Consider the following 57,671-nt stretch of genomic DNA (forward strand, 5'->3'; position numbering starts at 1 on the left):
GTTTCTGTCCACCTGACAATTGATGAGGGTATTGACGAAGACGCAGATGAGGATTGGGAATTTCTACTTCCGTCAATAAAGCTAACAGGTTCTCTTCCAGCTGTTTGGCGTTTTTCTTTTGGCTTTTTGGCAACGCTTCCGCCAGTTGCTCGCCAATACTCAGTACAGGGTTTAGCGCGGTCATCGGCTCCTGGAAAATCATTGCCAACCGGCGGCCACGCAAAGTGCGCATAATTGACTCAGGCAACAGCAACAGATCTTGTCCTTCGATATTCACCTGGCTTAACTTCCCATAGACACCACGAGCAGGTAAAAGCCTCATTAAAGCAAGAGAGGTCAATGATTTTCCACAACCTGACTCACCCAGCAAAGCCAATGTTTGTCCCGGCTGCAAGGAAAAGCTCACATCATCAACAGCCAGTATGGTCTTCTGCGGGCTTTCAAAAGCGACACTTAATTGTTTAATTTCAGCAAGTTCCGTCATAATCCTTTAGCCATAAGAAATTAGTGTAATAAAGCAGTCGTTTCTGGCTTTTCCAATCGATAAGCATAACTTATAGCCGCTTTCTGGTTAGCTGTTGTTATCGTATTTGTTAGCGATTGCGCACTTACCGTATTGTTAACCCACTGTGGTAATTGCTCCCCTTCCCATGCAACTAAAAGTTCGCCTGCAGGTAAAATGGCAGGTTTTGCCGGATGCATCAGGACACCCTCATTGATTGATAAACGCAACATCAGACTACCCAATAACCAATGGGAATCAGAAATAATTACTGCAACGGGTTGTTGTTCGTTTTTAATTCTGGTAATCAACTGCTGTAGGGGAAATTGAGCCAGATAGGGAGAGCGCCCGACCCACAGACAAATCAGTACCGCCTGAACGATCAAACAGATACTTGCATAAGATTTCGCCTTCTGCACGGAAAAAGTTCGTTCATTGGCAAAGCTAAACAACCATAGCGGTGAAAGGAACAAGAGCGGCAAGATCCAGTGGGACTTAAAGTTATGAACACCACCACCGACCATACCCACCACAATCAAGGGCAGTACCAAGAGGTGGTAGCGTAAAAGCAATTGATGTTTTGCATCAGCAAAACCCTTTCGATGGGAAAGGGGGAAAAACAGTTTGATAATGATCAGAGGGATAACAAAACTAAAAATGGCTTCCAGCAAATGAATAATGCCACTCCACTGCCCCTTACCAGGCAATACCAGCTTATAGGAGGCGTATAGTCCCACCTGCAGGTTGTTGATAAGCCACCACCAGTAGACACCAGAGGACAATAACGCAACGATAAGGGTGATTATTAAAGAAGGCTGCAGCAATCTAATACGATATTCTTTGACTGTCAGTGTTGTCATCAGGAAAACAGCTAAAAATATCAAATAATTAAATTTGGAAAGTAAGCCTGCACCAATAATCAATCCAAATACAGCATACCAAAGGGCTTTGGGCAAATCGGATGGCCTAATAAACCAATACCAGGTAAGACAAGCTGTTAGTAACGCCAGGATCACATGTGTCCGATGCGGCAACAGATCGTAACCAATACTTGGAATAAGAGCCCATGAAAGCGTAGCACACCAAGCCAGAAGCGAGCTCTTGCAATACAGCCGGCATAGCAGATGATAAAAATAAATGGCTAAAAAAATCAAACTGTATTTCAGCAATGCAATGCTAAATAAGCTTGTCCCTAAAAGCTGAAAAATAAAGTGTTGCAACCATGTATAGAGAGGAGGTTGGGAAGGATAACCTGCTGACAATTGTTGCGCAAAAACAATTTGTTCCGCTTCGTCCAAACCCAATGTCTGATTACAAACCAGCAAACGCATTAATAGAAGAAAGCTTGTAAATAGAAAAAAAGAGATAAATAACGGTTGGTATTTGAACATCCTTCTTTGCATCGTTAATTCTTTTAGTATATGTATCATCGATTAAACAGCTAGGCTATCATAAGATGATTTTGAAGGATAGCCGAGAGAATGCGAAGGGTAAGGCAACCGCATAAGAGATTTTAAAAACGAGCTGTCGTCATTGAGCATTTAAACATTTGATCAGCAAAAGTTGTAGTCTGTATAGAGCATCAGCGAAATTGGGATCGGAGCTGATAATAAAGTCATGCCCCCGGATTTCACTGACGCTTGATCCGGGCTACCATTAATTAACACCAACCGCAGTTTTAATCGCGTCACTTGACCACTCCCTGGCTAATGTTTATCTATCTTGGCCCCTGCTAATAAATTCTTGACATAAAGATCATAATCCATCAGACCATAATTCGCTTCAATCTGCTGGGCAATACTCGCCTGTTGCTCTTTATCAAGCAGTTTAAACTGGCCATCATTAATTTTTTTCAAACGAACAATGACATAATCGCCATTTGTTAAGCTGCGTCCATCACTACTACTTGTCCGCGCCAAACTAAAAGCCAAATCATTGATTGCCACATCCACCTTGTCAGTATCACGGGTGGCTTGTATTACTTCCTGCCATTGCAACTGTTTTGCCCGCAATAATTTTTCCTGGGAATCAACCGCATTTTCTCTGGTAGCCAGGAAATCGGTTCCTAATTGCCTAGCCTGTTTTTCTGCTTCTTGGATTGCTAATTTTCTACTAATATAATCCCTCACCTCGACCAGTGATTTTTCAGCTGCAGGAATACGTTGATTAACCCGCAGTACAATCACACTGTCGTTATCTAACTGGATTGGCTCGCTATTATTGCCCAATTCCAAGACATCATGGCTAAACACTGCACTTAACACCTGCTTGTTCCTGGTAAGCTCACTGTCCCCTCCCTGACGTGAAAAAGGTGCTGTATGCTGGATGGTTAATTTTAGTGCATCAGCAACAGGTTCCAATGAATCAGGAGTCTGGTAACTTAAGTCGCTCAACTGTTCCAGGGTTCGAGTATATCGAGCTTGTGAAAGTTCAGTGAGTAACTGCTCTTTAATTTCAGATTGAACATCAGCTAATGGTTTTAATTTTGCAGGTCTATAGTCAATCAATTTAAAAATTTCAAAACCATGGCTTGATCTTACAGGCGGCGATATTTGACCAGGTACGGTCAAATTTGCCAAGGCTTTGTCAAATTCAGTCTGTCCGGCAACCAACCAGGGTAATACACCACCACTTGCAACAGATAATTTGTCATCTGATCTGGTTTTAACCCATTCATTGAATTGCGCAGGATTGCTTTGTAATACTTCATAAGCTTCCTGAGCTTTTTGTCTTATTTGATTTTGTTGTTCTGTTGAAGCGTCTTCAGGGACAGCAAAAAGAATATGGGCTACCTGCCATTGAGCTGGAGTAAGGAAATTACTCTGATTATCTTCATAAAAACGTTTTATCTCTTCTTCATTGACTTTAATCGCATCCCTGATTTGCCCCATTGATAAACGGACATAATCAATAGACACCTTTTCAGGCGCTATAAATTCCTTAGGGTGATTTTGATAGTAATTATTAATTGCTTCTTCAGAAATCTTAACCTTATCTATAAACATCGATACAGGAATTTGTAAATAATCATAGTCCCGCGTCTGCATATAGAGTTTTACAAAACGCTTGATTTCATTCGGTAAGGCGAAAGCAGTACCAATAAAAGCAAAACGCTGCTGATTAAGCAGCATGCCCTGTCTGACTTCTTTTTGAAAAGATTCAGGGGTAAACATCGCTCCGCTAAGCGCCTGCCTGTAACGTTCGGCAGAAAAATGGCCATCCTCCTGAAATTGAGGGATACTCAGGATAGCAGCATTGGCTTGCTCAAGGTTAACCTCAAAACCATTCACTCTGGCAGCTTGTAAGCTTACCTCATTAACAATCATGTCTTCCAGCACCTGCTTCTTTAAAGCCTGTTCGCTGGCTGCTGTTATTTGAGAAGGATCGCGTTGCTGGCGAGCCCGTCTGTAGTTAATTTCAAATGCCTGTTTACTAATCCCTACCCCATTAACATCAACTTCGGCATTAGAGGTTTGGTGAGACTGCATATAGTAGTCTACTCCAAAGAGAGTAAAGGTAATAGCAATAAGAATTATGACTATCCAGGCTACTAGCCCCTGTATGCGTTCATTCAGCTTCTGCAACATATTTGGAATTCCATAATTAGGGTAACATTCCTAAGAATTTCACCTTATTCTAAATGCGTCTTTTGATTCTTCTGTTATAAATGCTTAAAGCCCTGAAATTATTACCGCCACCTTGCCCAGGTCTGATAATCCATGAAAAGATTTTTATTATATGGCTGGTAAAAAAAACGCGCCATACGGCGCGTTATATATGGCGGAGTGGACGGGACTCGAACCCGCGACCCCCGGCGTGACAGGCCGGTATTCTAACCAACTGAACTACCACTCCAATTCTTGGTGGGTGCTGCAGGGATCGAACCTGCGACCCTCGCCTTGTAAGGGCGATGCTCTCCCAGCTGAGCTAAGCACCCGGAAAACTTACGCTTCCTGTACAGCTTCTTTTAAGGATTTACCTGCTTTAAACTTGGCAACCCTGGAAGCTTTAATTTCTATAGTTTCACCAGTCTGCGGATTTCTACCAGTTCGCGCAGAACGGTTACCGGTGGAAAAAGAGCCGAAACCAGGCAATACAACTTGATCACCACTTTTCAATGCATCGGTTACAGCAGTCATAAAAGTATCGAGAACCCGACTAGCGTCTGCTTTAGTTACGCCAGAGCCATTTGCCATTGCTTCAATCAATTCACTCTTATTCATCTTTTCCCCTATCAGTTATTCATCCTTACCCGAGGCGATTAAATCAGAACTTCCAACCTCAGTCAAGCAGTTACATCCCTGCGTGCCCGCCACTAGCGGGCAACGGTGTGAAATATACCTGTTATTAATGGGTATGTAAATCCTTATTTTTATTTTTTTTTGAACTTTTATTCTGAGCTACTTCAGGAAGTTCAGCTGCGGAAACATTTTCAACAGGATTACGTTGTAAAGCTAATGCTAAAACCTCTTCAATCGATTTAACCGGATGAATTGACAACTTCTTCAATACGTTATCCGGAATCTCTTCAAGATCTTTACGGTTTTCTTCAGGTATAATCACCTGCTTAATCCCTCCACGATGTGCTGCTAATAATTTTTCCTTAAGTCCGCCAATGGGAAGCACCTGCCCCCTTAATGTTATTTCACCCGTCATCGCCACATCGGCACGAACAGGTATATGCGTCAGCACTGAAACCAATGCCGTACACATGCCGATACCGGCACTAGGCCCATCTTTAGGCGTGGCTCCTTCAGGTACGTGAACGTGGAAGTCATTCTTATCATAAAAATCATCCGGGATTCCAAAAGATTTGGCACGACTTCTGACTACTGTCATTGCTGCATGAATAGATTCCTGCATCACCTCACCTAACTGCCCCGTATACATTGCTTTTCCTTTACCGGGCATCATGGAAGCTTCTATCGTCAATAGCTCACCCCCAACGCTTGTCCAGGCCAGTCCTGTAACCTGGCCTACCTGATCGAATTCTTCAGCCAGACCATAACGGAATTTTTTAACCCCTAAATATTTTTCAATATTATTGCGTGAAACTGTTACCTTCTTGACTCTTTTACCCGTTAGTATTTCTTTTACTACCTTGCGGCAAATACTTGCTATATCACGCTCGAGATTCCGTACACCAGCCTCACGTGTATAATGGCGAATAATTTCGCGCACAGCACTGTCTGCAATATTAATCTCACTGGTTTTCAAACCATTCAGGATTAGCTGCTTTGGTATCAGATAATTTTGTGCGATATTGCCTTTCTCGTCTTCCGTATACCCTGCCAAACGGATAACTTCCATCCGATCCAGCAGCGGTGCTGGAATTTCAAGGGAATTAGCCGTGGCGATGAACATAACATCACTCAAGTCATAATCGACTTCCAGATAATGGTCGCTGAAGGTATGATTTTGCTCAGGATCAAGTACTTCAAGCAACGCCGCGGCAGGATCACCACGAAAATCCATCGCCATCTTGTCAACTTCATCCAGCATAATTAACGGATTTTTCACACCGGCTTTGCATAGCTTCTGGATAATTTTTCCCGGCATGGAACCAATATAAGTCCGTCGATGACCACGAATTTCAGCTTCATCCCTCACACCACCTAATGCAATACGTATAAATGTTCTGCCTGTTGCATTAGCAATGGACTGACCCAAGGACGTTTTCCCTACCCCTGGAGGCCCGACCAGACATAAAATGGGGCCCTTCAAGCGTTTGACGCGTTGCTGTACCGCCAGATATTCAATGATGCGTTCCTTAACTTTCTCCAATCCATGATGCTCTTTGTCTAATAAGCGTTCGGCTTTAGTCAAATCAAACTGGATTTTATTTTTTTTCTTCCAGGGAACGCTAAGCATCCAGTCCAAATAATTACGAATCACAGTCGCTTCTGCTGACATCGGCGACATCATTTTTAATTTCTGCAGTTCAGAAAGTGATTTCTCTTTTGCTTCTTTCGGCATACCTGCTTTGTTGATCGACTTTTCCAGCTGTTCAATTTCATTGCCTTCTTCAGTCAGCTCACCCAATTCTTTCTGTATGGCTTTAATCTGTTCATTCAGGTAGTACTCGCGCTGGCTTTTTTCCATCTGGCGCTTGACGCGGCCCCGAACCCTTTTTTCTACATGGAGCAAATCAATTTCAACTTCAATAAAAGCCATCAATCGTTCAAGACGGCTACCGATATCAAGCGTCTCGAGCAACTGCTGCTTGTCCTCTACTTTCAATGACAAATGAGCAGCAATTGTATCTGCTAATCGACCTGGCTCTTCAATACCAGCTAATGAACTTAAAACTTCCGGAGGGATTTTTTTATTAAGTTTAATGTACTGCTCGAATTGCGACATGAGTGAACGCATCAGGATTTCAATTTCCTGCTTTTCAATCGATTCGCTCACTTCGTCAACAGATTCCAGTGTTGCCTCAAGAAAACCTTTTTCCTCAGAATAATGCTTCACGCGCGCACGCTGTTCACCTTCTACCAGAACCTTAACTGTCCCATCAGGTAATTTTAGTAACTGCAAGACACTGGAAACAGTACCTACTGTGTAAACATCTTCCGCACCAGGATCATCATTGGAAGATTTCCTTTGAGCTACAAGAAAAATCTGTTTGTTGTCCAGCATTGAAGCTTCCAGTGCTTTAATGGACTTATCTCGCCCCACAAACAAAGGAATAACCATATGCGGGTAAACAACAACATCTCGCAAAGGCAGTACAGGTAATAATGACGGTGTCACTTCTTCATTTTCTTTCGCGATCATTAATTCTTTTTCGCTTTCGCTAGACATATTCAGCCCTTATTCAAAACGGTAATCCATGGGAAAAAGTATTCGCTTTAGCAGATGTTTATTATGCAGACAAATCAACCTCTGCCCAGGCTCTGTGAACCAATTTTTCGCAGAGCGAAAATATGGATAATTGCCAATTAGCCGCAGTTGCAGCCGTGAAAAAATTGGTTCACAGAGCCTGGACATTATTAATATCCAGCATCCGATTTAAAGCATCGCCTTTTGCTTATGCTGCACGCATTACAAGCTCATGCTGTCTCTTTAATACGCATAAAATTCCCTGAAGCCTAACTAATTAAATAAGCTCAAGAAAATTTATTGTATTAGGTTCTGACTTATCGCTAGCTTGAGTCAAAAAGCCTTGATTGGCGAGCACCGAAGCGGAGCATACATAGAAGTATGTGAGCATCGGAGCGCAGAAAATCAAGGCTTTTTGGCCAAGATAGTAGATAAGGGCACAGATCCTAGAGCCACCAAAGCTTACTCCCGTCCTCCAGCAGCAGATTGTTTACTTTCCTCATTCTCATAGATAAGAATGGGTTTCCCTGTGCTATTGATAACACTTTCATCGATAACTACTTTATTTACACCTTCTAATGAAGGTAATTCATACATGGTGTCTAAAAGTATATTTTCAAGGATAGCACGCAGACCTCGAGCGCCTATTTTTCTTTCCAGTGCTTTTTTAGCAATTAAATGCAATGCCTCTTCGCGGAATTCCAGTTCCACATCTTCCATTTTAAACAATGCATGAAACTGCTTGGTCAGTGCATTTTTAGGTTTCGTCAGGATTTCAATCAATGCTGCTTCATCTAATTCCTGTAGAGTTGTCACCACGGGCAATCGTCCCACAAATTCCGGGATCAACCCATATTTGACCAGATCTTCAGATTCAAGTTCACTGAGCACTTTTTCGATACTTTGATTATCTTTTTTGTTTTTTAGCTGTGCGGCAAAACCTATGCCCGATTTATCACTCCGTTCACGGATAACTTTATCAAGGCCAGCAAAAGCCCCTCCGCAAATAAACAAAATATTTGAAGTATCAACCTGTAAAAATTCTTGTTGTGGGTGTTTTCGTCCACCTTGGGGTGGAACTGACGCGATTGTCCCTTCTATCAATTTCAGCAATGCTTGCTGAACACCTTCACCTGATACATCGCGAGTTATCGAGGGATTATCTGATTTACGTGAAATTTTATCAATTTCATCAATGTACACTATCCCTTGCTGGGCTTTATCAACATCATAATCGCACTTTTGCAGTAATTTCTGAATGATATTTTCAACATCTTCCCCTACGTAGCCCGCTTCTGTAAGCGTCGTTGCATCAGCCATGGTGAATGGCACATTCAATAACCGGGCCAGTGTTTGAGCAAGTAAGGTTTTACCACTTCCCGTTGGACCTATCAGCAAAATGTTGCTTTTACCCAGTTCGATGCCATCCTCAGTTTTATGCTGCAACCGCTTATAATGGTTGTAAACTGCAACAGATAAAACCTTCTTCGCATGGGTCTGGCCAATCACATATTCATCAAGAGAATTGGATATTTCTTTAGGTGTAGGTAAACGAGTTTCACTCTCCTCTCGGATCTCTTGAGTTTCTTCACGAATGATGTCATTACATAATTCAACGCATTCATCACAAACAAAAACAGAAGGGCCAGCTATCAATTTTTTCACTTCATGCTGACTTTTTCCGCAAAATGAACAATATAAAACTTTGTCATTATCTCCGTTACCGGTTTTACTCATCTACAAACCCCTTTCTTACTGTTACCTGATTTCTTGGTAATCTAGTAAAATTTTAGACAATTAGAAAAATAACGCCAGTCATTACAGCTCCCAAAATGGCAGTCCTCATTGAGTAAGGGCTTCTGCCCAGAACCCAATCTGGCGCTTAACCCTGGTATCTGAATTCAGATACCAGGGTTACTATGGAGCTTACCATATTTCACTTCATTCAGAAGCAATCAATGCACCACGATCATGGAGGATTTTATCCACCAGACCATATTCTGCTGCCTGTGGGGCACTCATAAAGTTATCACGCTCGGTATCACGCATGATTTGATCCGGAGTTTTCTTCGTATGCTGGGCCATAATGCTATTCAAACGCTCACGCACGGCTAATGTTTCGCGGGCATGAATTTCAATGTCTGTCGCCTGACCTCTGTAGCCACCTAAAGGCTGATGGATCATCACTCTTGAGTTTGGCAAGCAGAATCGTTTTCCTTCCGCGCCAGCACATAATAAAAGTGCTGCCGCACTGGCTGCCTGCCCGATGCACAACGTACTGACATCCGGTTTGATAAATTGCATTGTGTCATAAATAGCAAGCCCGGCAGTCACAACACCACCAGGCGAGTTAATATACAATGAAATATCCTTATCTGGATTTTCTGACTCCAGGAATAGCAACTGGGCTACTACCAGGTTAGCCATATGATCCTCAACCTCGCCTAAAAGAAAAATAATACGTTCTTTCAGCAGCCTTGAGTAAATATCATAAGATCGCTCGCCTCTGGACGTCTGTTCAATGACCATAGGCACCAGATTACCAGCATTTCTTATCAAGTTATCTGAATAAGTTGCCATATTACTCCTCCTTGCTCTCAATATCCTTTTTAGGGTTCATCACATCATCATAATGGGTTTTCTTCTCAACCAGTTTGGCATTTTCGCTAATTTTTTCGGCAACCATCTCTTCCATCACCAGTGCTTCGATTTCAGCAAGACGCTCTTTGCTGCTTTGATACCAGTTGCGAAGCTCGTCTGGATCTTCATAAGCACTGGCAAATTTATCAATCATCGCCTCAACCCGAGCCTTATCAGCAACTAATTCATGCTTCTTCACATACTCGGAAAACAATAGGCCAAGATGAACACGGCGTGTGGCCTGCTCCTCAAACAATGCTCTGGGGAAATCAGGTATTTTTTCATTATCTGAATGCTCATGGCCAAAAATACGGTGATACATATCATGTTTCAGATGTTCGATTTCCTGATCAATGAGTGCTTTTGGCAAGTCAAATTTATTGATTGCCATTAATTGATCAAAGATTTTTTCCCGATTCATAGAGCTTACTCGTCGTTCGAGTTCACGTACCATATTGTCTTTAATATCTTTTCTTAAGGCTTCAATGCCGCCTTCCTTGATATTAAATTTTTCGGCAAAGGCATCATCCAGCGCAGGCAGCTTGCCTTCCAATACTTTGTGTATGGTAATTTTGAAGGTAGCTTCCTTACCCGCCAAATCCTTATGCCCATAGTCTTCAGGGAATGTGACTTTAATATCGAACGGCTTGTCTTTCTCACCACCGATTAGTCCTTCTTCAAAGCCTGGAATCATCCCGCCAGAGCCAATGACAATTTCATAACCTTGAGCACTTCCACCTTCAAACGGCTCATCGCCAAGGAAGCCTTCAAAATCAATAACCGCTTTGTCATCTTTGGCAACGGCTCTTGAAACCTCATGCCATTCTTTGTTTTGCTCGCGTAATTTTTCCAGCATGTCATCAACATCTTTATCCGTCACTTCAGAACGGATAATTTCAATTTGATCGCCACTTAATTCTGCAATGCTAATTTCTGGGAATACTTCAAAGGTCGCGGTATAAATAAAGTCTTTCCCAGACTCAACTTGTGTCGGTTCGACAAACGGGGAGCCTGCTGGATTCAGTTTATTGTTTTGCAAAGCTTCATATAAGGTGGATTGCACCATTTCTCTCGCAACATCTTCACGCACACTGTCAGAATATCGATTTTTCACAATATGCATAGGCACTTTGCCTGGTCGAAAACCATCAACCTTCGCTTTACGAGCAAGATCTTTGAGACGTAAGCTCACTTCTTCCTCTACTTTCTCGGTTGGCACCGAAACCGTTACTTTACGTTCCAAACCACTCAAGGTCTCAACAGAAACTTGCATCTAGTCACCTCTTGGAAATTATCATCAAATGGTGCGAAAGGAGAGACTCGAACTCTCACGGGTTGCCCCACTGGAACCTAAATCCAGCGCGTCTACCAGTTCCGCCACTTTCGCAAAAACAGGGTGGAATTATCAAACAGTAAGACTTTCTTGTAAAGACTCGAATGAATCTTAAGTTTAGATAATTTTTTTTAAAGGATATGGGGTGAACGATGGGACTCGAACCCACGACAACCGGGATCACAACCCGGGGCTCTACCAACTGAGCTACGCTCACCATTGCACTTGCTCACTAATCAGGAATTCTGCAAGGCTGGCACGCCCGGCAGGATTCGAACCTGCTACCCTCGGCTTAGAAGGCCGATGCTCTATCCAGATGAGCTACGGGCGCAAAATTTTGGTCGGGGTGGAGGGATTCGAACCCCCGACATCCTGCTCCCAAAGCAGGCGCGCTACCAGACTGCGCTACACCCCGTCAACCCGTCCAAGGACAGAGCGCAAATGATACTCGCAGCAATGCATGAGGTCAATAACCTAACCAATTAATTTTTTAATCTATCAGCAATGTACAACGATTAACATCCTTCATCCTGTATCTGCAGTCCACCACGGCAAATATGCCCAAGATACATCAGGCTATTATAGCAGATAAAAAAAGATTCGTTGCTGCTCAGTTATTTATTGGTTAGCATTAAATTTTATTTTTAACAAAACTTCTATGAAAGCGCTGCTTTTACCTTTATTCGACAATATTAAATACCTCCATAAAAACCATGAGAATGTCATTTTACCTGCTGCCCGCTTCCAGAAAGACTTCTACTATAGTTTAAATTTTCTCAAGAGTTATACGGGTAGCCTGGGAACTTTTAACAGCTATCGACGGGAAGCTGAGCGTTTATTGCAATGGTGCTGGCATATAAAAAAAACAACGCTCGCTGAATTAAAGAGGGGCGATATCGAGCAGTTTGTGCATTTTTGCCAGAACCCTCCCTCGACCTGGATTAGTGTAAAGAAAGTAAACCGCTTTGTTGAAAAAGACGGTAAGCGAGTACCTAATGAAGACTGGCGTCCTTTTGTCGCAAGCGTGAGCAAATCACAAAGGATGCAGGGGAAAACACCCGCTATCGAGCAATTTAATCTATCCCAGGGTGCGATCCAGGAAATTCTGGCCATTCTAAGTACTTTTTTTAATTTCCTGGTTGCTGAGGAATATCTGCTATCAAATCCAGTTGCCCTAATCCGGCAAAAAAGTAAATTCATCCGCAAGCGTCAGCAAAACGCCCCTGTCAGGCGTCTGAGTCTCAATCAGTGGCAAGCAGTGTTAGATGCAGCAGAAAAGCTTGCCCAGCAAGATCCAGAGAAACATGAGCGCACTCGCTTTATTTTATCGATGTTGTTTGGCATGTACCTAAGAATATCCGAACTTGCTGCAAGTGAACGTTGGGTGCCAACAATGAATGATTTTTCCAAGGATTCTAATGGCTACTGGTGGTTCACCACGGTCGGAAAAGGCAATAAGGAACGACAAGTAGCAGTCAGTGAAGCCATGCTTGCAAGCTTGGCACGGTGGCGACAGTTTCTGGGTTTTTCTCCTCTGCCCTCACCATCCGATAATTCACCGTTGATTCCCAGAATTCGAGGCAATGGTCCCATGAGTGACACTGCACCGATACGCCGCCTTGTACAGCTTTGCTTTGATCTGGCAGCAGAGGATCTACGTATGAAAAATCAGCTAGAAGAAGCTGATAATTTAGCTGCAGCGACCGTCCACTGGTTAAGGCACACCGGTATCTCGGAAGATGTTAAAATCCGGCCAAGGGAACATGTTCGGGATGATGCAGGCCACAGCTCCAGTACCACAACTGACCGTTACATTGATATTGAAATGAAAGCCCGTTATGAATCAGCCAGGAAAAAAAAGATAAGCCTGCCTACAGAAGAATCTTGACAGGTCGATTGAGGGCGGATAAAAGTATGGTTTCCTGGCGGTATAATTCAGAAAAACTGTACTTTTAATTACACCACCGACTGGCCGTAAATTAACTTGTTCAATTGGATCAGGTTATAATGGAGCCAGTTAAAAATAGGGGCTATCCAGGTTCTGTGAACTTATCGCTAGCTTGAGTCAAGAAGCCTTGATTGGCGAGCACCGAAGCGGAGCATACATAGGAGTATGTGAGCATCGGAGCGCAGAAAATCAAGGCTTTTTGGCCAAGATAGTAGATAAGTGCACAGAACCTAAGATTTTTATTATTTTACTTTAAATGCAGGGAGCATCATGAACAAATTAACCATCGCTATCTTATCCCTTTTACTCTGCGTAACCAGCCATGCCACTGAAGTAGCTGTCACTATTTACACTACCGACAAAGATAAACAGGAAATTGGAGAGGTTATTTTTAAAGATACTGAGTATGGGTTATTAGTACTGCCCGCACTCTCCTCATTACCACCCGGATTACGTGGCTTTCATCTCCATCAACACCCTGATTGCGGAGACAGTGGCAAGCATGCCGGTGGGCATTATGATCCAACCGAAACAAACAGCCATCAAGGCCCTTATGGGAAAGGCCATCTGGGGGATTTACCTGTCCTTTATGTCACTGAGGATGGCAATGCCAACACTGCTACTCTGGCACCACGTTTAAAAACCAGTGATTTGAAGGGGCTGGCAGTGATGGTTCACGCAGGCGGTGATAATTATAGCGACCATCCCCCTCTTGGCGGCGGCGGTGATCGCATTGCCTGTGGTGTAGTAAAATAAGCCTGTCTTCTCAAATTATCGCAGGAGAGATTCTCAATCTTGAAAAATACTTTCCTGCGCTCTTAGGTTCTGTGGACCAATTTTTTCGCAAAGCGAAAATGTGGCTAATTGTTGTTCACAGATCCCAGGTTAGCTACACCGTTGCATATTTTGTAGTGTGAACTCCTCACTGGCCTCAGCCTTACTTTCAATCATATAATGACGGATATGATGAATACGCCTTGCAAGCGAACCTTCAGGACTTTTCAGAGGGATCGCCTCTAACGCCTCCAGGATCTCTTTATAAGAGCTCAATTGACCATTCTCGATTTCCCTCACCAATTTGGCTACTTCCGCTACATGATTACGCCTTGGATGACCACAAACAAGCCGGACAAATAAACAATCATTTTTAGTATAATCGTTCAGCAATGCCGCAATCTTATATTCAGGTTTATCATCAGGCGCATAAAGGCGTTTGTAGGCAAGATGAGCATGAGACTGGGAATTCTTGATCCAGGCCACCAAGGCTACCCTGTTTTTGTTGGTTAATTCCTTAATAGCCGCTCTTACCGCCTGCGGACCAGGCCTGTTCTCCCGTAAATTACACAGTAATCTGATGCCCTCTCCATTTACATCCCGTACATACTGATCCAATGAGGCATCAATCACTTTCTGAGAAGGCTTGATTGCCAAGCGCAAAAGAAGTTGAGCGATGGTGACATGCTTATGAACCAAGGAGGCAATAAGTGCTTTATCAACACCATCCTGGCTGGGCTGCAGATCTTTATCTTCCTTAGAACAAAGATACTTTACTACTTGAAAATGCCCTGTTCTTGCCGCCGACTCTAATAAATTGTCTCTATAATGCCGGAAGGGACGCTCAAGTTTCACTGTCTTATTGTCAACTACATACTCTGCTTCACTCAGGAGTTTACAAATTTTCAACAGGTTATCATTCTGAGATAAAACTTGATTGGAATTAAGACGGTTAACCACAGTTTCTAAAGCCTGGCTCACAGCAAGTTGGCTAGGGGAGAGTTGCGTTAGACGCAATATGACGTCATAGTCAGCATTTTCTGCTGCTAGATTGAATGCACGACGCACCCCTTCTGGAGTACAAGCATCACGTTGTTGACTAAGCCAGTCTATGATGGTCAAACGACTATATCGGGTTGCCATTTGCAAAGCAATATCCGCTTTAATTTTCCATTGAGAATAAAAGCCCTGAAGCTTTTTTTGCGAAATACCTATCTTAAAGCCGAGTTCCAAAGCATAATTTTTATCTATAGCCGAAAGATCGTCAAAGAGCTTTTGTATTTTTTCACTCTTTGGTTTATCTTCTTTACAAAGGAAGGTAAGCGCAATCGCAAACGCCGGTGATACCTTTTCTTCACTATTTTTTAATTCCTTTTCGCACAGCTCAGCAAATTTTTTTAACTCTGGATTAGCTTCCAGCGGTACTTCTTTTACAGCTTGTTGAATCTCTTCTTTAGTAATATCCTTAAGCGTCCATTTACTCTCAACCTCATCACTTCTTAACCAGTTTAAAAATTCCTCAAGCTGCATACTTCCTCCTACTCCCAAGATATAAAAACACGCTTTTTTGACATTGGCTTAATCAGACAATCCAAGTCATTTAGGGCTTAAAGCCTGCAATTTTAGCTTTGGAAGGACAAAAAGTACACAATTAATTCAACATAATCAAGTTTAAAAATCGGGAGAATATTGGATAGGTCTGCGCACTTATCGCTAGCTTGAGTCAAAAAGCCTTGATTGGCGAGCACCGAAGCGGAGCATACATAGAAGTATGTGAGCATCGGAGCGAAGAAAATCAAGGCTTTTTGGCCAAGATAGTAGATAAGCGCACAGAACCTAATGCTGATCAGATGATCAGCAATTAATATTACAGGCTCAGACTAACATGGGCTGCATGAATCACAGCACTTATCCGGCCAATACGGGAGAGCGCTTGTGCAGATAGCCCATGCTCCTTTAACTGGCGGCTATGCGCACTAATGCAAGCCCCGCAGCCATTTAATATGGATATTGCCAATGACAACACCTCAAAAGTGACCCGATCAACACCTGGATTCATCATCCCCTGCATACGCAGACCTGCTGGAACATGAGCAAGCTCAGGCTGTTCACTAAGATGGACAAAACGGTAATAGATATTACTCATGGCCATTAAGCTGGCAGCAAGTTTTGCTGCTTCAATCACTGCTTCTTCCTTTGTCAGCGCTTGCAATCCATTGGTTAACTCCTGATTGCCCAGATGGTATGCTACTGCCAAAGCAGCACCGACAACCTGTTGCTCGGTTAAACCATCTGTTTGGGTCACATCAAGGACTTTGGTAAGATTTAAGCGAATATCTTTAGCAAACTCAGGTAATTGTTGTTTAATATTATCTAGCATGATTTTATCCTCTTAATTTTTATTCGACATGAATTGTTTCCTCTCCCTTTTTCCAATTGCATGGACAAAGTTCATCGGTTTGCAAGGCATCAAGCACACGAAGGACTTCCTGCGGATTACGGCCGACATTCAAATCAGTGACCATGACAAAACGGGTAATGCCCTGAGGGTCGACAATAAAGGTGGCGCGTTGCGCAACCCCTTCCTGCTCGTCCAGAATGCCTAAAGCCTGAGTCAGTTCGCGCTTGATATCAGCTAACATTGGAAAAGGCAGGTCATGTAAATCAGGATGTTGATTTCGCCATGCCAGGTGCACAAATTCACTATCAACGCTTGCACCTAAAACCTGAGTATCACGCTCGCTGAATTCTTCATTCAACTTACCAAATTCAGCAATTTCTGTGGGACAGACGAAGGTGAAGTCTTTCGGCCAGAAAAATACCACCAACCATTTGCCTTGATAGGTTTCATTGGAAATAACCTTAAAGGCATCCTGCATTTCTCTACTGACTGTAGCTTTTAAATGGAATTCAGGAAATTGCTTGCCGACAGTAATCATTATGTTCTCCTCGTTGTTTGCATTCAACTTAACTTTAGAGGAGAACAAATAATAAGTAAAATCAAATATTATTATCAATTCGATAGAAATTAACTATCAAATACAGGTAATTTACTTGCTGAGCGCTTGGCGAAAACTAATAAGGCACCAAGGCCAAAGAGGCTAAAGAAAATAGCCGGAACAGACAGAGGCAAGGTAGTTTCGACCGTTTTACTGATTAATAAATAACCTGCAGCTCCAGCAAAAAGAAAACGCAACGCGCCGCCTGCCGCTGCCGCCGCTCCCTTGGCTTCATCAAACGGAGCCATCGAACCGCCTGTCCCTGCCCCCATGCAAAAAGTCCCTCCTATACCAATTAACAGCATTGGATAAATGAAGTTATAGACGCTTAATCCCTGATGAAGATACCAGGCAAGCATCCATAAGCCGCCCGCTAAGGTAATAAAATAACCCCAAAGGCAGGTTTTAAAAATTCCCATTCTTTCAACGACAAGCCCACCAACAAAACTGCCAATAAGCAGTGAAATTCCCATGAAGCAGAAATAAAATCCATATTGGGTTTGTGGTATATGCAAAGCGCGGATAATTAAATAAGGCGATAAGGCACAAAACAGGTAAAGATAGCTGTGGCCAAAAGCAGAAGCCAGGGTATAAATAATGAACTCACGATTAGAGATAACATGGAGGTATTGCATAAACACCTTTCTTGTCAGAGGCGTCCTTTTCGATACAGGCAGGGTCTCATCAAGCCAGATACCCATTGTGTAAAAAGCCGGAAGAGCCACTAGCAGCAAAGCCCAAAAGGTCGATGGCCACCCTAGATAGAGATCGAGATAACTGCCGATAAAGGTAGCAAAAATAGGCGAGAAAGAAATCATGCCATTTAAAAAACTATAAGCCTTGGCACTTTTATCCCCTGCATAATGATCGCGAACCATTGCAAAGCCAAGCACCATCATCCCACAGGAACCCAGCGCTTGAATAATTCGATAAAATAACAATTGACTGGCATTCGTTGACAACCCACAACAAACTGAACCCACTGCAAAACAAAGAATCATTAACAAGGCTATTTTACGGCGGCCAAAATGATCGGAAACAGGGCCAATAATTAGCTGCATTAAACCGGCACTTAACATAAACAAATTTAAAGTCAGCAACATCTGGGTATCGCTGGCGTGAAATTCCCGAGTCAAATGAGGAATGGCGGGAACATAAATGTCCATCGCAAGCGGCAATGCCAATACCATCGGAGTTAACGCAAGAATCAATTTAGCAAACATACAGCAACCAGGATAATTTAAACCAATTCATTTTATCGTGAATCATAGGTTCTGTGCACTCTATAAAAAATACCAATGGAATATAAACAGCAAGTCCAAGCCTATGCGATAGAAGCGAACTACTTTTGCAGGAGCAACTTATTTTCACTTTAAATTAGCAAAGCGTAGCCTTGATGAAGCGCAGCGTAATCAAGGCTACTACTACTCGGTTAACTTTAGTCTGGGGGCAGCTCGCTCAACACTAAGTCTATTTTTTATACTAGATTGTGGTAAAATCCTCCCCTTTTAAAATACCTACTTAGGGGTGCTAAAATGAAGCCAATTGTTTTTTTCACTGATCCTGGCAAAGACGGTGACGATTTAATAGCGACAATTCACGTTATTTTACAGGCAAAAGCAGCAGGCATTTTAGCACATGATGCCCCTGTTAAATTAGTAACCACTGATGAGATACCTTGCGATGAGTATGGCAACCAGCACCCTGAGGGCAAGTATGGTTTGCGTGCATTATACTTATCAATGCATCTGAGCAAAATACAAAAGCAACTTGGCCTACCCCTTTCTTCCTTACCCGAGGTAATCCCTGGTCCGATAACCAGCTATTACCAATACGATGAAGAAAAGAAAAGATATTATCACCAGCCCTCCGGCAGTGAAGCGTTTTACCCTGTCGAGGAAATTAATGAATATTATACCAGGCAACCAGGCGATAAACGTTGCCTTTTGAGTGAGCAGAGCAACGATTGGATAAACAAAGTCAAAGCCTCGACTATTGAAGGGGCGTCTTTGATAAGCATTGCCGCCTTTCAGGGCGTTGCTGATTTTCTTGGCGCCTTATCAGAAGAAGAACGGCGAAAATTTACCGTCACGAGCATGGGTTATAATAAACCGTACACTGATGAAGATTATCAATCCAGGACAGCCAACCCCCATCGACTTCCCTACAATGCCCGCATTACTGATCCTGAAAAAGCTGCGACTGCGATAACTGCCTTGACCAAACAAAACAGCTTCCATGTGGTATCAGGGACGACCCGCGCTCTTCCCAAATATGACGGTAGTGGCAGCTGGTCAGCCAATTTTACGGAAATAATGGCCCGTTCCTATCCTCTCTATGCTCAAGCCTACTCCCCCTTGTTATTGTCAGGAATAGTTAACTTCATTAAACACTCAAAATACAAAGGATTCTGGCCCCATGATGCAGTTCCTGCCCTGATGATACTGCTTGAACAAGGAAACTGGTCAAAGCTTCGATTATCTGAGCTGAAAAAAGAAATGTTGTTTACAGCAGTCAAAAACGTTAATGCCTCAAACCTCCATTTACGCATGATTGAGAAAACGGGGGTATTGATTGACAGTTCAGTTCCAGGCGAAGAAAACGATTTGGCGGTTGGTAATGAAATGCAATCTTTTGTCTATGGGGAAGAGTTGGATGTTATTTTCTTTACCGCCTTACTGCAGGTACTGGCCATAGAAGCCTTGCCTGTCGCCCAAAAAGCAAATTCCCTGTTATTGCCTCATTATAAAAATATCCTAATTATAAAAGAAGAACTGTTTAAATTAAGGCAAAATCCTCAAGCCAATTCTGCCCGTATTGAGGGGCTTGAACGAGGAATCAAATCAACCTGGGCAATGCTTGGGCTGATGGAATTACAACAACAGCTTGCCTTAAAATCACAAGACAATCTTGAACCAGAAGCGCTATTCATCTTTGGTTCTGAGGCAGAGGGCTTCACCCTGGCTAACCTAACAGAAAATCAAGCCCAATCACTTAATGAACTGGTTACTCTGCTAATTGACTGGGCACAAAAGGGTAAAAACAAATACCTTCTGGATGAAAGTTTTCTTAAGCTGATAAGAGGAATGGCTGAGTTGATGCTGGCAACTGGAGTAGAATTAACTGTCTCAGAAAAAGTAAGGGACGTTTTTGAGGCACCAAAGCCTTCACTGATATTCAGCCAATTCTTTAATGATATGCGTAATGCACTCTTACCAACTCGCCGGGTTAAGAGTTTTCTGCAGCAGCAGTTTGGCATGGAATTTAAACGTACAGGAAACAGCCTGCTCTACGCCTCGATTGCTCTTCATGGTAATTTAGAAATACCCTTTCCTATCGGTATTTCAGGAATGTCAGAGCAATACCAGGATCGGCTTTGCTTAAGCAATCAACCACCTGAAAATCGTCAGGCTTTTCTTTGGCACCTTGCTATTCATGATGCAGGAAAAGGAGACCTGATTAAGAAGTCAGTCAGAAAGAATACCCAGGGGATGTATATAATCTATCTTGATGATAACTACCATCAGTTTAACCCTGAAAATAATGTGGTAACCTCGACAAGCAAAGAGGACTATGAGCAGGCAAACTCGGAAGTCGATCATGACACTGCTTTAGTGATTTATAGCGCAACTGGCTCCTCTCTTCATCACTGCACCCGTACTGAATATTTGCTCTGGGGAGAGCCTGCACCTGCAACCATTGATAAAAAGGCAATTAAGATCTGCGATGAGTTAATCCTGCTATGCAATGAGGTTAATATTGCCCAAATTATTCAGGGAGAGATTCCTTTCGCAGGTGTTAAAAAAGGACTGGATTTATTCTTTGAAGCTTATAAGCAGAATCCTCAAAAGGCAGGTTTGGTCTTTGTCCATCATTGCTATGACATCTTTGGTGCGGCGCCGCTGGATTCTATAGTTAGCATCACCGCTGGCAAAAGTCCCGAATTACATTTGAAAATCAACCTGCTTTATGAGACATTGCTTGAAGTCGCCAGGCAACCATTAGATGAAAACTCCAGCCGCATTGCCTATGATCGTTACCGCCAAAAACTGGCTCAGGCAACCCCGGAAATCCTTAACGCAACAGAAAAAGAAAACGAAGTTCTCGCAAAGACACGTCTGGCACAAATGCTCCGCTGTCATTTATTTAAAACCAAACAATCCGAAAACCAGCTTCTAATTGCAGAAGATGGCTATTACGAAGAAAGAACGCATGCTTTTGTGGAGATTATCAATACTTCCCTTCAATCGCTTGAAACGAATGAGCAAACAAACCTGATCCATCATCTTAATAGAAGCGGGGAAGAAAACGCTGCGGTGATGGTCATGTATGGTCCTAAATTACTCTTAACAGCAACCGCGGGCAGCGAATTCGCTTCTGTAGACCTTAATGATAAAGCCAAAATCACTGAATGCCTGGCTCCGATGCTTCGTTTATATAACAAGCTCTATGGGTTGCAGCTGCAGCAAGGGGCGAATTACAGCGTTATTGACGTTAACAACCTGGCTCTCATCATAGAAAAGCTTTTCAGCTGGTACCAGAAGGCTGAACAACAACAGAAACAAACGTTTGCTGATCTCTTGTTTATGCTGCAGGAAAAAGGGCTGGCAAAAGGTTTTCTTGAGAAGCTTGGGAATACAATTCCAGTACAACTGGCACAAATGAAGGCTGCTTTACCGGCTGAACTTCCATTTGCTGTCACAGAGGAGGGACAACTCATTAAAGCAGATGAAATTATTGAAGAGGAAATCAAACTGGCAGAATCCCAACCAACCTCTCCTGTGGAAACAATAATAGAAGACATAAAACCAAACGTAGTGGATGAGGAATCAAAGGTAATAGCTAACGTCCCATCAAAACAACGTGAAAAAGCCGTAATTCAAGAATCGCAAATCCAGTCATCACCAGAGTGTTCCCTTGTCGAAACAATAATTGAAGCCATTAACAAAGCGTCAACAAAAGCAGACAAGCAGCAAGCTTTAATCGCTCAAGTAAAGTTAAATCAGGAAAAGCTGTCTCTTGAGGATATGGTGGACCTTTATGCTCAAATAAAGTCTATCAAAGAGTTGAATGAGCACCAAAATCCATTGCGCGATCGTTTCTTCGGAATTCATAACACCAACTCCTGGAGTGAGACTCTAAGGCAATTTAGAGCAGTTGCTTTCAACATCCTTAAGAGAGAGGTACAGGGACAGAGTGGCAACGAGAGAATAAGGACATTGGATGAGGCTAAAAAATTGCTGTTGATCTATGAGCATACTAATAACTCTTTTTTTGCTGGCGCCTGGGGTAAAACAACGACAATCAGATTAATTAATAAATTGATTAAGGAGGAGAAAAAATGCAACCCTCAGCTAACTCCCTGAAATTGGATAGTCATCTGCAAACACCTTACCAGGAATTCCTGGTAGGGTTTTTTTGCTCGACTCGCCGGAATTTCTTCAATATTGTCCACAGACCCTGGAGTTGGTAGCGATCCCGACTTGTAAAAATTGGTTGATTTTTGATAAAGATGCTGGTCAAATTGTCTCTTCCTTCTTTGATTTGGAGCCAACTATGTCGAGAAAAGAAAAGATATGCCGCATTGTAAAACAACTTACCAATAAATCCTGGCTAAAAAGCTGTTGTCGTTAATGAAACTGCCTGTCCTTGATGAACTGCTTGCTTATCAAAATGAACAAGTAGTTCGTTATTTTTGCCATCATCATCCCGATATTTCTTATCAGGAAGGCCAACAGCTGTTTAACGATCTGTTAGCCTGGATGTGGCTGAATGCCTGCCGTCAAAAGAGCCATCGCCTGACCTATTTATTTGGTCCATTGCTGCGCCTGGATGAGGTCTGGCACTGTTTTATCCTCCATACCCCTGATTATGTCGATTTTTGTCAGCATTATTTTGCCGATTATTTCCACCATCATGTTGAGACTATCGGTTCTGAACATGAGCTTAGTCCTGATGAACTGGCTGATTTTCTCGAGGATTGTTTTGAATACCTTGGTGATGCCTGGGTGGAGCGCCATTTTCCAGCACTTGACTAACTGTTTAAAGTACTGTTTACTCTGTTATCGACAACCCTGTTTAGATAACGTATTATCTTAACTTGCACACTTCAGATGACCTCCAGGCATCCGAACTGCAAAAATCTCGGTGATTAATACATTTGGAGTGAATTCATGACAGCCGAACGCTTTTCGGCCTCTATTGTTAGCCGACTGTCATTACCCAGCATCCGGCAAATGCCTCAAGGGTATTATCGTTCTAAATTGTTTATTGCCCCTTTCACAACCAATCCGCTGGTAGCTGCAGCAGGCCCGCTGTTATCTCTGCTGGAACGGCTTTATATAAGCCCTTCATTGCCATCGCTCAACAGTATTCGAGAGAACATAGAACACGAACTCAGGGCCTTTCATAGTCGGTTAAACAGCAAAGCCTATCCAGAAGAACTGGATGCAATTGCCCATTATTTGCTTTGTGCAACAATTGACGAATTGTTAGGAAAAAATTACCTCCGCCTTTACGGAAAAGCAGCCGAATTTAAAGCCTTTACCCCCTCCTCTCATGATGAAGCGGGTCCACAGCGTCGCTTTTTTGATATTGTTAATTACCTTAAAGAAAAACCCAACCAATACCTGGATTTAATCGAACTGGCATATTATTGTTTGATTACAGGATTTGAAGGCGAGCAACACGGGCGTGCTGATGGAAGACAAATTCTCGATAACCTGATTGAAGAATTATATCAATTAATCAAACAGCATCGCGTGAACAAACCTCATCAGTTATTTAAGGATCAAAAAAAAATTGACACATTACCACAAAATTATAAACCACTGATTGCAGGCTCCATACTTGCCTTGACAATTCTTGTTGGTGGCTACTTTATTAGCCATATCTTATTGGCAAATCAGGCCAAAGTTGTCCAGTTTGGACATGCAGTAACAACTAAGCTGGATGATTAATGGATAACTCATTAACTGCAATTTGTGATGCATTAAAAAAAGTTCTGGATTTCCTGAAACCGCAGCATAATGCTCTTTCTTTTTTGCTGGTTACAGGAAAAATTCATCAGGGTAAAACCTCATTACTTCGTCAGAGCCATCTAACCCATTATCCCATTGAAATAGAAAGCCATGCCAATCTTTTTTACAATCAGCATGGGGTTATTTTAGAGTTAGGTGAATCCTGGTTAAATCAAAGTGATAACCTGATCGCCTATACCTTGAAACAACTCAACCACTGCCACCGTAACGTAAGGATTTCAGGCCTTATGTTGTGTGTGGACAGCAGTGAATTATTACTTGCCGAGCCTGTCCCGTTATTGGATTTATGTAAATCCCATGCACAATTGCTGGAACGTTTTGGTCAGGGCCTGAACTATCCTGTAGATACAGCGATTATTCTTACCAAGCTGGATGCCTTGGCGGGGTTTTGTGATTTCTTTCAGACTGACCATGCGAATGAACTGATAAAACCACTTGGATTTTCACTGGAATCCAACAAGCAAAGAAACAAAATGCTTGATCATTATCGGCAGCAATTTGACCAGATGATCGAGGTCCTTGGGCAGCAAATCATTAATAAATTGCACCCTGCCCGTTCGAGCGTGAAACGTACGCTTATCCGAGAATTCCCCTTGCAACTTGCAAGCTTACGGGTGCCCGTGCAATCACTCATACAAAACTTACCCGCCCAACTGTTTCGTCTGCAATCCATTTATTTTACCAGTGCAGAACAAGGCGGGGTAAGCGTAGACAAACTCAATAAAAAAATTCAGCATGAATACGCATTAACCATACAAGATCGATTTCCGCAATCTAATAATTACCGGGCTTACTTTATTGAAGGAGCAATCAGGGCATTTCAGGATCAAACTAAACGCTATATTGCCAAAGCAAGCACAACACAGCAATGGCTCATTGGGTTGGCAGCCAGTATTGCCTGTCTTTCCCTTGTTGGGCTTATCCAGCAACATTACAAAACATCCAGGTTATTGGATGAGGCGAGTAAAGAATTAATTCGCTATGAAACCTTAATCGGCCAAAGCAACAAAACCCCAGCCCTTTACCATTTATCACTCGCCGCAACCAAATTACAACAAATCCCTGGCAATATTTTATCTGTGCCCGCCGTTGAGCAGTTAAAAACCCAACTCTATAGTCATGCCAAATCCCACTTACATAGCGACTTTCTGCCCGAATTAGTCAGTGGCATCGAACAAATTATTGCTGATCCTGCGCAAACTCAAATAGCCCGCTACCAGGCATTAAAAATTTATCTCATGCTTGGGGAACCTGAACACTACTCAGAAAAAGAGGTCATTCATTGGTTTAATGAGCACTGGAAAGCCAATGATCAGACTAACCTGCAAAAACGCTTGCTATTGCTTGAAAATGCGTTAAGAAAACCGTTTCAGCCAGTGGCCATTAACAGGCAACTAGTAAGTGATACCCGTAATTATTTAAATGCTTTACCCGTTACTTATTTATATTATTCGCTGGCAAAAAATAATTTTTCTTCCTCCCAGCAAGAAATTAGCGTGAGTGGTTTTGAGCTAGCCAGCAAGAAACTGCCATTTTATTATACCAAAGCAGGATTTAAAGAAACGATTGCCAGATTACCTGAAATTTCCTCTATGCTGCAACGTGAAAACTGGGTTTTGGCACGTCAGGATCTTGTTAATCTGCCAAGCCAACTGGAGCAAGCTTACTGTTTTGAGTATGTAACGTGGTGGAAAAATTTTATAAAAAGAACAATCCCCCTGCATTATCAGGATTATCAGCAAGGAAAACAACTTATTCAGAATTTACAACAGGATAATTCAGTTACCAGGCTTGTAGAGCTTATGCAACAACATACAAGCCCGGAAGCCAATCAGAGTACCACCCTGTTTAATCAAAAAATAGCCAATGAATTTACCAGCCTGAATTTGATGAGCAACTCTGCTATCAACGAATTGAGCCTCACTATTCATGAGCTGGAGAAATTCCTCACCACCCTTTCCCTGGTTAATGATCAAGGACGTACCGCTTTTGAGTTAACCAAAGCCCGTTTTCAAGGAGGGGCTTTATCTGATCCACTGAGTGCATTGTACAACCGGGCAAGGCAGTTGCCAGAACCTGTTGATGCATGGGCTAAACAAATTGCTGATGATACCTGGTTTATTTTCATAACCGCCAGCAAACATTATCTCAATCATCAATGGCAGCAGACTGTTTATACCGAGTACAGGGACAGTCTTGCCAACCGCTACCCTCTCAACAGTACGGATAATGAAGTGAATATTACTGACTTTGATCACTTCTTTTCTCCTCGCGGTACGCTTAACAACTTCGTTGCCAATTATCTTAAACCATTTCTCGATACCTCTTCGCCTCAATGGCAGCCCAAGGAAGTCAACGGTTATATCATGCCCATTTCCAACGACATAATTAACGAATTAATTCGGGCAAACGTTATCACCAATATGTTTTTCTCTCCTGATAGTCAACATAGCAGAATTGAGTTTAGCTTACAGAAAATCAACCTTGACCCGGTTGTCTCCAGTTTGAAATTAACGATTGGCAGCAACACGCTGACAGACAATCAGAACAGTGAATCCTTTGGCCATTTCAATTGGCCTCAAACGCATGCTAAATTAAGTTTGGATTCCATAGAGGGCAGCCACTACGAGCTGGAAGAGGCAGGGCCTTGGGCTTTCTTTAAAATGCTGCAGAAAGTGAACGTGCTTGTCGATGGTGAAGACAGCGCCAGTCTGCAAATTTTATTTGAAATAAATGGCAACTCCGGCAGATATTTACTAAGAACTCAAAATCAGATTAATCCGTTTAGCCCTGGCATTCTGACAGGCTTTTTCCTTAAGGAAAAAGTTACCTGATCCTTGCCTTATTTAACCAGCTAAAATAAAGCAATGAAAAACAAAATCAAGATAATAAAGAAGAAACTGATACACAAAGGTTATTTACAGCTCTGTAACTATGAATTAACCATTCCAAGCCTTAACCCTGAAAAAGAATATATTCATCTTAAGACACGTGAGGTAGTACACAGTGCGGATTCAATTCTTGTGCTCATCTACGTTCCTGCAATTGATAGTTTTGTTTTATGTAAACAATTTCGGCCTGGGGTTTTTTTTAATAAAACAAAAGACGATCCTTTTATTCTGGAATGTATCGCCGGCACAATCGATAACAATAACCAGCCAGAAGAAATAGTCCGTAAAGAAGCCCGTGAAGAAGCTGGTTTGGAACTCAATACCCTGCAAACCATTGCCATTGCCTACAAAAGCCCTGGCCTGATGACAGAAAAAGTGCATATTTACTATGCTGAAATCAAAGACATTCCTCAAAGTGGTTTGTATGGAATAGGAGATGAAGAAATCATGACCTATGTTATCCAGCGAGATAAGGTTTATCAGTTGATGGATGAGTTGAACATTCTTGATTCTGCCACATTAATTGCCTTAAACTGGTTTCGCGCAAACAAGAAAATTTAATTTTCAAACCGATAAGAATGAAAATGATTCGCTATCGTTAAATTCAGCAGAAACTTCCCCTGCATAAATTTCACCGTCCTGAAGTCTCAACTTTCTTATTGGTCTGCCGGGACTAAAATCAAGGTTAGCAAAATCCACCCAAAAAGTGTTTGGCCTGGTCGCAGAGTCAAAATAATAAGTCAAATTAATTTGATCCGAAACTGTTCGCCATATAGTCGATGAAATATTAGGCTGTTCTGGTGTAGTAATGCCAAGTGGCACACTCACGGCCCGCATAAGACTTAATACCTCAGCTACAGCCTGATAGGTAAAGGACTGTTTTGGTATACCTCGTATATATTGAGGAATAAGTTTCTTGGGTATCTTGTCCAATAGAAAAGAGGTTCTGACAAAACGGTCAGCTGAGCGATTTGTTCCAGGTAAAAATATTAACCCTCCAATCTCTTTCCAATATTCATTTAATATAATTTGCCGATCATAAGGAGGCGAGTTAGTCATCACCTTATACTCTTTCCCATGATGAATACAGAGCTTGCCGTCAATATACTCAAATATTGCAGAATCACCAGATGAATCAGATAAAGACAGATGTAATGGCGATAAATCACCATTAGGCAATAGAACGGGTAATAAGTTAAACGGTTCACTTCTCAGAATATCGACAGCGTCTTTAACTGTTTCAAAATTATCCAGGGTATACTGCAGCCACATTGAAATAGCCAAATCAGGGCGCGACTTCAACGGTTCAGGATAGCAGGAATCAACCAGGTAGAGCAGGTTGGCAACTAACCCTTTTTCATTCATTCCATCTGTACTGCCTGCATCATATCCGGCAGTAACAACACTTCCATATTTAGATCGCCATTGAACAGAATTATTACCCGCTGAGCCATTACGCTGAATCCCTGCTGGAAAAAGATAAAGATTCGATGCCATATCTTCTTTCCAATCCATATTTCTACCGGTAATAACCAAATTATCGTCACTGATATATAATGCCCTGGTACACATAGAATTCCATCCTTAATTCCTAATAGTATAACTCTAACCAATTGACATGACGATTTGAAGAGTAGCAGCGTCAGACTTTAATAATATCGTTCAGAGCACGTTTGCAGCATTAACAACATATAAGAGGCCAATATTCCTGTTCAGTTCCCTGAAATATGAGGAAAGGTCTCCCAAAATTTGAGAGACCAACCCGGGCCAGTTAAGTCTTAATCTGTTTCAACAGAGCAGTTAACTCTTGTTGATTGATAGAGCCAACAGCATTCAGATGAGTTAGATGTTCTCCTTTCTTATTAAAGAATAACATTGTTGGCATACCATAAATAGAGAAAGCTTTTTTAATGTTGCGTACTTCTTCACTGCTACTGTCACTCAGATTAACTTTTAGATTAATTAACCCTGTCATTGCTTTCACTACCTCAGGTTGATTAAAAACCTTGGTTTCCATAGCCTGACAATCACTACACCAGGTTGCATAGAATTCGACATACACTGCCTGATGTTCTTTTTTTGCCGTAGCAAGTTTTTTCTTTATAGCATGCAAACTATCCACTTCAATAAAGGGAGCATGGGCAGCGTTTTTCTCATTCATGGCGGGGTAAATAACTTTAGTAACAGTCAGATAAGCCATGCTACTCCCTGCAATAAGGCCTGCAAAAGCAACCCCTTGTACCAGGCGAGCAAACCAATGGCTTTGAGATTGCAATCTGAAACGCCCCAAAATAAAACCACTGATGATTAATAAGCCAGCCCATAGCAGCTTGCTTACATTTTCAGGTAATACACGGCCAAGTATCCAGATCGCCATGGCAAACATAATAACACCAAACAATTGCTTTATTTTTTCCATCCATGGTCCTGATTTGGGTAAGAAAGAACCATATCCCGCTCCTACCGCTAATAAAGGAACTCCCATTCCTAAAGCCATGATAAAAAGTATTAACCCGCCCATGAAAACCTGACCATTTTGACCAATATAAGTTAATACACCAATTAAAGGCGCAGTAACGCAAGGCGATACCACCAGCGTAGAAATAACACCCATCAAGGCCACTGAAATAAAGGTATGTTTATTTGTCTTTTGGCTGAAATTACTTAACCTTGCATTCATTTTCGCAGGCACCCGCAGTTCAAACAAACCAAACATGGATAAAGCCATTAAGACAAACAATAAACTAAATGCGATAATAACAGCAGGCCGTTGCATTAACGTTTGCAACGTGCTGCCCATTAAACCCGCTACCATTCCAGCCATAGCATAAGTGATTGCCATGCCAAAAACATAACTCAATGACAATTTAACTGACTTGGCTGTTGACAAATTATGTTGCCCAACGATTATTCCAGACAAAATAGGTATCATTGGTAATACACAGGGTGTAAAAGCCAATAAAATACCTAATCCAAAAAATACAGCCAGGTAGACCACAGGATTATTGCCCTGGATAAAATGCATGATAGCTTCTGGATTTGTGCCCTCAAAACCAGAAGAAAATGCAAAGACCGCTTTGGAGGCAAGCATCAATGTTAATACAGCTAATAAAGCTTTCTGCTTTTTCATTTTTTTCCTCATTAATCAACAAATAAATGTTAAGAATTACTCCTGTCTTCCAGGCTGGAACCTGCGCTCATGATTGATAAGAGCAGCTACTTCCATAGGGTAGACATGAGTTGTTTATTGATTGAGTCCTAAAGTTTCTTGGCATTAAGGAAATGACTGATTTTAAATCCAGGCATCAGATAGAAATACCAGCAACTTCCACAGCAATAGAGTCTTATAGAACCTAGGGTCTCGTGACGAGACACTAGAGGCAGATAGGCGGCTTAAATAGCCGTGAACAGGGTGATTCGGGACTTAGCCGAGCGTATATAAAGAAAAGAAATCCTGTGAGAATCAACAGATAAAAATTATTTTCAAGCTTATTTTCGCTCAGGGTATAACACATTGAGGATTGACAATAAGACACAGCCGGTGCCCTACTCTGGCATTTACTATTAGTGGCATATTGATGACCAGAATATGGTTGCATAGGGTGATAGGAAAGCAATGGTTTTAACGAAAGTAAAACCAGACTCACAATCATTAGGCAATTAAAAAGTCGGCGCGTTAGTTTCATTTTTCCATCATATCAACAGTTAGCCTTTTTGTAAATTATTTAACCGACAATGACTACAACTCTCATATAGGGCCTGATGTGCTGCTTGTGTACTCTATCTTCTTCCAAAATTTTACATTACATAAATCAGGGTTTGTTGGCAATTGGAACCAGAGCCTACGTACCGCGCTGTATGCGCGGAATCTAGTCTCAAACCTTGTCAAGAGGATGGTTAGTTTCGTGTGGCATTTTCAACCTCCGAAGCATTTACCTGATCATACTCTTTATGCGTTCCAACAAACTTAATAAGCATTGCAAGCCTTGGATAATCCATTCCACAAATAAAATGGCTAAAGTCGAGTATACAAGAGTTGCAGCTACCGAGAATAAATCAATGAAGCTTTGCAGGTAGTATCTTCACATTCGGATCTTTTGCATAGGCATTAAGGATGTCAGTAATCAATTCTTCCGTCACGCTCGCTTTCGCGTCCTCTTCAATAAGCCCTGATTCTTCTTTCATCGAAGCCAGACGTGCTTCTATTTCTTTAGCCACTGAACCATTAGGAAATAAAGCAGCTAACAACCTTCTTGCCTCTGCCGGCCCCAAGTGCCGATAAAGCTGATTACGCACAGTAGCATCCTCGGCGGTCGTACTAAAAGCCCACAACTCCACAGGCCCCAACGTAAGGGTCAGCAATTGCACATTCACACCACTTTTTGTTGCATACTGCACGAGAAAAGTCGCTCCTCCCTGCCGCGGCCCATGTACTCTCGTACGAAGAGCAACCTTGGCTGTATTGGATAAACCAAAAATTTGGCTGGTTTTCTCCACCGCCTGAGAGGGGCCAGCATCCATTACATAGATGGCTGTGCTAAAGTCAATCATCACTGAGTCAAAATCATCTACGGATTGGGAGAGTAAGGCAATTTGCACCTTCCACTTACGGCCTTCACGCATATCAATTATAACCTGATCGCGTACAGCAGATGATTTTGCGGTACGATGAAATTCATCATAAACTATTCGTTTAGGGTCTTCCCGAATCTCCATCACTCGTTCTTTATGATATTCTTTATATTGTTCAGGAATATTCGTTAAACTTTCTTCGGTTAAATAATAATGCCTTGCCAGTACATAGCGGGCCAACATATACATTACAGAGGTTTGCCTGTCAGCGGCATCGCCGCCGCTTTTTGCAACTTCATCCAAGTCAAGGGATACAACACGAGCATCCCCAATATCAAAACTAGTTACTCGCGATAAAATCGGGTATTCCCGCACAGCACCGGAAATCATCCTTGAAAATGCAGCAATCAATGACTCGCCTGTCGGTGCAACAACCTTTTCATACAAATCCTCAATGGAAGGGGTACGACAAATAGATGCCGCATCGGCAAGCAAAGGCATCGCATAGCGCTGAGCCAGCATGGCCTCATGAGCAAAACCTGCTGAATACAAAGAGTCTGTCACTTCCCACCAGGTTGATTTTGAATCGCGGACAAAGCCGATTTCCTCCAGAATACTGTCTATAAACTCTTCAACTCCTGGTGTGTATGGTGTAGGGTTAAACTCATCGGCTAAACTTTTATAAAGTTCATCCACCACCATCCCCGCCAGATCAGCCATGCCATCATAAGGTTTGGCAGCCCCAAGCGGCGTAGTTAGCAGGGTCAAAAAGTTAACTATAAATGAGCGCTCAATCGCTGTCGGATAACGACAACCAAGTTGAGTATCAAATGGATTAATTGAATAATCCGGTGTCATCCTCAATCGATGATAAGCAACTAAATGACGCTTGGAAGCAGGAAGTGCTTCTTTAAGCAGCGAAATTAACCCACTACTTGAAGGCCCAATATCAATAATCGCTATCCGCGGCAAACGAGTCAGGCCTCCAGATAAACAAAGAGCCAAATTCAAGGCATTGGATAAAACAGATTTACCTGAACCGGGCCTGGCATAAACCAAATCAATCCAGGTAGTCTGTTGCGTAGAGCCGGGTTGGAATGGCCATGGTTTACCATCAGGTGTACGAAAGAGTAAAGCTCCTGTCTGCCAGGGAGAAGCTGGTCTGGTGATAGGCAACATGGAAATAACATCAGATAAAGGAGCAACAGAGGGTACTGCTGCACTATTTAAGGTAGTGGCCAGCATACTTGATGTAAATCCAGCAAAAGGATCACCACAAATCTCGGAAACATCGGTTGAACCCCACCCCTCAATCGCTTTGACTAATTCCGAACTGCGCCTTCTTAAAAGAGGCAGCTGGTTTTCTGGTGCCCAGGTCGTTGCCACAACGCGTAAACGGATTATTGCATCATCTGTATTCAACTGCAGATATTTTAATAAATTTACTGAATCACTTATCAGGCGATTTTGAGCAGAAGAAAAACTTAAAATAGCAGCCAGCAATCCCTTAAGCTTGATAGTATTCAGCCCTTCGCTTTCCAGCAAAAACGAAATCCGCCAAGGCACATGCGATGGCAGAATACGGCCAAATAAACTCATGAAAGCTCTGATTTCTTTAGGAAATAAATCAATAAACACCGAAGAGTATATTTTGTCCCCCACCTTGACTGTACGTAAATCCAATGTTTCAGCATCACGAGGGATAACCTGTTTGGCCAGGGAGGGCCACAATAAATCAGAAGGATCGCCATCAAAACCATTAACTTCCCGGGGATATATCTTGTCTCCAGGAAGAGTAGCCCGCCAATCATCTGCAGTAAAATCAGGATCTCCCGTCATTCGGATTGCCCGAACAGCATCATGTACTTCCATTAACGTGGCATAGATATTAAGCGCATCAAGATCATTAAGAATAGCTCTTACATAAGCTTCATGGGTATCTCTTAATTCAGGGATAGCAGCGTAAATGGTTTGGGAATTCTTAAAAGGCGGCGCTTTAATATCCTTAAGCATTTTCATTTTGGCTCTGGATGCCGCTTTCAACTGATCAGACGATAGATTATAAGGACGGGTATAAAGTACAAAATACACACGTTCTTCAGCACAGTATTGCGCCAAAAAATTAACCCTTTCAGTAAATAAATCATCAAGGGATAATTCCAATCGTGTTGCAGTAGCTTCTGCAGGCGTATAAATATCCCGTATAACTTTTAATATATTTTGTTTATCATGGCTAAAATAAACTTGCAAGGCATGACCAGGCCTGCCCATCGCTGCCTGAAAAGCGTTACTTAAGCCTTCTACCAAACGATCGAATTCTTCAGCGCCGGCCAGTGCAGTAACCCCTTCAATTTTTAAAATTGATAATAAAGAACCATCATGATTAACAAGGACAGTGGGGCTGTCAGCAGTCTCCAAGTCACAATAGGCTTCTGTTGTTTGCTTCAACGAAGTACTTAACCAGGCAAAAAAGGTATCAACACCTTCAAAAAATGACTCTGCCCATTTTCCCATTTAATATTCCTACCATTCAACAATAAGGTTAAATCAAGAACAGCTAACTATCCCTTAATCTATTTTCTCTACCATCCTGACTCATCGCCAACGCAAGGCGGGAATTCCAGATAATAAAGCCAAACTAATTCTTAATTTAATACCATCCTTCCTCACACATCAAGCAAGTGATTCCTTACTTTCAGTAATTTCTTCCAAAGCACTTGCAGCCCATCGCTCAATCTGCTTACGAAATTTTGCCCTGGAAGGAAGCAAACGAATATTATTAAATAATTTATCTGCTACCTCTGTCGTAGCACCTGAATCAATAATCAACTGCCCAAATATGGCAGGATCACTGGTACCCTCCCCATACTTCTCTTCAACAACTTGAGAACGAAATTTAAAACTTCTATAAATATTCTGCGCACTGCTTTTATAACCGGTATCATTGGTAATCGCACAAAACAAAACATGGCATAAACTGTTAACCTCAGGCTGACTAAGCTCTGGCAGATAGATTAAAGTCCCTCCCCCATACCCACCAACTCCTACAGATTCAACAAAAAAGCACTGGGCGCAAAAGCAGCAGGCGGTTACCAAATTAGATAGCCGATTGTTGGTAAAATTACAATCAAGATTAACTACTTCCTGGAATAACCTGGCTTGAAAACCACAGAACTGACAGGTATAGCGATCACGCTGAAATACCTTTAGCTCATATGATTTAAAACGCTCATCCGCTTTTCTGGCAGAATACAATCGCCAGGAACCTGGACTAGCTACAAGCTTTAACTGACGACGTTCTTGATTACCAGCCATCTAGATGCTCGCAAATTGATAAATTAAAATAGCTTCTTTTTAATCCAGAGAAACAATGGCACATTCTGTATGAAATAACCTTCCAAGTTTAATGTCACTTAAGTAGTATCTTTCATGGCTCATAATGTTTATATTTCTGCTCTGAATCGATCACTTGTCAAATAAATGCAACTGGACGTTTGCAATTAAAAAATCAGGAAGCCTTTGAAGGGCTTCCTGATTTTTAAGCAGGCCTTAATTAACCACCACCAGGGGTACCGATAATCGTACCAGTAGGACCAGCCACAGTACCAGCTTCACCAAACATTGTCTGGCCTGTAACTCCCAAAATGGAAGGCAAGAACAGTAAAGCTGCAGCAATAAATACCAAGGCAACAGGGGTACCTATCGGGATTTGGGTTGGATTATCCTTGTGCTGTTTAAATTTCATAATGGCACCAATTGAAAAACCCAATCCAGCCAGATAAGAACCTGCGGTAATTAATTTAGCCAGGCTGGTAAATGAATTGGTAATACTTGTAGCCATATTACCAAGTGTCTTACCTGCAGCAGCTACCTCCCCTGCAAACACCACCAGACCAAGGCATGCAGTAAATAGTAAAAGGCTCTTTAAACTGTATTTTAACGACTTGTTCACTGTGATTTCTCCTCTTTGAAGCTATTAATTTGTACCATAAATTGTATTATTGATGATTTGTAACGTCTGTACAATGTTCATCGCTAAAATCCCACCAAAAACATGCACCAACCCCTTTCCAGTTCCTCCTGGTGGCTGTCCCTGTGAAGCAGCCCGCGCGATCAGAACCCATCCCCTGACAAAAGCGATTACCCCAATCGTTTGAATTATTATTGATAGCGGCCGTCCTACTGTACTTCCACTACCAAAAAGTGTATTGATAGCCTGATTATTACTATTTACAGGAGCATACTGGATAATACTGCTCTCGCCAAACGTAGTCATCAACATAATGGATAACCCCGTAGGAAAGTAAATAAATATAGCGGCAACTATCATATAGACTAATGGCTCTTTGATACTGGTATTAGACGACATCATCGTCCTGGCTTCGCCATATACTTTTAAACTATATATTGCCTTAAACGCAAACGCCACTCCTATCAGGTAAGCAGCCCCTGTAACCAGACGTTCAACTGGTATCAGATTATTGGCAATATTTGTTAATATATCAGCCTGGTTCGCCAGCCAGGCAATAGGACCGCCGCCACCATTTCCAGCCATGTTCGCCTCAACTATCTTGCTGACTAAATCTAATCATCCGACCTGAACTGGTTAATACTCTTCCCTGCCTGGAGTCAATCAGCTTAATCACACCATAACCGACTACCTTGGTTCCCTCTCTTACGGTAATTGTAGACCCATTTTGTGCAATTAACCAAGCTCTTCCAGGAATGATAGCCTGAATATAATAGGTGGGTGGAGGGGGTCTTCTTATTACCACTCGTTTAACTGGTTTGGGCTTGGTTCTTACTGTTAGTATAGCAATTTCATTCGATTGTTGCTCCACTTTTGATGCCAGAACGGTTAATGTCTGGTTAAGCTCTGCTATCTTGGAAGCCAGCTCACTGAAATTTGCGCTGATGCTGTTTAATTGATTGTTCACTGAATCCATTTCTGAGCGTAGATTTTGTTGGCTGAGCTCAAGCGCTGATAATCTTTGGTTGATTTGCGGACTGTCAACGGTAGGTGAGGGTGCAACCGGAGGAGGAGCCTGTACTATTGGTGCGGGTGTAATCGGTTGAATTTGTGGTGCCGGCGGTTGCGGAGTCGCCGTTGTCAGTGGCGGAACACTACTATCAGGTGGAGTTTTACCCGTAAAAACGGGTCCCAGAAATTTATAGGCAAGCATAACAATCACTATAATAATGACTGCTATCAATGCATTTCGTCTAACATTTACTTTACGTGTCTCTCCAGCAGCTGTACCGCCAGCTACCTGAGTGTCTTCATCTGTTGAATCCGGACTAATGACATCCAAATCAGAAAACTGATACTCATCATTATATTCATTTTTGTCATCTGCCATTTCTTACCTGCTTATCTAAAGTTAAAGTGAGGTGACATCCTGAGTAAACAATATACCCACCCCTGTACCTGAATACACTTCGACCGTAGTAGGGCGACTAAATTGTTGTTGCGCAACCTGTCCCCAGCTTTTTCCAACAGTCGCAAGACCAATAACAGCATTCTCCAGAGCTGAACGTCCAATACCATTTTGTACCGTAATATTATCACCCCCTCCCGTGCCGCCAATGGTCACAGAAGTATTGGCTGACTGGAAAGCATTTCCAAAGCCTTCAAGGAAAGAGGAGGCAAACAAAGAACCATAACGTAATAAATAATGGTGATCAGTCCTGCTCGATAAAGCCGTTCTTGCCGTATTAGGATCAATTGCAAAAGCACTGATTGAAATTGTTTTTGCAGCGCCGGGAACAGACATTGTATTAAAACTAATAACCATTTTATCTGCATTACTTGGCAGGTTGAAACTACCAATTAATTTAGTCCCCTTCAATCGGCCTGAAACAACCGTAGCCAAAATGGGGCCTGGCTCATCGCTGTTTACTGAGGTATCTATCACAGCAAACAGAATATCCCCTGTTTTAATAACGGCTTGTTGCGCAGAACCCTCTCCTGCAAGGCCACTTCCATCTGCTGCTTGTCCATTAGCAGAACCTCCGCGAGTACCAAAACCTCTCCCTATAGCAATGCCTGTCCCGGTTCTTCTATCTTCTTCCTCTTTTTCAGACCCGGCAACAAAAGCCTGCACAGAAACTTTTTGCCAATTTTGCAGTGACTGATTTGCGACGTTTAGCATTTGTGAGGTACGTTGCTGAATTTTTTGCTGGGATCGCTGATCTGCCAGCTGCTGACTTTGTCGTCTTAAAATAGCCTGTAATTGCTGTTCATGGGCTGCAGCAGCCGCTTCTTGATCTGGTGGTACAGCGCCAGGGACTGCAGGGAGTCCAGGCACTGCAGAGGGGGTAACTGCTGGTGGAGTAACAGGCTGTAATCCTGGAATCTGGGAATCTGGAAAACCCGCTGCCTGCAGCTCTGCATCACTAAGTCCTGCATTTTTAAGCTCAGCGGCAGTAAACCCTGCATCCCTCAGCTCTTTGCCTGAGTAACCTGCCTGGCGAAGTTGTGCTGCGGTAAAACTAGCATCCTTCAAGTCCTTGGCGTTAAATCCAGCTGCTTTAAGCTGGCTAGCAGTAAAACCAGCGTTTCTTAGATCAGCTGCGCTAAAGCCAGCATCCTTTAATTCACTGGCAGTAAAACCTGCATTCTTAAGATCGGCTGCACTAAACCCTGCCGCCCGTAGTTCTCGAGCACTGAAACCTGCATTTTTGAGCTCAGCGGCAGTGAAACCTGCATCCTTAAGTTCAGCAGCAGTAAAGCCTGCAGCTCTTAATTCTGCTGCGGTATAACCTGCTGCCTTCATTGCGGCTGCGCTGCATCCAAGAGTTTGCTTAATTGTAGCAGCAGAAACACCAGCTGCTCTTGCCGCTCTTAATGAAGCCACACTACAATCAGCCGTTCTACCCGCAGCAATCGCTGCCGCAGTTCCTACCCCTGACTGCCTTAGTTGCTCAGGTGTAAAGCCTGCAGCCAGCAATTGTTCAGGAGTAAAGCCTGCATCTGATAAAGCCTTAGCATCGTAACCGGCATTCTTTAACGCTTCAGCACTACAACCATTCAAATCACGTATGCGTTTGGCTGAAACCCCCTGATTAAATAAAGACCTTAATCTAGTAGGATCACAACCTGCCGCACGAATTGCCTCATCAGAGACCCCGGGCGCAGCCCGAATCTGAGCAGGTGTAAATCCTGCCGCTAAAAGCTGCTGGGGCGTAAAACCTGCCTCTGCCAGTTCTTTTGCATCAAAGCCGGCTGCTTTTAAAGCATCAATACTACAGCCATTTAAGTCATGTATTTTTTTCGCGGAAACCCCTTGTAGCAAAAGCGCTCTCAATTTAACAGGATCACAACCTGCTGCGCGAATGGTATCATCATCGACAGGACCTGCTGCAGCAATCTGTGCCGGGGTAAAGCCAGCATTTGCCAGATCATTGTCGGTGAACCCTGCCGCCTTCAAAGCGCTAGCATTACACCCTGCATATTGCCTGATAAGTTTTGCACTGACCCCGGCAAGCCGCTCTTTCCTTAATGCTTCAATATCGCAACCTGCGCTTCTAATATCTGATGGAGTAATTCCTGGCGGTAACTCGGCTTCCGCGGCTTCTATTTCGCCTGGTGTATAACCTGCACTCCTTAATTCATCAGGAGTAAATCCTGCATTAAGTAAATCCCTGGCTCTATAACCGGCCTGCCTGAGTTCTGAGGGGGTAAAGCCGGCATTTCTCAGATCAGCCGCACTGAACCCTGCATTTTTTAAATCCTGAGCGTTATAGCCTGCTGCCTTTAATTGAGCCGCGCTGCAACCATTAATACGGCGAATAGCCGCTGCAGTGACACCTGCATCATGCAAACGCCTTAAAGCATCCGCCTGACAACCCGCATTGCGGACATCCGCTTCGGTAATGCCATCGGGTAAACCACTCGCCTTCGCAATGTCAGCATCTGAAAAACCGGCTCCTTTTAATTCACCATCAGTAAAGCCTCCATCTTTCATTTCCTGAGCAGTAAAACCAGCACTTCTCAGCTCACAGGCATCAAAACCACAAAGTCTTAATCGTCCGGCACTGAATCCCGCATCTTTTAATTGACGTGCATTAAATCCCGCAGCCCTTAACTCTCTACAGGAACAGACTGCTTCCAGTTCCCGAATCTGGTAGCCGCCCTCCCTCAATTGAGTACAATTACAAGCTGCCTTTAAATCAGTAAGGGTGGCACCCTGATTTACTACATTGGTTATTGCGGCTCTGCTGCAATTATTGTTTTGCAGTGACTGAATCCATAAGCTACGCTGTGCGCCTGCCTCATCTTCACGAGCCAGTGTCGCAAATCCAACCGCTCCTTCTCCTAGCGGAGGACCTACAGCCTCTACACCAGCACCCAGTTCCTGGGTACGAATAATCGTTGGAATAGCACTTCCACCTGTCTTGGCTGCCGTCTCAGCCTGGGCTATATTTTGTTCATGCACCAATTTTGCATATTGTACCGTAGGATCCAGGGCTCCAGGAATAGATTCAATATCAGGAACAGTAGATACAACAGCAGTTGGGGCAGGCCCAACCTCTCCCATGCTTCTTAACTTGGTTATACCAATTACAACAGCAACTATCAGCAATAGAGCAGTAAATACAATAATTACCCGGGTACGGGTATTGGTAAACAGCGCCTTGAGATTTTCTTTTTTTCCTGCCATTTGATTATAACCCTTCTACCTTGAGCTGCATGACTTTTCCGTGCCAGGAAACCAGTAACACGGGAGATTTTTGCATTTCATAAGCGTGCATTCCATCTGCACTGGTCATACTACCTATCCAGCCAGGAGACAGGATAGTCAGATTTGTCCTTACATACATCCTGTCGTTTAAAAGCCAGGCTCTCGCATCGCCACCGCTTACGGTCAGACGCTGACTCCCCGGTGGAGGCACACCATCCAACACATGCAATAAAAGATCACTTACATTCGGGGGGATTCCTTCTTCCATAGGCATACTCTTGGCATTTGGGCCGTATCCCTGAACCCGCAAATCAACACGATAATCAACTGCTTTTTGCCCAGGAATTAACGTTAACATGACCGGAGTATTGAGACCACGTAATCTAACGGCAAGATTTCCATAGGTGTATAACTTTAATGATTGGATCATCAGGGTATTGCCTGTTTTGTCCCACTGGATATTAAAAGCAGCAGGGTCCCCAAGATCATAGGCACTAATAGGCCAGGGAGCACCTGTAGAATCAAGAAACACCAGAGAAGAAACAAACCCTTGAGATAATCGGATTACCGGTGGAGTTGAACCTGGAGATAAATTTACAAATTGCGAAGTGGCTGTTGGTTTTGGAGGGGTTCCCGCTGTAGCAGATTGAGCATATTCAGATGCATGATAAAGCTGTTTCAGCCGCATTAATTGCTCCGGAGTCAAAGGAAATAATTGACGGGTAACACCCTCAAACGCCTGACTGTCAACCAGTTCATTATCCGCTTCTGGTGTTGGGGCTTGTTGTTGTCGTTGCACTGCTGGTGCCTGAGCTGCTGCTTGAGCAGCAGGTGTTGGTGCAGCCGGTATTGTGGTGGCTGCCGGAGTAGCCGTCTGCTGTCCAGCCTGTTGTCCTTGAGGGGTCTGGGGTTGGGCTAAACGTTGCTGTAACAAACGCAGTTGCTGTAACGCCTGCTGCGCCGAATCAGATTGATCAGCGGCATGAGATAAAGGCATAACATTACTTGATAAAATTAATATAAGCCCAATCCAGTGCAACCCTGTTTTCTTTTTATTCATTCGCTATTCCGCCACTAGCTGGTCCTACGACAAATTGGGAGATCCCTATGCCACGAGGAGAGTTCAATGTTGATACTCTGGTTATGAGCATAGTCACCACATTATTTTGTTGAGAAAATTCGCTGGCACTTTGATAGGTTACTAAAATTGGCATCTGTACCCGCCAGGAATAACGGCCATTCAAGATACCTTTTTGAAGAATAATAGGTGCACGTGTAGCAACAGCAGACACGATTAGTTTTTTTGCCCTTACTGCATCCAGGTTATTCGATTGCTGTAGGGCATTTAAGAATTGGGACCACCCTTCTGAGGTAAAAAATCCGGATGAAGCCTGTAATTCCTGACGATAATTTACAAAATTGTAAGTAAAGGCTGCAATCGCGGCCTGATTTGCCCATTGCAGTATTGCTGAATCCGATTGATTGGGCTCATTTAAAGGGAATAACGGCGTAATCCTGCCATTGATGCTTGTAGCAAAATATTTGGGCGCAGGAGGGTGGGTTAACAGATAAGCCAATAATGAGGCTAACAATATATTCATCAAAATAGAAATCAACAGTATAACCATTATCTTTCGCTGGCCATCCCGGTAGAAAGCATTTCTTGTCGCTACAGTTGTTAAAGCATCTTCAGCCATAATATTCCTCGTCTATTGCGGGATGACTTTTGGTTCATCATCATTAACAGGGTCTGGCTCAAGCAAAGCTGTGCCTGAATCATTACGTGCATCCAATGGGGTTAATTTAACCGGAGGAGAGATTCCATTGGTTGCGTAAAAATCACGCTCTGGCTGATTAAAATGCACATAGTAAATTGCAACCCCCAAAAGAAGATTTATCGCAAGCGAGATCAACACATAGGTTATTCCCTTGCGGTAAGTATGAACATAAAAAGATTTAGAATACTTTATCGAATCCCAAGTTTCTCGTGCCATTTCATTCTCAGCTAAATAATTGCATCTCTAAAAGTGATTTCAATACGTGAATTTGGCGACTTATCTCCCCCCTGAGTATAGGCCATTATAGGTTTATCACTACCAGCGCCAACTGTAAAGATAAACCGGCTATCTATTCCTTGTGACCATAAGTAATCAGCCACAGCTCTTGATCGGGCTAACGTTAAAGCATGCTCACGTTTCGGAGACACATACTTGCTACTGTAACTGGTTACATGGACAGCTACTTTGCGAAATTGTTTCAAAAATTTTACGACATTATTTAATAAGCCATAAGACGCCCAGGTCAATCGCGGCGATTGATCAGGAAACAAGGCAGCAGATGGTATGCTTATTAAATAATCTGAACCAATAGTAACAACTTTTACACCACATTTTGCCAGGCTTTTTTGTAATCCTATAACTGCTTTATCAGAGGTACCCGCCACCTTTCTTGGTAATTGAGGATCATCATCCCGAATTATGTATGGCCTGCCAGTACAACCTGCCAGCAACAGAAGAAGTGCCAGTAAAACGGCATACCCTGTTGAAAAAAACAGTAAGCCAACACGCAATTGTCTCACCTCTTACCTCTTTCATGAAATTCCCATTCCATCAAATAAAAACATACAAATCACCATGTTACAAGCAGTTATTAATAAAATTCAAATGGACTGGTTTTAATGAATGGCAAAATAATTACTAACTAACCTGATACTGGCAGATAATTTAGAATAAAACCATTTATAATTCTTCAGAAGCCTTGGCATTTGCTTTGTCACGTTCCTCAATAATCTTGTCAGAAATCTTATCCACTATTTGGGCTAATTCACCTGGATCCACCTCATCTCGTTCTTGAGGGGGGTAGGTTGTTGCTGTTTGAAAATCTTTAATCAGTTCATTTGCCACTGTACCGGCATATTTATCTTTTGCCCCACTGAAACGCTCGATGGTGGACAGGTAATCTCTTGTATTGCTAATTGCCAGTAGCGGTTCTGAGAATTGCTCGATATCTTTAGCCAGGACAGGCAATCCATCTGCGGAAACTTTCAGTTTATTAAAGATGGTGAGTACACCTTCTTCTTCTTCCTCTACTATCTCTTCTACAGGAGCAGGTTCGTTATGACTGTGGTATGCCAGCAAAGCAGCTACACCACGTTCAATAGGCTCAGCAATGTTGGATTCATGCAATACTTTGGTTATTAAACTGATTTCTTCTGTTTCAACCGCTTTATTAATACTGAGATCGCCGCTTTCAAGCACCCGTTGAAACCCTGATAACTGCTTTTGCAGTTTAATCAGATAATCATCAGGAGGCGGCTCTACCTTTAAGAATTGATTGAGTTTTAATTGCTTAACCGGTTTGGGATTAGCGTAAAACATACGGGCACGCACAATCTTGGATTTAAAGAAAATATGCGCCTCACCTTCAGTCTGTTCTTTTAGATCAAGTAAATCAATACGGGAGCGTTTTTCAAAAGAAGAGCTCTTTGTATCCAGATAACTGTTTGTCATGCTGGTATCTTTAGTCTGGAAAGAATCTACTTTAGTAACGTAAGCCTCCCCTGCCGTTTTAGTAAAGAAATCCCACGTTTCAGTTGGATCCTCAAGCTTCATACAAATTTTAATATTGGTGTTCGCACCAATTGATGCAGCTTCTTCTTTTGAAGCCTTTTGGAATGCTGGTAAGTCCTGTCCGGCAAAAATAGCCGAAAATCCCAGAGAACGCGCCTGAGCCGGTACAACCGCAAACCCCTGAACAGCATAGTAACCATACTCATCAAGGATACACATGTAGGGAGTTGGCGAATTAGTGGGCTTTCGTTCAATAACATCGCGATAATCCCCCTCAACCTGATCACCTAAACCGGCAGCCATCATCGCTTTCAAGGAAGAAACGATGACCTTACCCAGGTTAGATAATTCATCGGGTGATTTTTCCAGAGCAGGTAATAATACCACCAGTATCCGCCGATTAAGCACTACATCCTTGAAATCCACTTCTGCCAGGTTAGTACGGATAATATGTCCGTAAGTATCTGCCAAAGAGGAGAACACCCGAACCAGCTGCATGGTGATAAACCCATGTTGTTCCAATACCTGGGAAACCTGTTTTCCTTTTTTCTCTTTATTGTAGCCAGGCAAGTTAAATACATAGTTGCGCAGCGGGTCAGTAATTAACTTGGGCACTGATTCAATATTAATACTTTCCTGATCATCACGAGGAAAAACCTTATCGAGAACAATTGATTCAAGACGACTTAAGTCAAAATAATTACGAATAGTATTTGCATCAAGTAAAATAGCCCCCTCATCACGCATATACACCAATAATTTCATTAAAGCTTCAACGAAACTGATGGCACGCCCTTTCCACATATCACCATCTGAAGACTGGCCGGAAGATCCCATAAGGCTGACTACAAGCTGGGTAAGCATACTTGAAGAACCTTGGCAAAAAGGATTAAGGGTATTTGAAAGCCGTCGTTCTTGAGGACCTACAATATCCCTTGCGCCTGTCATAAAATTAATCAGTAATAAGTCATCTTCTCGCCCCATGCTGCGTACCATCGAGAAGACTTTAGCGTACAGTGAGTTATCCCCTTTTCCGTCAACATAAATAAAACCACTGGCCTGCACCAAAGCGTTGTACGCGAGTGAAACCAGGGCTTCTGTTTTACCACTACCGGTAGAGCCAAAAATTAGCGCATGCGTTCTTAAATCATCATTGCAAAACCAAAGTTCTTCCTTTGTTTTACGGTCGTTACCAAAAAAGGCAATCCCTCTGGCAATGTTAGGCGTCCCTATCCCTGGCTTTAAGTCATTGTAATCCTTAACCTTGGCAATCATGGGTAACCTGAACGGCAATTTTTGCTTCTTGGAATAACAATAGAGGAAGGCTATCCCCCCCACGATCAGCATCAGGCTCGATATCTCAGATAGATAATAGGTGAATGCTGCCAACGAAACCAAAACAATAGAAACATTAGTAGGGTCTGCAAAAAAATCAGCAAAACGCTGGCCAAGCGTTCGGGTATCACGCAAAAGCTGTGTTGGATCTATTTCATGACGTGAATCAATACCACGCATCATGGCTCTAACTCCTGCAATTCTCTGGGGGTTAATTTAACCTCTTTTATTGCGATTTCGAGTGCCTTAATTGCCTCATCTATCATAGGTACTAAAGAACGCCTGCCCATCACCTTTTCAGCGCGCCAATGAGCAAAGGGGCCTGCAACTTCAGCAAATGGGGTTTGACGCCCTACACAATTAAGCATATACCATAATCGTCGATCTATAGGCTTAAGCCATAAAAATTCTGCGCTTGGAACAACACCATCCTCGCGGGCAGCCTCCAATAAAGAAGCCATGACAGTAAGAAGATAAGCATGTTTAGCCAGAATTTCCTGCACGCTTTCTGAATTCTGATATTTTTTTAATATTGGTACTGCCACTGAAAAATCAAATTTACCTGTAACAGAACCCTTATCCAATGTATTTAAAATCATGGCGGCTGAACTTCTGTCTCTGTTCATACGAGCCAGAAAAACAGCAGCCAATGCGATTACTTGAGGGGGACAACGATCAAATCCATCCCAATATGGCCCTAGTTGCAAGGTAAAAACTCGTTTTGCATCTCCTTTTCTGACCCCTGCGGTCATCTCCTGTCCCGGTACAGGATTGTCCAGAAGCGCATCGTCCTTTTTTAATAGTTTATACTTCCGGGCGAATTCCATTGGCGTAAGCGCCATCGCCCAAGCCCCTTTATTAATATCCATACTGACCAAGTCTTCTTTTACTATTGGCATAATCGCCCGCCAGTTATGCTGCTCCTGTGCACGCAACGTTTTCATATTATGCGCTCGACGAAATTTAAGCGTAATATTTGATTTATAAAGAAGTATGGAACAAAAAATAAGGATAATCGCCACCGGATAACGAATGTAATCCCCCACACCACGAGCCAAATCCAAAAATTGATTCCAACCTACCGTGGCCGGATCGATTGTCTGCATAATGTAAACATCATTATCAAGTTTGGCATCATGAATAAAAAAAGTAATTAGTTTTGCCTGGGCAATGTTAAGATAAAAAACAAAGGAAACAATATACTGATGCCCTAGTTTCCAAATAAAAAAAGCCGCAAAAAACACTAGCACCATAATCCAGACTGGTGCCATTGAGTTATCGCCGCCTTGTTGTTGTGGTTGTTGAGCCATCCGCTTAATCTAGAAATTAAAAATTTAGTATTAAGTGAAGTATATACCCACTTTAGGCATGGTGCGACTATTCACTTGATTCAGTTTGAGAATTTTTTATTAGACGTCCCTTTCTATATTGGTAAACTCCGGTTAAATGGACAAACCGGCTGATATTTTCAATATTTAACGCACGATCTTTAAGCGAAAGTAACGGTCTTCCGAATCGGTCACTCGGCATTTTCTCCGGAGTCATCGGTAAAATATCACTCTGGTTAATGTATGCCGCAACATAAGCTTCATTAAGTTTATTTTCTTTTGATTTAATTAAATTTTTAACATCTTCTTCAGAAGAATAGATCGGTCTTGAAATAATTTGACGAGGTAAGTTGGCAAGGATACGTTCCCAGGCTTGCAGGCTATTACCTTCCGTAGAATAAAGTCCAATAAAGACTTCTTGTTGCCCGGTACGCAAAGCAACACGGTTTGCCAGGTTAGATTCCGTCTGTATTTTTTCCCGGCCTTGCGAACCTGACTGACTGACAAAGTTATCTCTGATTTCACGTAAATTTTTACCAATCACGCGCAGAAAATTAGACTCATCCCATGGACCAGTTTCAATAGCCTCATCCAAAGCCTTTAAAATGGCTTCTACTTGTTGTGATGTTAACTCATCTTTCATGAAAAGAAATCTTAGACGTCCAACACGTCAACTAAAACGAAGAGTGTAGAAAGATTATAACAGTATTCAGCAAGGAACGCCGAATACAGTTATCTAATTTACAGAGCAACCGCATACTTTGAAAATATCTCTGTTTTTCGTCTTTGCGAACCAAGTGAAGCAATCCAGTACAGAGCCTTAACGAAGGCTTCGCTTACGCTAGCAAAGACGTAATGTGTTGTTAATTGAATCCAAGTATGCGGTTGCCCTCATCTAATTTATGATTATTTAAATGAAGGTCCTGAAGCATGAGAATCTTGTTGGGGTCCTTCCGTAGCATTCTCTGAGCTTAATGCTGCCTCTGCTCCTGCCAACTGTGCTTTCACTTCATTCTGGCAAGTAGTTAAAACCTTATAACCAATTTTATTAGTATCATTAAATTGGGCTGCTATTTCTGTTTTTCTTCTTAATTTATCTAATTCCCCAACTACAGCCTGCGCATCTGCAGCAGTAATAGCCGCAATCTTCCCCTCATTTCGGCCAGCAGCTTTCGGGGAGGAAAACAACCCTTGCTCCGATACCCTTACATTCATTCCACTGCTCCCATTTATAAAATTAATAAGCTTAGATTAACAGATCCTTGCTTAAGACAAACTTAAGAAATGCTGAAATTTACTTTTTTTATTATTCGCCTAAATTCATTAGCCACGGTCAAGCCTAATGATAAATTATTCAAAAAATACAAAAACATTATTTCTTAACACTGAGGATAGTATAAGTCTGGAGCTAAATCTAGTCATACATCAGTTCATCCAGTGGCGTATAATCTTTGCTCGGCCCTCCCTGAATTAACTCATTTAAGACATCAGTCATACAGAGCAGCCTCAGGGAATTGGGGGTTACTTCATCAAAGACAACCCGTATTCCTAATAAGGCGCTTTCTGCTTCATCAAACGTCGCCCCTAATCCATAGCCCAGACAAAGGGAGCATAATTGATCTGCCCGACGGGCAATGGCAGGAAGTAATCCTGTATCAGAAAATACCTCATCATAACTCACAAAACGATCATTTAAATAAAATTTGGCATTCATGTTTGCAGCAATCAACGCCATACTTTTACGAATATCTATTTCCATTTACCGCCACCATGGTCGAGAAGATTTGATCGGGCCCGCAAGGAGGCTTCTCAGCCACCTTAAAAAAACAGGGACAGTAAAGCCATAATGCTCAATAATACCAAAAAGTACTGCTGAAACCAGAACCAGCACACCGGTCCAAACCCTGATATGCATTAAAAAGAGAAAAATAGGAAAGGCGGCTCTTGCATCAACCATAAAAAAACGTGCGCTTCTCGCCGAATCCCGCCAATGGGTGGTTTCAGAAAAACCTCCTGCTGCCATACAAGCCTCGTGCCAATTTGCTATCTACATTAAAGTATATCCTTCAGCATCGAGAATTCAAGCAATAGATAACAGGAGCAGCGTTAGAAAAAAGTAGAGTTCCTAATTCACTTTCATAAAGACAAGGTAAAAACGATCTTTGAACATCAGGGCAACAAAATCAAGACATGGGAGTTTTATCAAGTTTATTCTTGTTAGTCAGGCATTGATTTAATATTTCCGCTATAGATAATTCTTTTTTATCAGAATCATGAAGAGGGTTGGAGGGAGCCAGTCCAGACGCACAAACTGCCGCTTCAGTTACAGTTTCTGACAACTGCTCTTCATGCGCTTTAGAAGATGAATTCATCTTGGCTAACATCAGGTTTGTACTACTTGCCATTGGACCTCCTGGCATTCGTTTATGATTTCATCATAGCAAACAAAAATTAAGACTTTATTAAGTAATATTATTATTTTTGCTTCATTTCAACACCCTAATGCAAAAAATTTAGCAACTCTCTATTTGCAGTCTGATTTTAAGTTAATTATTGATGCAAAAACTTACAATAACTTAACAATCAACCTAAACGTTTTAAGCTATCATATTTGAATAAAATTTAAACTTTTTAAGAATCTTCGAGAGGAAAAATGTTTGAATATAATTCAGATGAAGCCCAATTAATGGCATGGAAAGAAGCAATTAAAACAACTCAAACTTATCGCCTCAAATTAAAATACGAACTGCTGGAAGAACTCGAAACAGAGTCAAAACGCCGAAAAAAACAGCAAGAACTCGAAGCCAAGCTTGAAAAAGCATTAGAGGAATTAAATCTCCCACTTGCATGGCAATTTAAAGTTGCTAATGGCAAAGAAAAAATAGATTACTTGAACAAGTTAGAATTGCCTGAGGAAACCAATGGTAAAATTCAGGGAATTAAACAATTAATCAACACGTTAATTCAAGAAATCAATACCAGCAAAAGCGCATCCTCCCGCTTAGACAAATTTGAGGAAAGAAGAAAAACCTTATTGTCTGATGAACATAATCAAGGATGGAGCTGGATACCAAACCTGAATTGGTTATGGAGCATCATCTCCTTTTTCTTACCAATCAGAATAAATTTCCAGCCAGGTTCAGCATTAAGGCAGACGCTGGAAAAAGATATCACGCCACCCAAAGTAGAACTATTGTCCTTACCTGACAACTCAGAAACCAGCGAAATAAAGTTTCTCAATGAGGAAAATTTCCAGGAAGCTGTTTTTTTTAATCCTCACAAAGCACTTGTAGACATTCAGGCGCGCATGCAAAAAACATCTGATGATCAACCGGAGACAATACTTAAACGGCTGGGAGCAATTAAACCAAGGCTGGGATTTGAAGCTTACAACGCCTTGCTAACCCAATTTTTAAAAAAATTTCCCCAGGTTGAAATTAATGCTGTCCAACTTAAAGTAGAACAACTTAATGCAATAAAATTCTTATTATCCCCGGAAACGTACCGCAAGCATTTGGATGCGCTTTTCCAAGAAGACTCCAAGACCTGTCTTCGTTACCACCTTACGCTTTATCTCGAGGATCAACATGAAATCCCTAAACCCCAGGAATACATAGAACATCATCTGATGGCTCGTACATTAATAAAGAGTGTTGTTCCTCCCACAAGCAATGAAGGTGAATTAGATACCCTCTATGCGATTCATAAGTTAATAGCCATATTAGGTTCAACCGCAGAGATTTCAGAAAATAGCCATTTATTGAGGCTAATTTTCACTATGAAACTCGATGATGCTTACAAGCCTGTCTATGAGAAGCTCGAAGGCAAACCTCCTGAGGGTATCCCCTTGGACTTTGCAAAAAAGAATTTCAGCCTGAGCCACCCCCTTCTTATTCAGGTAACACGACTGGCTTGTGAGGAAATTTTATACAATTACCCAATTAATCGACAACCCAACGAAATGGAACACCTCACATTGAACTTCCTGGTAGAAACTGCCCTTCATAAGCTAAGGTTTGGAGCGAGCGCTAAACTTGAACATCCTGATAATCGAGTAGAGTTGATTAACCCTCATGCTCATGGCATGCTGGTGCCAACTGAATATCAACGAGCAGAACATAGTGCATTGATGATTCTGATGCATGCCGCAAATTCAGAAAATGATGGTTTGGCAGCAGCACGCGCTATTCGCAGCAAATATAATCATAGTCCTATGGAGCGGGATTGGATCTTTGCCCGGGTTAATGACAGGCAACCTCAATTACTGTCTAAATTAGACTATATTTTTAATAAGGTTACTTTTTACGACACAAAAGACTTATCATCTTTACCGAAGCTATCAGATGACAACCCGGAAACAACCTCATTAATCTCAGTGATTCAAGACTGTCTTACTACGGCGAATAAAGCTGCTGCTAATTACGATGCCGCAACTGAAAATCAGGCAAATCAGCTGGCATTTCGTTCCCTTTATCAGCTGATTAACCACCCCCAATTAAACTCTGAACAATTGGATATAATTTTCTATAATCTAATCCCCAGATTACAACATAGCTGTATCACCACTAATCTTGCTGATGACTGGTTTGAACAAGTTAAAACCAATCAACAAAAAATACTGCGTTGGTCAGCAAGCAATGCAAACATTGACTCTGCTGAATTACAATCGTTAAACACTAATCCTGATCTGAGAATCAATTCGATATTTGCTACAAGCAAAGGAGATATTGAAAAAGCCGATCGTCTATACGATGCTGCAATTTCGACCTCCCATCAAAAACCGATGATGCTTTTAAATCGTTCTACTTTCATAGCTCAAAAGACTTATTCCCAATTAGCCGTCCACTATTTTTCTCAATTCATGCAAGACCCCAAAAATACTACAAAAGGACGTCAGTTGCTTGAAAAGCTGAAGGTCTATTTGACCGAGGATCAGTATAGGTTATGGGCAACTCAGCTTAACAAGATGACCTCACCCGTTTCCCCTTCTTCAGCAAATGAGGCCTTCTTTTCTCCTAAATCTGAAATAGGAAAAGAAGTAACTGGAAATAATATCCCTCTTGCTATTCTCAGTGGAAGGTCGGAAATTTATTAAGCGTAAACTTGCTCAAATAGGTTCTCTGTAATAAAGTGAGAATATGCTGTATGGAAATTTTTGCTAATGAAAGTATTCTGCGTCCTATTGGCGGTCATGGCATTTATTGCCAGTGCCTATGCTTTTCAGCAGAATGCGCCAATCATACTGGATAGCATCAAGAACTTGGGCTGGCTTGCGCCGCTTTTGTTTTTTTTGTTCTATTGTATTGCTACCATCTCACTGCTGCCAACGATGGTTCTTACCCTTGCCGGGGGCGCATTGTTCGGCCCTTTGTTTGGAACCCTTCTCAATCTGCTTGGCGCAACCATAGGGGCTGCTTGTGCATTTTTAATCAGCAGACATTGGGCTACTGACTGGCTTGCCTCGAAAAGAGGCTCGCGAATGGATAAGCTTATCACCGGGGTAGAGCAAAATGGCTGGCAATTTGTCGCCTTGCTGCGCTTAGTCCCCATCATACCTTTCGGGCTGGTGAATTATGGTCTTGGGCTTACGCAAATTAAGTTCAGTCATTACGTCATTACCACTTTTATTTTCTTAACCCCCGCTGAAATTGTTTATACTTATTGCGGATATGCGGGCATGGATGTTTTAATTCATCAAACACCCCTGTATAAAGGCTCAGGCATTATTGCATTGCTGGCATTAGGCCTGTTGTTTCTCAGCATTAAACTCTTCAGGCGTTATCAACGCCGCCGCTTATGATAGTCAATTAATCGCTTTGTCCCTGGCTAACAATTCTTGCAGCAAAATAATTAGCGGATGGCTCGTCGCAAATAGCGTATTTTCAAACGAATATACCTTGCGAATGCCTTGCAGGGCGTTACATAGAAACATAGCATCAGCCTGAAGCAGCTCATTTCTGTCTAATTCAGATTCCTTACAAACAATACCACTCTCCTGACAAAGAGCTAATATCCGATGTCTTATGATGCCGGCTAATAAGCCACTATTTAACGGGGGAGTATGAAGCTGGTCATCTTTAATGACAAAAAGATTAGCCACTGACGTTTCAGTTGCATGGCGAGCAAAATTAAAAAATAAAACATCATCTGCTCCCATCCCCTCAGCATAACGACGAGCAATAATTGCTTCCAGGTAGTTAATTGACTTAATTTGGTAAACCGGGTTTTGCGAATCTCGAAGCCAGGGTGCACCTAGAAGCTTAAGCGCCCGAGAATCATTGTCATAATGAAATGCATTAAAAATTAAACAGGATTCCTGACTGCGCTCAGTTAATCCCCTTGGCGCATCTCCTCCGCCCAAAATCACTTTAATACCCCCGTCTTGCAGGGCAGCCAACTTAATACAGTGCAAAAGGTTATTAAGCCAGGATTCAAAGGAAAGGGTAAAAGGGATGCCTAGAGAAAATGCAGCCTGTTGAAGACGCTGCCAGTGAAGTTGGGGGTAGCAAGGCTTTCCATGAATAACACGCAGCGTTTCAAAAAGCCCCTCCCCCAGGAAAATTCTGTCATCAGCAAAAAAAGGAGCACGCCCATTTTCATTGGCAAAAATGAGCTCAGTCATCAGAATCAATAATCCACAAAATCATCAAGCTCATCACGCAAGCGCTTTTCTTCCAGCATATTTTCAAGACGTCTGCGGGCATCCAGAATTGAGCTTTCCGGCATTTCAACATCAACTTCCTCTTCGGGACTCAGGAAAGGATCCACTTCATCTAAATCGTCATCATCAAACACGTCGCTCATCTCATTCTCTCAAATATTACTCGTTATATGGTTCACTAAACTAAAATAAACCCAGGTTCTGTGCACTTATCGCTATCTTGCGTCAAAAAGCCTTGATTGGCGAGCACCGAAGCGGAACATACATAGAAGTATGTGAGCATCGGAGCGCTGAAAATCAAGGCTTTTTGGCCAAGACAGTAGACAAGTGCACAGAACCTTACTGCGGAGGGGGTTAAATCTCCTTAAATTGGTGAAGAGCTATATACCTCATTTTTATGATTATGCCTAGATTCTGTGAACAAATTTTTTTGCAGAACGAAAATGTCATTCACCCTCTGCAAACCGAAGCACATCTAGACTAAGGAGAAAAGCGTCAGGCGTATTTAACTTTCAAGAGAGAACAGGCATCTAAAAAGTACTGGATTAGTAATATTCCTTGGCGTATCTTTTCGGCTCCGATGATTACCATACCCATATGACATGCCTTCTTGTGAGTTGAGAAAAAAATACATTGATGTGATTAGAAATCAATTAATTAAAAATGTCGCGCCCGCTGAGATCCTGCGTTGTTTATTAGACGATTACATTAAACATATTTCTTATTTTACAGAAAGCATCTTGCCTTTTTTTGTTTCAAAAAACACAACCAATATCAAATTTGCAAGAAAATTTACCAAACTCTTAAGTTGTCCTGGAGATTTCGATCATGTCTTTAGCATCATTGGCTGCTTAAATACTCATCATATTTTTATAGATGATGAATTCATTACTATTTTAGGCGCTTTTTTTTCGTTATTTGAAAAATATTCATTCCATTTATCGGCGGAGTTAAGAGCAATACTTGGTGTGGAAGATATTTTTTTGTCGTTTGTTAATCAATATATTGACTACTTTGCAAAACAGGAGCAATGGGCAAGTTTGGCGGAGTTGGATTTTATCCCGGAAAAAAGATTCATTGGAGCTGAAAAACTATTATCACAAAACAATGAACAGACTGTGAAAATAATGAATAAATTAGATCATCATTCCACTGATCCTGATTTTTCCCATTTACGAGAACGCTTATCCAGGATACATCAATCTGATATAAAACTGGTGCAAAAAATTAAACAACTTTCAAATCAATTAAAAATACCATTAGAGCAAAACTATTCTGATGAATCCATGACTCAAGGAAATATTTTTTGGCGCATTAAATTATTTCTAGATGGCCATAGAGCCTCAGATCGTCGTGAAGAAAATCAGCAATTCTTATGCCAGTTGAAACCATTTATTGGCAATGAAATTAAACCGCAAATCATTGATGAACTCATTCAAATTTTACAAAAAAATAAAGACTGTTTTTTATCTACAAGCAGTCAAATTCAATGTTTTTCTGGTTTTGATATGTTAATTATACTGGGTGATATCTTTACAAAAGATAATTTGCCAGAAGCGCGTTGTGAAGAGCTTATTGCAACATTGATTTTATTTCTTCGCAACAATGAACGCGCCTATTATCTCGAAGAGACTGTTATAAAAGCCTTGAGAGCTTTGGCCGCTATTATTCCTGCAACACAACATGATTTGGTGGTAAAAAAACTAGCAACTCATTTGTCTCGATTTAATGATTTGGTTTTTTCTACTTGCATTAGTTTTAAAAACGTCCTTAGCGATCAGGAAATAATCATGCTCGCCAGTCAATGGTCTTCTTCTTCACACTTTGAAGTGATTAAAACAGCTCAAAATGCACTAGCCTTCATTTCCATATTACCTCCAAAGATGCTGCAGCCGATAGTTAATGAATTAGTAATAAAGCTATGTCAACCTTCCGGTTGGGAATATCAAAAGCAGGTTTATCAATTACTTTACCAGTATAGGTCGATCATTTCTCCTGACCAATGGTCATACATTTTGAACGTGTTTAAAAAGAATGCATTAGACGTGGCCCCTTGGGACTATCCTGGACTTCTACAGCGAATCTATGAAGTTAAAGAATATCTTCCTTCAGCAGAAATTGGGGGTAAATTACTTGCAGATTTGCAATGGCAAATTAACACCACCCCAACAAGCCTTGATCAAGTCAAGATGCTGATTAAAATAGGTCGTCCTGAGGCAATTGCTATGCTTTTAGAAGTGCTTTTTGCTAAGAAAAAGCATGATTCTGGCGGTTTAAATGCACTTTGGCTTCTAAAAGAGCACGTTCCAGTGAAAAAAAGGGAACTGTTTTGGGGTTTATTATTGCCGATTCAGCATGAAAAAATTGATTATTCCATGTCACTTTTACTTAATATCATTGATGGCTTAGATGAGGAAGAAAATATCTTATGGCGAGAAAGAGCTCTGGAAAGGCTAAATTGGCTTGTAGTACAAAGCAATTCTCAAGAAGTAATTTGGAGTAAAGAAAACATTTTAAAGTTTGATATTTATATTAATGAAGAAAATAAAAAATTAATTGCGCAAAATATCCTAAAAAAACTATGGCAAGTTGATAAGATGGACTTGGAATGGGAACATCATTTACCAATTATCAAAAGTATGGAGCATTACTTTAATTATTTACCTGTTGAACAATATGATGCTCTATTTCAATTTTTATTTTCCTTCCTCTCTGCATTCAGTAAAAAATTTAAGGTGGAGCCCGTGGTTTCTTTTATCCTTAAGTTTCACAAGGCTCTTGAGAAAGAACAATTGCGGGAGATGGGGGAGAAATGGCTGACGATGTTGGACGATTCCTCACGAGGAGAGGCCTTATTTTTTTTAGGTCATTTCCAACCGCTTATTCCGCAAGAATTGTACAAAGACATTATCAAAAAACTGTTGTTACCCATCATAAACGATGCAGATTGTATTGACGAAGAATATTATGCATTAAGGCCGTATATCAGATATATTAGTTTTGAACAGAAAATCGCTTTATTAAGTAAGTTCTCCTTCGTAGAGACGAGTTGTTCTGCTAGAGACATAAAGATGAAATTATTTTTAGATATCTACGCTGGTTATAGAAATGATATGCTCCACCATTATCTACAACGGTTTTTTACAGAAGATAAGCACATCTTGTCTAAAGCGATTATTACAGAGATTGTCTACGGACCAAATTGAACGTTGTAGCCTGGATGGAGCGGCAGCGAAATCCGCGAATGTGTTTATTATCAAGCTCCGATCCCGGATTTCGCTGCCGCTCCATCCAGGCTACAATTACTGCCAATTACCACCAACCGCCGCTTTAATCGCACCCCGTCCTGATGAAACAGTTGAATTATTATCTCTATTAATCAATAATTCCAGCTAAAAAGAGAACCTTCTAATGGCTGATCGTTTTAAACTTGCATTAAGGCAAAGCTACCAACAGCTGCGTAGCAAATTGTCCCCCATCTATCAACAAGCAGTATCCAGACAAGTTTGTGCTCATATTCGCGGTCTGGAACAATATCGCTATGCCAAACGGATTGCACTCTACCAGGCTGCACGAGGGGAAATAAATTTAGGCGAATTGTGGAATTCCGCTCCCTTGCAAGGAAAATATTGCTATTTCCCCAAGTTGAATGAAGATAAAACATTATCTTTTCTACCAGCCACACCTGCAACGCCCTTCATTGAAAATCAATACGGCATTGCAGAACCTGACATAGATAAGCATGATGCCATGCCCCCCGAAGAACTGGACATTATTTTCATGCCTCTTGTTTCTTTTGATGAAAAATGTACCCGCCTTGGCATGGGAGCTGGTTACTATGATCGCACCCTGGCAGAAGTCAATCACCCTCTACTCATTGGCGTAGCCTATGAATTCCAACGCCAGCATTTTATTGAAGCACAACCCTGGGACATTCCTCTTACTGCGGTGGTTACCCAACGTACCATTTACTGGAGTAAATCATGACACGCTATTGGCTAATGAAATCAGAGCCTGACTGCTTTAGCATTGATGATCTGCGCGCTGCCCCCCATCAAACGACTCATTGGGATGGCGTCCGTAATTATCAGGCACGTAACCTGATGCGCGATGAAATGTCAATTGGAGACCAGGTCTTCTTTTACCACTCCAATTGTAGTCCTCCGGGTATTGTTGGCATTGCTGAGGTTAGCAGTAAAGCTTATCCGGATCATACTGCCTTTGATCCGGAAAGCGAGCATCCTGATCCCAAAAGCACCCCCGATAATCCACGCTGGTTTATGGTTGATGTACGTTTTAAGGAAAAATTTAAGCAACTGATCCCGCTTGATACCCTAAAACAGTATCCCGAGCTTGGACAAATGGTTTTATTACGCAAAGGAAACCGCCTGTCCGTATTGCCAGTGAAAAAAGAGGAGTGGGATTTTATTATCACCGAATTATGCCCTTAGGTTCTGTGCACTTATCGCTAGGTTGAGCCAAGATAGTAGATAAGTGCACAGAACCTAAAGAGCATCATTACCTACCTCGCCCGTCCTGATTCGTACAACCTGCTGCAATTCTGAAACAAAAA

At 42.0% G+C, this 57,671-nt stretch carries 46 protein-coding genes and 6 tRNA genes (2 of these 52 cut by a window edge); 12 read left to right on the forward strand and 40 right to left on the reverse strand.

What is annotated here, in order from left to right; genetic code table 11:
• From E1O65_RS01210 to E1O65_RS01275, 14 genes are all read right to left on the reverse strand, one after another.
• A protein-coding gene (locus E1O65_RS01210; RefSeq protein ID WP_133131778.1) for an ABC transporter ATP-binding protein crosses the window boundary here: on the reverse strand, window positions 1–484 show its 5' end (the start). It extends 1,322 nt beyond the left edge of the window; 484 of the gene's 1,806 nt are visible here — the first part of the coding sequence; it begins with the start codon at window positions 482–484; its stop codon lies beyond the left edge, outside the window.
• Between the two features lie 20 nt (window positions 485–504).
• Window positions 505–1,905, reverse strand: coding sequence for a glycosyltransferase family 39 protein (locus E1O65_RS01215; RefSeq protein WP_165474869.1), 1,401 nt, complete (start codon window positions 1,903–1,905; stop codon window positions 505–507).
• Between the two features lie 303 nt (window positions 1,906–2,208).
• Complete coding sequence (locus tag E1O65_RS01220; protein WP_133131780.1) at window positions 2,209–4,089, reverse strand: SurA N-terminal domain-containing protein; 1,881 nt, start codon at window positions 4,087–4,089, stop codon at window positions 2,209–2,211.
• 191 nt (window positions 4,090–4,280) lie between these two features.
• A tRNA-Asp gene (locus tag E1O65_RS01225) sits at window positions 4,281–4,357 on the reverse strand.
• A 6-nt stretch (window positions 4,358–4,363) separates the two neighbouring features.
• Window positions 4,364–4,439, reverse strand: a tRNA-Val gene (locus tag E1O65_RS01230).
• 7 nt (window positions 4,440–4,446) lie between these two features.
• Window positions 4,447–4,725, reverse strand: coding sequence for an HU family DNA-binding protein (locus E1O65_RS01235; RefSeq protein ID WP_133131781.1), 279 nt, complete (start codon window positions 4,723–4,725; stop codon window positions 4,447–4,449).
• A gap of 124 nt (window positions 4,726–4,849) precedes the next feature.
• Complete coding sequence (gene lon / locus E1O65_RS01240) at window positions 4,850–7,279, reverse strand: endopeptidase La (RefSeq protein ID WP_302473902.1); 2,430 nt, start codon at window positions 7,277–7,279, stop codon at window positions 4,850–4,852.
• A gap of 507 nt (window positions 7,280–7,786) precedes the next feature.
• Window positions 7,787–9,061, reverse strand: a complete 1,275-nt coding sequence (gene clpX / locus E1O65_RS01245) for an ATP-dependent Clp protease ATP-binding subunit ClpX (protein WP_133131783.1) — start codon at window positions 9,059–9,061, stop codon at window positions 7,787–7,789.
• A 204-nt stretch (window positions 9,062–9,265) separates the two neighbouring features.
• Window positions 9,266–9,904 carry an ATP-dependent Clp endopeptidase proteolytic subunit ClpP gene (clpP, locus tag E1O65_RS01250; RefSeq protein ID WP_133131784.1) on the reverse strand — a complete coding sequence of 213 codons (639 nt, stop codon included), beginning with the start codon at window positions 9,902–9,904 and terminating at the stop codon, window positions 9,266–9,268.
• A gap of 1 nt (window position 9,905) precedes the next feature.
• On the reverse strand, window positions 9,906–11,237 hold the full coding sequence (tig, locus tag E1O65_RS01255; protein ID WP_133131785.1) for a trigger factor: 1,332 nt from the start codon (window positions 11,235–11,237) through the stop codon (window positions 9,906–9,908).
• Window positions 11,238–11,266: 29 nt separating this feature from the next.
• Window positions 11,267–11,351 (reverse strand) — tRNA-Leu (locus E1O65_RS01260).
• 87 nt (window positions 11,352–11,438) lie between these two features.
• Window positions 11,439–11,514 (reverse strand) — tRNA-His (locus E1O65_RS01265).
• A gap of 37 nt (window positions 11,515–11,551) precedes the next feature.
• A tRNA-Arg gene (locus E1O65_RS01270) sits at window positions 11,552–11,628 on the reverse strand.
• 7 nt (window positions 11,629–11,635) lie between these two features.
• Window positions 11,636–11,712: transfer RNA gene (locus E1O65_RS01275), tRNA-Pro, on the reverse strand.
• Between the two features lie 243 nt (window positions 11,713–11,955).
• On the opposite strand from E1O65_RS01275, the gene E1O65_RS01280 reads away from it, so the two are divergent.
• Together E1O65_RS01280 and E1O65_RS01285 are read left to right on the forward strand one after the other, a co-directional pair.
• Complete coding sequence (locus tag E1O65_RS01280; protein ID WP_133131786.1) at window positions 11,956–13,185, forward strand: tyrosine-type recombinase/integrase; 1,230 nt, start codon at window positions 11,956–11,958, stop codon at window positions 13,183–13,185.
• 330 nt (window positions 13,186–13,515) lie between these two features.
• Window positions 13,516–14,001: a superoxide dismutase family protein gene (locus E1O65_RS01285; protein WP_133131787.1), complete on the forward strand. Its 486-nt coding sequence runs from the start codon at window positions 13,516–13,518 to the stop codon at window positions 13,999–14,001.
• Between the two features lie 129 nt (window positions 14,002–14,130).
• Here E1O65_RS01285 and E1O65_RS01290 read toward each other — a convergent pair whose 3' ends face one another.
• The 4 genes from E1O65_RS01290 to E1O65_RS01305 all read right to left on the reverse strand — a co-directional run bounded on the left by E1O65_RS01290 (window position 14,131) and on the right by E1O65_RS01305 (window position 18,241).
• Window positions 14,131–15,549, reverse strand: coding sequence for a DUF5617 domain-containing protein (locus E1O65_RS01290; RefSeq protein ID WP_133131788.1), 1,419 nt, complete (start codon window positions 15,547–15,549; stop codon window positions 14,131–14,133).
• Between the two features lie 337 nt (window positions 15,550–15,886).
• Window positions 15,887–16,399, reverse strand: a complete 513-nt coding sequence (locus E1O65_RS01295; RefSeq protein WP_133131789.1) for a carboxymuconolactone decarboxylase family protein — start codon at window positions 16,397–16,399, stop codon at window positions 15,887–15,889.
• A 19-nt stretch (window positions 16,400–16,418) separates the two neighbouring features.
• A complete protein-coding gene (locus tag E1O65_RS01300; protein ID WP_133131790.1) occupies window positions 16,419–16,958 on the reverse strand; it encodes a peroxiredoxin in 540 nt (179 codons plus the stop codon).
• 89 nt (window positions 16,959–17,047) lie between these two features.
• On the reverse strand, window positions 17,048–18,241 hold the full coding sequence (locus E1O65_RS01305; protein ID WP_133131791.1) for a multidrug effflux MFS transporter: 1,194 nt from the start codon (window positions 18,239–18,241) through the stop codon (window positions 17,048–17,050).
• A 312-nt stretch (window positions 18,242–18,553) separates the two neighbouring features.
• Here E1O65_RS01305 and E1O65_RS01310 point away from each other — a divergent pair, with 312 nt between their 5' ends.
• The 5 genes from E1O65_RS01310 to E1O65_RS01330 all read left to right on the forward strand — a co-directional run bounded on the left by E1O65_RS01310 (window position 18,554) and on the right by E1O65_RS01330 (window position 27,510).
• Window positions 18,554–22,384: a hypothetical protein gene (locus tag E1O65_RS01310; RefSeq protein WP_133131792.1), complete on the forward strand. Its 3,831-nt coding sequence runs from the start codon at window positions 18,554–18,556 to the stop codon at window positions 22,382–22,384.
• 267 nt (window positions 22,385–22,651) lie between these two features.
• Window positions 22,652–23,056, forward strand: coding sequence for a hypothetical protein (locus E1O65_RS01315; protein WP_133131793.1), 405 nt, complete (start codon window positions 22,652–22,654; stop codon window positions 23,054–23,056).
• A 135-nt stretch (window positions 23,057–23,191) separates the two neighbouring features.
• Entirely contained in the window at window positions 23,192–23,977 is a 786-nt protein-coding gene (gene icmH / locus E1O65_RS01320; protein ID WP_133131794.1) for a type IVB secretion system protein IcmH/DotU, read from the forward strand.
• Window positions 23,977–26,892, forward strand: coding sequence for a type IVB secretion system protein IcmF (gene icmF / locus E1O65_RS01325; RefSeq protein ID WP_133131795.1), 2,916 nt, complete (start codon window positions 23,977–23,979; stop codon window positions 26,890–26,892). Before icmH ends, icmF begins: the two co-directional genes overlap by 1 nt.
• Window positions 26,893–26,925: 33 nt before the next feature.
• Window positions 26,926–27,510, forward strand: a complete 585-nt coding sequence (locus tag E1O65_RS01330; protein ID WP_133131796.1) for an NUDIX domain-containing protein — start codon at window positions 26,926–26,928, stop codon at window positions 27,508–27,510.
• A gap of 3 nt (window positions 27,511–27,513) precedes the next feature.
• Here the strand turns inward: E1O65_RS01330 and E1O65_RS01335 are convergent, their stop codons facing one another.
• The 19 genes from E1O65_RS01335 to E1O65_RS01430 all read right to left on the reverse strand — a co-directional run bounded on the left by E1O65_RS01335 (window position 27,514) and on the right by E1O65_RS01430 (window position 48,842).
• A complete protein-coding gene (locus tag E1O65_RS01335; RefSeq protein WP_133131797.1) occupies window positions 27,514–28,521 on the reverse strand; it encodes a linear amide C-N hydrolase in 1,008 nt (335 codons plus the stop codon).
• Between the two features lie 199 nt (window positions 28,522–28,720).
• Window positions 28,721–30,079 (reverse strand): protein-disulfide reductase DsbD, encoded by a 1,359-nt coding sequence (gene dsbD, locus E1O65_RS01340; RefSeq protein WP_133131798.1) that lies wholly within the window; start codon window positions 30,077–30,079, stop codon window positions 28,721–28,723.
• Window positions 30,080–31,005: 926 nt separating this feature from the next.
• On the reverse strand, window positions 31,006–34,035 hold the full coding sequence (locus tag E1O65_RS01350) for a type IV secretion protein IcmB (RefSeq protein WP_133131799.1): 3,030 nt from the start codon (window positions 34,033–34,035) through the stop codon (window positions 31,006–31,008).
• A gap of 159 nt (window positions 34,036–34,194) precedes the next feature.
• Window positions 34,195–34,836, reverse strand: coding sequence for a type IVB secretion system protein IcmJDotN (gene icmJ, locus E1O65_RS01355; RefSeq protein ID WP_133131800.1), 642 nt, complete (start codon window positions 34,834–34,836; stop codon window positions 34,195–34,197).
• Window positions 34,837–35,074: 238 nt separating this feature from the next.
• The gene (locus tag E1O65_RS01360; protein WP_242601512.1) at window positions 35,075–35,413 is read right to left on the reverse strand and encodes a type IV secretion protein IcmD; all 339 of its coding nucleotides are present in this window, start codon (window positions 35,411–35,413) and stop codon (window positions 35,075–35,077) included.
• An 84-nt stretch (window positions 35,414–35,497) separates the two neighbouring features.
• Entirely contained in the window at window positions 35,498–36,076 is a 579-nt protein-coding gene (locus tag E1O65_RS01365; protein WP_133131802.1) for a type IV secretion protein IcmC, read from the reverse strand.
• Window positions 36,077–36,083: 7 nt separating this feature from the next.
• Window positions 36,084–36,881, reverse strand: a complete 798-nt coding sequence (gene icmG, locus E1O65_RS01370) for a type IVB secretion system protein IcmG/DotF (RefSeq protein WP_133131803.1) — start codon at window positions 36,879–36,881, stop codon at window positions 36,084–36,086.
• Window positions 36,882–36,902: 21 nt separating this feature from the next.
• A complete protein-coding gene (dotG, locus tag E1O65_RS01375; protein WP_133131804.1) occupies window positions 36,903–40,184 on the reverse strand; it encodes a type IVB secretion system protein DotG/IcmE in 3,282 nt (1,093 codons plus the stop codon).
• Window positions 40,185–40,188: 4 nt separating this feature from the next.
• Window positions 40,189–41,265 carry a DotH/IcmK family type IV secretion protein gene (locus tag E1O65_RS01380; protein WP_133131805.1) on the reverse strand — a complete coding sequence of 359 codons (1,077 nt, stop codon included), beginning with the start codon at window positions 41,263–41,265 and terminating at the stop codon, window positions 40,189–40,191.
• On the reverse strand, window positions 41,258–41,902 hold the full coding sequence (locus E1O65_RS01385) for a type IVB secretion system apparatus protein IcmL/DotI (RefSeq protein WP_133131806.1): 645 nt from the start codon (window positions 41,900–41,902) through the stop codon (window positions 41,258–41,260). The genes E1O65_RS01380 and E1O65_RS01385 overlap by 8 nt, the downstream gene beginning before the upstream one ends.
• Before the next feature lie 12 nt (window positions 41,903–41,914).
• Window positions 41,915–42,199, reverse strand: coding sequence for a type IVB secretion system protein IcmM/DotJ (gene icmM / locus E1O65_RS01390; protein ID WP_133131807.1), 285 nt, complete (start codon window positions 42,197–42,199; stop codon window positions 41,915–41,917).
• Window positions 42,200–42,210: 11 nt separating this feature from the next.
• The gene (gene icmN / locus E1O65_RS01395) at window positions 42,211–42,783 is read right to left on the reverse strand and encodes a type IVB secretion system protein IcmN/DotK (protein ID WP_133131808.1); all 573 of its coding nucleotides are present in this window, start codon (window positions 42,781–42,783) and stop codon (window positions 42,211–42,213) included.
• A 160-nt stretch (window positions 42,784–42,943) separates the two neighbouring features.
• Window positions 42,944–45,292 carry a TraM recognition domain-containing protein gene (locus E1O65_RS01400; RefSeq protein WP_133131809.1) on the reverse strand — a complete coding sequence of 783 codons (2,349 nt, stop codon included), beginning with the start codon at window positions 45,290–45,292 and terminating at the stop codon, window positions 42,944–42,946.
• Window positions 45,289–46,419, reverse strand: a complete 1,131-nt coding sequence (gene icmP / locus E1O65_RS01405; protein ID WP_133131810.1) for a type IVB secretion system coupling complex protein DotM/IcmP — start codon at window positions 46,417–46,419, stop codon at window positions 45,289–45,291. The genes E1O65_RS01400 and icmP overlap by 4 nt, the downstream gene beginning before the upstream one ends.
• A gap of 67 nt (window positions 46,420–46,486) precedes the next feature.
• On the reverse strand, window positions 46,487–47,080 hold the full coding sequence (gene icmQ / locus E1O65_RS01410) for a Dot/Icm secretion system protein IcmQ (protein ID WP_133131811.1): 594 nt from the start codon (window positions 47,078–47,080) through the stop codon (window positions 46,487–46,489).
• Window positions 47,081–47,343: 263 nt separating this feature from the next.
• Window positions 47,344–47,652: a hypothetical protein gene (locus E1O65_RS01415; protein ID WP_133131812.1), complete on the reverse strand. Its 309-nt coding sequence runs from the start codon at window positions 47,650–47,652 to the stop codon at window positions 47,344–47,346.
• A 199-nt stretch (window positions 47,653–47,851) separates the two neighbouring features.
• On the reverse strand, window positions 47,852–48,196 hold the full coding sequence (locus E1O65_RS01420) for a type IV secretion IcmS family protein (protein ID WP_133131813.1): 345 nt from the start codon (window positions 48,194–48,196) through the stop codon (window positions 47,852–47,854).
• Entirely contained in the window at window positions 48,197–48,460 is a 264-nt protein-coding gene (gene icmT, locus E1O65_RS01425; protein ID WP_133131814.1) for an IcmT/TraK family protein, read from the reverse strand.
• Window positions 48,461–48,620: 160 nt separating this feature from the next.
• Window positions 48,621–48,842: a hypothetical protein gene (locus tag E1O65_RS01430; RefSeq protein WP_133131815.1), complete on the reverse strand. Its 222-nt coding sequence runs from the start codon at window positions 48,840–48,842 to the stop codon at window positions 48,621–48,623.
• A 248-nt stretch (window positions 48,843–49,090) separates the two neighbouring features.
• Between E1O65_RS01430 and E1O65_RS01435 the strand changes: the two genes are divergently transcribed.
• Window positions 49,091–51,532, forward strand: coding sequence for a hypothetical protein (locus E1O65_RS01435; RefSeq protein WP_133131816.1), 2,442 nt, complete (start codon window positions 49,091–49,093; stop codon window positions 51,530–51,532).
• A gap of 66 nt (window positions 51,533–51,598) precedes the next feature.
• A complete protein-coding gene (locus E1O65_RS01440) occupies window positions 51,599–52,237 on the forward strand; it encodes a TVP38/TMEM64 family protein (RefSeq protein ID WP_133131817.1) in 639 nt (212 codons plus the stop codon).
• Window positions 52,238–52,240: 3 nt separating this feature from the next.
• Here E1O65_RS01440 and E1O65_RS01445 read toward each other — a convergent pair whose 3' ends face one another.
• Both E1O65_RS01445 and E1O65_RS12515 read right to left on the reverse strand, forming a co-directional pair.
• Window positions 52,241–53,059, reverse strand: a complete 819-nt coding sequence (locus E1O65_RS01445; protein WP_133131818.1) for an aminotransferase class IV — start codon at window positions 53,057–53,059, stop codon at window positions 52,241–52,243.
• Between the two features lie 5 nt (window positions 53,060–53,064).
• Window positions 53,065–53,241, reverse strand: coding sequence for a hypothetical protein (locus tag E1O65_RS12515; protein ID WP_165474870.1), 177 nt, complete (start codon window positions 53,239–53,241; stop codon window positions 53,065–53,067).
• Window positions 53,242–53,736: 495 nt separating this feature from the next.
• Between E1O65_RS12515 and E1O65_RS01450 the strand changes: the two genes are divergently transcribed.
• The 3 genes from E1O65_RS01450 (at window position 53,737) to E1O65_RS01460 (ending at window position 57,549) form a co-directional block, all read left to right on the forward strand.
• Complete coding sequence (locus E1O65_RS01450) at window positions 53,737–56,304, forward strand: hypothetical protein (protein WP_133131819.1); 2,568 nt, start codon at window positions 53,737–53,739, stop codon at window positions 56,302–56,304.
• Window positions 56,305–56,509: 205 nt separating this feature from the next.
• Complete coding sequence (locus tag E1O65_RS01455; RefSeq protein ID WP_133131820.1) at window positions 56,510–57,085, forward strand: 5-formyltetrahydrofolate cyclo-ligase; 576 nt, start codon at window positions 56,510–56,512, stop codon at window positions 57,083–57,085.
• Complete coding sequence (locus E1O65_RS01460) at window positions 57,082–57,549, forward strand: EVE domain-containing protein (protein ID WP_133131821.1); 468 nt, start codon at window positions 57,082–57,084, stop codon at window positions 57,547–57,549. The genes E1O65_RS01455 and E1O65_RS01460 overlap by 4 nt, the downstream gene beginning before the upstream one ends.
• A gap of 54 nt (window positions 57,550–57,603) precedes the next feature.
• Here E1O65_RS01460 and E1O65_RS01465 read toward each other — a convergent pair whose 3' ends face one another.
• Window positions 57,604–57,671, reverse strand: partial view of a P-II family nitrogen regulator gene (locus tag E1O65_RS01465; RefSeq protein ID WP_133131883.1) — the end only. Its footprint extends 271 nt past the window's final position; the window shows 68 of its 339 coding nt (coding positions 272–339); its start codon lies beyond the right edge, outside the window; it ends in the stop codon at window positions 57,604–57,606.

The sequence above is a fragment of the Legionella sp. W10-070 genome (assembly GCF_900640175.1).
Lineage (GTDB): Bacteria > Pseudomonadota > Gammaproteobacteria > Legionellales > Legionellaceae > Tatlockia.

Coding starts and splice junctions, on each gene's coding strand:
- E1O65_RS01295 (WP_133131789.1), bottom strand. CDS start 16,399: ATGCTAGATAATATTAAACAACAATTACCTGAGTTTGCTAAAGATATT.
- E1O65_RS01415 (WP_133131812.1), bottom strand. CDS start 47,652: ATGAATGTAAGGGTATCGGAGCAAGGGTTGTTTTCCTCCCCGAAAGCT.
- E1O65_RS01420 (WP_133131813.1), bottom strand. CDS start 48,196: ATGGAAATAGATATTCGTAAAAGTATGGCGTTGATTGCTGCAAACATG.
- icmJ (WP_133131800.1), bottom strand. CDS start 34,836: ATGGCTGGTAATCAAGAACGTCGTCAGTTAAAGCTTGTAGCTAGTCCA.
- E1O65_RS01330 (WP_133131796.1), top strand. CDS start 26,926: ATGAAAAACAAAATCAAGATAATAAAGAAGAAACTGATACACAAAGGT.
- icmQ (WP_133131811.1), bottom strand. CDS start 47,080: ATGAAAGATGAGTTAACATCACAACAAGTAGAAGCCATTTTAAAGGCT.
- icmG (WP_133131803.1), bottom strand. CDS start 36,881: ATGGCAGATGACAAAAATGAATATAATGATGAGTATCAGTTTTCTGAT.
- E1O65_RS01440 (WP_133131817.1), top strand. CDS start 51,599: ATGAAAGTATTCTGCGTCCTATTGGCGGTCATGGCATTTATTGCCAGT.
- E1O65_RS01285 (WP_133131787.1), top strand. CDS start 13,516: ATGAACAAATTAACCATCGCTATCTTATCCCTTTTACTCTGCGTAACC.
- icmF (WP_133131795.1), top strand. CDS start 23,977: ATGGATAACTCATTAACTGCAATTTGTGATGCATTAAAAAAAGTTCTG.
- icmP (WP_133131810.1), bottom strand. CDS start 46,419: ATGGCTCAACAACCACAACAACAAGGCGGCGATAACTCAATGGCACCA.
- icmM (WP_133131807.1), bottom strand. CDS start 42,199: ATGGCACGAGAAACTTGGGATTCGATAAAGTATTCTAAATCTTTTTAT.
- E1O65_RS01445 (WP_133131818.1), bottom strand. CDS start 53,059: ATGACTGAGCTCATTTTTGCCAATGAAAATGGGCGTGCTCCTTTTTTT.
- dotG (WP_133131804.1), bottom strand. CDS start 40,184: ATGGCAGGAAAAAAAGAAAATCTCAAGGCGCTGTTTACCAATACCCGT.
- dsbD (WP_133131798.1), bottom strand. CDS start 30,079: ATGAAAAAGCAGAAAGCTTTATTAGCTGTATTAACATTGATGCTTGCC.
- E1O65_RS01305 (WP_133131791.1), bottom strand. CDS start 18,241: ATGTTTGCTAAATTGATTCTTGCGTTAACTCCGATGGTATTGGCATTG.
- E1O65_RS01300 (WP_133131790.1), bottom strand. CDS start 16,958: ATGATTACTGTCGGCAAGCAATTTCCTGAATTCCATTTAAAAGCTACA.
- E1O65_RS01280 (WP_133131786.1), top strand. CDS start 11,956: ATGAAAGCGCTGCTTTTACCTTTATTCGACAATATTAAATACCTCCAT.
- E1O65_RS01435 (WP_133131816.1), top strand. CDS start 49,091: ATGTTTGAATATAATTCAGATGAAGCCCAATTAATGGCATGGAAAGAA.
- icmT (WP_133131814.1), bottom strand. CDS start 48,460: ATGGCAGCAGGAGGTTTTTCTGAAACCACCCATTGGCGGGATTCGGCG.
- E1O65_RS01460 (WP_133131821.1), top strand. CDS start 57,082: ATGACACGCTATTGGCTAATGAAATCAGAGCCTGACTGCTTTAGCATT.
- E1O65_RS01400 (WP_133131809.1), bottom strand. CDS start 45,292: ATGATGCGTGGTATTGATTCACGTCATGAAATAGATCCAACACAGCTT.
- E1O65_RS01385 (WP_133131806.1), bottom strand. CDS start 41,902: ATGGCTGAAGATGCTTTAACAACTGTAGCGACAAGAAATGCTTTCTAC.
- E1O65_RS01335 (WP_133131797.1), bottom strand. CDS start 28,521: ATGTGTACCAGGGCATTATATATCAGTGACGATAATTTGGTTATTACC.
- E1O65_RS01365 (WP_133131802.1), bottom strand. CDS start 36,076: ATGGCTGGAAATGGTGGCGGCGGTCCTATTGCCTGGCTGGCGAACCAG.
- E1O65_RS01455 (WP_133131820.1), top strand. CDS start 56,510: ATGGCTGATCGTTTTAAACTTGCATTAAGGCAAAGCTACCAACAGCTG.
- E1O65_RS01215 (WP_165474869.1), bottom strand. CDS start 1,905: ATGCAAAGAAGGATGTTCAAATACCAACCGTTATTTATCTCTTTTTTT.
- E1O65_RS01315 (WP_133131793.1), top strand. CDS start 22,652: ATGAAACTGCCTGTCCTTGATGAACTGCTTGCTTATCAAAATGAACAA.
- E1O65_RS01290 (WP_133131788.1), bottom strand. CDS start 15,549: ATGCAGCTTGAGGAATTTTTAAACTGGTTAAGAAGTGATGAGGTTGAG.
- clpP (WP_133131784.1), bottom strand. CDS start 9,904: ATGGCAACTTATTCAGATAACTTGATAAGAAATGCTGGTAATCTGGTG.
- clpX (WP_133131783.1), bottom strand. CDS start 9,061: ATGAGTAAAACCGGTAACGGAGATAATGACAAAGTTTTATATTGTTCA.
- E1O65_RS01350 (WP_133131799.1), bottom strand. CDS start 34,035: ATGGGAAAATGGGCAGAGTCATTTTTTGAAGGTGTTGATACCTTTTTT.
- E1O65_RS12515 (WP_165474870.1), bottom strand. CDS start 53,241: ATGAGCGACGTGTTTGATGATGACGATTTAGATGAAGTGGATCCTTTC.
- icmH (WP_133131794.1), top strand. CDS start 23,192: ATGACAGCCGAACGCTTTTCGGCCTCTATTGTTAGCCGACTGTCATTA.
- E1O65_RS01220 (WP_133131780.1), bottom strand. CDS start 4,089: ATGTTGCAGAAGCTGAATGAACGCATACAGGGGCTAGTAGCCTGGATA.
- E1O65_RS01310 (WP_133131792.1), top strand. CDS start 18,554: ATGAAGCCAATTGTTTTTTTCACTGATCCTGGCAAAGACGGTGACGAT.
- E1O65_RS01380 (WP_133131805.1), bottom strand. CDS start 41,265: ATGAATAAAAAGAAAACAGGGTTGCACTGGATTGGGCTTATATTAATT.
- tig (WP_133131785.1), bottom strand. CDS start 11,237: ATGCAAGTTTCTGTTGAGACCTTGAGTGGTTTGGAACGTAAAGTAACG.
- E1O65_RS01235 (WP_133131781.1), bottom strand. CDS start 4,725: ATGAATAAGAGTGAATTGATTGAAGCAATGGCAAATGGCTCTGGCGTA.
- E1O65_RS01430 (WP_133131815.1), bottom strand. CDS start 48,842: ATGGCAAGTAGTACAAACCTGATGTTAGCCAAGATGAATTCATCTTCT.
- lon (WP_302473902.1), bottom strand. CDS start 7,279: ATGATCGCGAAAGAAAATGAAGAAGTGACACCGTCATTATTACCTGTA.